General features: G+C 33.1%; 58 protein-coding genes (1 of these 58 cut by a window edge). 31 read left to right on the top strand and 27 right to left on the bottom strand.

Annotation, left to right across the window (positions count from 1 at the left end):
- The 8 genes from ASG22_RS16670 to ASG22_RS16635 all read left to right on the top strand — a co-directional run.
- Positions 1-2,912, top strand: the 3' portion of a protein-coding gene (locus ASG22_RS16670; RefSeq protein ID WP_055987161.1) for a DUF2723 domain-containing protein. 571 nt of this gene lie to the left of the window's left edge; only the last 2,912 of its 3,483 coding nucleotides appear in the window; its start codon lies off the left edge, out of view; it ends in the stop codon at positions 2,910-2,912.
- A gap of 94 nt (positions 2,913-3,006) precedes the next feature.
- Positions 3,007-4,494: a hypothetical protein gene (locus ASG22_RS16665; protein ID WP_055987159.1), complete on the top strand. Its 1,488-nt coding sequence runs from the start codon at positions 3,007-3,009 to the stop codon at positions 4,492-4,494.
- Positions 4,495-4,534: 40 nt separating this feature from the next.
- Positions 4,535-5,059, top strand: a complete 525-nt coding sequence (locus tag ASG22_RS16660; RefSeq protein ID WP_055987157.1) for a DUF1697 domain-containing protein — start codon at positions 4,535-4,537, stop codon at positions 5,057-5,059.
- Positions 5,060-5,173: 114 nt separating this feature from the next.
- Complete coding sequence (kdsA, locus tag ASG22_RS16655; RefSeq protein WP_055987155.1) at positions 5,174-5,983, top strand: 3-deoxy-8-phosphooctulonate synthase; 810 nt, start codon at positions 5,174-5,176, stop codon at positions 5,981-5,983.
- A 166-nt stretch (positions 5,984-6,149) separates the two neighbouring features.
- Positions 6,150-8,366 (top strand): TonB-dependent receptor plug domain-containing protein, encoded by a 2,217-nt coding sequence (locus ASG22_RS16650; protein ID WP_055987153.1) that lies wholly within the window; start codon positions 6,150-6,152, stop codon positions 8,364-8,366.
- 145 nt (positions 8,367-8,511) lie between these two features.
- A complete protein-coding gene (locus tag ASG22_RS16645) occupies positions 8,512-8,889 on the top strand; it encodes an HYC_CC_PP family protein (RefSeq protein WP_055987151.1) in 378 nt (125 codons plus the stop codon).
- Positions 8,890-8,997: 108 nt separating this feature from the next.
- Positions 8,998-9,471 (top strand): DUF3347 domain-containing protein, encoded by a 474-nt coding sequence (locus ASG22_RS16640; RefSeq protein ID WP_055987149.1) that lies wholly within the window; start codon positions 8,998-9,000, stop codon positions 9,469-9,471.
- Positions 9,472-9,553: 82 nt separating this feature from the next.
- Positions 9,554-12,154: a multicopper oxidase domain-containing protein gene (locus tag ASG22_RS16635; RefSeq protein ID WP_055987147.1), complete on the top strand. Its 2,601-nt coding sequence runs from the start codon at positions 9,554-9,556 to the stop codon at positions 12,152-12,154.
- Between the two features lie 51 nt (positions 12,155-12,205).
- On the opposite strand, the gene ASG22_RS16630 is transcribed toward ASG22_RS16635, so the two are convergent.
- From ASG22_RS16630 to ASG22_RS16615, 4 genes are all read right to left on the bottom strand, one after another.
- Positions 12,206-13,324 (bottom strand): FAD-dependent monooxygenase, encoded by a 1,119-nt coding sequence (locus ASG22_RS16630; RefSeq protein WP_055987145.1) that lies wholly within the window; start codon positions 13,322-13,324, stop codon positions 12,206-12,208.
- On the bottom strand, positions 13,324-13,914 hold the full coding sequence (locus tag ASG22_RS16625; protein ID WP_131726207.1) for a hypothetical protein: 591 nt from the start codon (positions 13,912-13,914) through the stop codon (positions 13,324-13,326). The genes ASG22_RS16630 and ASG22_RS16625 overlap by 1 nt, the downstream gene beginning before the upstream one ends.
- A 207-nt stretch (positions 13,915-14,121) precedes the next feature.
- The gene (locus ASG22_RS16620; RefSeq protein ID WP_027385416.1) at positions 14,122-14,988 is read right to left on the bottom strand and encodes an RNA polymerase sigma factor RpoD/SigA; all 867 of its coding nucleotides are present in this window, start codon (positions 14,986-14,988) and stop codon (positions 14,122-14,124) included.
- A 300-nt stretch (positions 14,989-15,288) separates the two neighbouring features.
- Positions 15,289-16,080: a S1/P1 nuclease gene (locus tag ASG22_RS16615; RefSeq protein ID WP_055987140.1), complete on the bottom strand. Its 792-nt coding sequence runs from the start codon at positions 16,078-16,080 to the stop codon at positions 15,289-15,291.
- Positions 16,081-16,374: 294 nt separating this feature from the next.
- On the opposite strand from ASG22_RS16615, the gene ASG22_RS16610 reads away from it, so the two are divergent.
- The 4 genes from ASG22_RS16610 to ASG22_RS16595 all read left to right on the top strand — a co-directional run bounded on the left by ASG22_RS16610 (position 16,375) and on the right by ASG22_RS16595 (position 20,686).
- Positions 16,375-17,292: a type VI secretion system baseplate subunit TssG gene (locus ASG22_RS16610; protein WP_238586940.1), complete on the top strand. Its 918-nt coding sequence runs from the start codon at positions 16,375-16,377 to the stop codon at positions 17,290-17,292.
- 57 nt (positions 17,293-17,349) lie between these two features.
- On the top strand, positions 17,350-18,249 hold the full coding sequence (locus tag ASG22_RS16605) for a TssN family type VI secretion system protein (RefSeq protein WP_055987136.1): 900 nt from the start codon (positions 17,350-17,352) through the stop codon (positions 18,247-18,249).
- A gap of 24 nt (positions 18,250-18,273) precedes the next feature.
- Entirely contained in the window at positions 18,274-19,413 is a 1,140-nt protein-coding gene (locus tag ASG22_RS16600; protein WP_055987134.1) for a hypothetical protein, read from the top strand.
- Positions 19,414-19,507: 94 nt separating this feature from the next.
- Entirely contained in the window at positions 19,508-20,686 is a 1,179-nt protein-coding gene (locus tag ASG22_RS16595) for an aminotransferase class V-fold PLP-dependent enzyme (protein ID WP_055987132.1), read from the top strand.
- Positions 20,687-20,724: 38 nt separating this feature from the next.
- On the opposite strand, the gene ASG22_RS16590 is transcribed toward ASG22_RS16595, so the two are convergent.
- Positions 20,725-21,378: a metal-dependent transcriptional regulator gene (locus tag ASG22_RS16590; protein WP_055987130.1), complete on the bottom strand. Its 654-nt coding sequence runs from the start codon at positions 21,376-21,378 to the stop codon at positions 20,725-20,727.
- Positions 21,379-21,463: 85 nt separating this feature from the next.
- On the opposite strand from ASG22_RS16590, the gene ASG22_RS16585 reads away from it, so the two are divergent.
- Entirely contained in the window at positions 21,464-22,495 is a 1,032-nt protein-coding gene (locus tag ASG22_RS16585) for a threonine aldolase family protein (protein WP_055987128.1), read from the top strand.
- Positions 22,496-22,622: 127 nt separating this feature from the next.
- Here ASG22_RS16585 and ASG22_RS16580 read toward each other — a convergent pair whose 3' ends face one another.
- Complete coding sequence (locus ASG22_RS16580) at positions 22,623-23,123, bottom strand: hypothetical protein (protein ID WP_055987126.1); 501 nt, start codon at positions 23,121-23,123, stop codon at positions 22,623-22,625.
- Positions 23,124-23,186: 63 nt separating this feature from the next.
- Positions 23,187-23,744: a DUF4256 domain-containing protein gene (locus ASG22_RS16575; RefSeq protein WP_055987124.1), complete on the bottom strand. Its 558-nt coding sequence runs from the start codon at positions 23,742-23,744 to the stop codon at positions 23,187-23,189.
- 371 nt (positions 23,745-24,115) lie between these two features.
- Between ASG22_RS16575 and ASG22_RS16570 the strand changes: the two genes are divergently transcribed.
- Positions 24,116-24,796: an XRE family transcriptional regulator gene (locus ASG22_RS16570; RefSeq protein WP_082505036.1), complete on the top strand. Its 681-nt coding sequence runs from the start codon at positions 24,116-24,118 to the stop codon at positions 24,794-24,796.
- Between the two features lie 395 nt (positions 24,797-25,191).
- On the opposite strand, the gene ASG22_RS16565 is transcribed toward ASG22_RS16570, so the two are convergent.
- Positions 25,192-26,427, bottom strand: coding sequence for a PQQ-dependent sugar dehydrogenase (locus ASG22_RS16565; protein ID WP_055987378.1), 1,236 nt, complete (start codon positions 26,425-26,427; stop codon positions 25,192-25,194).
- 155 nt (positions 26,428-26,582) lie between these two features.
- On the opposite strand from ASG22_RS16565, the gene ASG22_RS21505 reads away from it, so the two are divergent.
- Positions 26,583-26,708: a hypothetical protein gene (locus tag ASG22_RS21505; protein ID WP_262483959.1), complete on the top strand. Its 126-nt coding sequence runs from the start codon at positions 26,583-26,585 to the stop codon at positions 26,706-26,708.
- A 71-nt stretch (positions 26,709-26,779) separates the two neighbouring features.
- On the opposite strand, the gene ASG22_RS16560 is transcribed toward ASG22_RS21505, so the two are convergent.
- On the bottom strand, positions 26,780-27,241 hold the full coding sequence (locus ASG22_RS16560; protein ID WP_055987122.1) for a PA2169 family four-helix-bundle protein: 462 nt from the start codon (positions 27,239-27,241) through the stop codon (positions 26,780-26,782).
- A 133-nt stretch (positions 27,242-27,374) separates the two neighbouring features.
- Between ASG22_RS16560 and ASG22_RS16555 the strand changes: the two genes are divergently transcribed.
- A complete protein-coding gene (locus tag ASG22_RS16555; protein WP_055987376.1) occupies positions 27,375-27,545 on the top strand; it encodes a lmo0937 family membrane protein in 171 nt (56 codons plus the stop codon).
- A 148-nt stretch (positions 27,546-27,693) separates the two neighbouring features.
- Here the strand turns inward: ASG22_RS16555 and ASG22_RS16550 are convergent, their stop codons facing one another.
- Both ASG22_RS16550 and ASG22_RS16545 read right to left on the bottom strand, forming a co-directional pair.
- Positions 27,694-28,266 carry an OmpH family outer membrane protein gene (locus ASG22_RS16550; RefSeq protein ID WP_055987121.1) on the bottom strand — a complete coding sequence of 191 codons (573 nt, stop codon included), beginning with the start codon at positions 28,264-28,266 and terminating at the stop codon, positions 27,694-27,696.
- A 187-nt stretch (positions 28,267-28,453) separates the two neighbouring features.
- Entirely contained in the window at positions 28,454-29,443 is a 990-nt protein-coding gene (locus ASG22_RS16545; protein ID WP_055987119.1) for an aldo/keto reductase, read from the bottom strand.
- Between the two features lie 170 nt (positions 29,444-29,613).
- On the opposite strand from ASG22_RS16545, the gene ASG22_RS16540 reads away from it, so the two are divergent.
- The gene (locus ASG22_RS16540) at positions 29,614-30,900 is read left to right on the top strand and encodes an NAD(P)/FAD-dependent oxidoreductase (RefSeq protein ID WP_055987118.1); all 1,287 of its coding nucleotides are present in this window, start codon (positions 29,614-29,616) and stop codon (positions 30,898-30,900) included.
- A gap of 58 nt (positions 30,901-30,958) precedes the next feature.
- Here ASG22_RS16540 and ASG22_RS16535 read toward each other — a convergent pair whose 3' ends face one another.
- Together ASG22_RS16535 and ASG22_RS16530 are read right to left on the bottom strand one after the other, a co-directional pair.
- A complete protein-coding gene (locus tag ASG22_RS16535; RefSeq protein ID WP_055987117.1) occupies positions 30,959-31,768 on the bottom strand; it encodes an anti-sigma factor domain-containing protein in 810 nt (269 codons plus the stop codon).
- A gap of 1 nt (position 31,769) precedes the next feature.
- On the bottom strand, positions 31,770-32,339 hold the full coding sequence (locus ASG22_RS16530; protein WP_238586939.1) for an RNA polymerase sigma factor: 570 nt from the start codon (positions 32,337-32,339) through the stop codon (positions 31,770-31,772).
- Positions 32,340-32,613: 274 nt separating this feature from the next.
- Here ASG22_RS16530 and ASG22_RS16525 point away from each other — a divergent pair, with 274 nt between their 5' ends.
- The 4 genes from ASG22_RS16525 to ASG22_RS21025 all read left to right on the top strand — a co-directional run bounded on the left by ASG22_RS16525 (position 32,614) and on the right by ASG22_RS21025 (position 35,314).
- Positions 32,614-33,183: a fasciclin domain-containing protein gene (locus ASG22_RS16525; protein ID WP_055987115.1), complete on the top strand. Its 570-nt coding sequence runs from the start codon at positions 32,614-32,616 to the stop codon at positions 33,181-33,183.
- A gap of 79 nt (positions 33,184-33,262) precedes the next feature.
- On the top strand, positions 33,263-33,970 hold the full coding sequence (locus ASG22_RS16520; RefSeq protein WP_055987113.1) for a ferritin-like domain-containing protein: 708 nt from the start codon (positions 33,263-33,265) through the stop codon (positions 33,968-33,970).
- Positions 33,971-33,994: 24 nt separating this feature from the next.
- On the top strand, positions 33,995-34,807 hold the full coding sequence (locus ASG22_RS16515; RefSeq protein WP_055987111.1) for a ferritin-like domain-containing protein: 813 nt from the start codon (positions 33,995-33,997) through the stop codon (positions 34,805-34,807).
- 342 nt (positions 34,808-35,149) lie between these two features.
- On the top strand, positions 35,150-35,314 hold the full coding sequence (locus ASG22_RS21025) for a hypothetical protein (RefSeq protein ID WP_157844726.1): 165 nt from the start codon (positions 35,150-35,152) through the stop codon (positions 35,312-35,314).
- A 130-nt stretch (positions 35,315-35,444) separates the two neighbouring features.
- On the opposite strand, the gene ASG22_RS16510 is transcribed toward ASG22_RS21025, so the two are convergent.
- From ASG22_RS16510 to ASG22_RS16480, 7 genes are all read right to left on the bottom strand, one after another.
- Complete coding sequence (locus ASG22_RS16510; RefSeq protein WP_082505034.1) at positions 35,445-36,152, bottom strand: DUF421 domain-containing protein; 708 nt, start codon at positions 36,150-36,152, stop codon at positions 35,445-35,447.
- A 111-nt stretch (positions 36,153-36,263) separates the two neighbouring features.
- Positions 36,264-36,812, bottom strand: a complete 549-nt coding sequence (locus ASG22_RS16505; RefSeq protein WP_055987109.1) for a GNAT family N-acetyltransferase — start codon at positions 36,810-36,812, stop codon at positions 36,264-36,266.
- Between the two features lie 56 nt (positions 36,813-36,868).
- Positions 36,869-38,140: an adenosylmethionine--8-amino-7-oxononanoate transaminase gene (gene bioA, locus ASG22_RS16500; protein ID WP_055987108.1), complete on the bottom strand. Its 1,272-nt coding sequence runs from the start codon at positions 38,138-38,140 to the stop codon at positions 36,869-36,871.
- Between the two features lie 10 nt (positions 38,141-38,150).
- Entirely contained in the window at positions 38,151-39,167 is a 1,017-nt protein-coding gene (gene bioB, locus ASG22_RS16495) for a biotin synthase BioB (RefSeq protein WP_055987107.1), read from the bottom strand.
- Positions 39,167-39,778, bottom strand: coding sequence for a dethiobiotin synthase (bioD, locus tag ASG22_RS16490; protein ID WP_055987106.1), 612 nt, complete (start codon positions 39,776-39,778; stop codon positions 39,167-39,169). The genes bioB and bioD overlap by 1 nt, the downstream gene beginning before the upstream one ends.
- Complete coding sequence (locus tag ASG22_RS16485; RefSeq protein WP_055987105.1) at positions 39,775-40,884, bottom strand: aminotransferase class I/II-fold pyridoxal phosphate-dependent enzyme; 1,110 nt, start codon at positions 40,882-40,884, stop codon at positions 39,775-39,777. The genes bioD and ASG22_RS16485 overlap by 4 nt, the downstream gene beginning before the upstream one ends.
- Entirely contained in the window at positions 40,877-41,500 is a 624-nt protein-coding gene (locus tag ASG22_RS16480; RefSeq protein ID WP_055987103.1) for a hypothetical protein, read from the bottom strand. The genes ASG22_RS16485 and ASG22_RS16480 overlap by 8 nt, the downstream gene beginning before the upstream one ends.
- A 65-nt stretch (positions 41,501-41,565) precedes the next feature.
- Between ASG22_RS16480 and ASG22_RS16475 the strand changes: the two genes are divergently transcribed.
- From ASG22_RS16475 to pdeM, 5 genes are all read left to right on the top strand, one after another.
- Complete coding sequence (locus tag ASG22_RS16475; RefSeq protein ID WP_055987101.1) at positions 41,566-43,050, top strand: PLP-dependent aminotransferase family protein; 1,485 nt, start codon at positions 41,566-41,568, stop codon at positions 43,048-43,050.
- A gap of 91 nt (positions 43,051-43,141) precedes the next feature.
- A complete protein-coding gene (locus ASG22_RS16470; RefSeq protein WP_055987099.1) occupies positions 43,142-44,164 on the top strand; it encodes a ligase-associated DNA damage response exonuclease in 1,023 nt (340 codons plus the stop codon).
- Complete coding sequence (locus ASG22_RS16465) at positions 44,161-45,741, top strand: ATP-dependent DNA ligase (RefSeq protein WP_055987098.1); 1,581 nt, start codon at positions 44,161-44,163, stop codon at positions 45,739-45,741. Before ASG22_RS16470 ends, ASG22_RS16465 begins: the two co-directional genes overlap by 4 nt.
- Positions 45,742-45,757: 16 nt before the next feature.
- Entirely contained in the window at positions 45,758-48,205 is a 2,448-nt protein-coding gene (locus ASG22_RS16460; RefSeq protein WP_117590805.1) for a ligase-associated DNA damage response DEXH box helicase, read from the top strand.
- A gap of 89 nt (positions 48,206-48,294) precedes the next feature.
- Entirely contained in the window at positions 48,295-48,939 is a 645-nt protein-coding gene (gene pdeM / locus ASG22_RS16455; protein ID WP_055987094.1) for a ligase-associated DNA damage response endonuclease PdeM, read from the top strand.
- Here the strand turns inward: pdeM and ASG22_RS16450 are convergent.
- The 5 genes from ASG22_RS16450 to ASG22_RS16435 are packed head-to-tail and all read right to left on the bottom strand — an operon-like array spanning position 48,936 to position 52,024.
- Positions 48,936-49,454, bottom strand: a complete 519-nt coding sequence (locus ASG22_RS16450) for a GNAT family N-acetyltransferase (protein ID WP_055987092.1) — start codon at positions 49,452-49,454, stop codon at positions 48,936-48,938. The two genes, pdeM and ASG22_RS16450, sit on opposite strands and share 4 nt — an antisense overlap.
- 37 nt (positions 49,455-49,491) lie before the next feature.
- A complete protein-coding gene (locus ASG22_RS16445; protein WP_055987089.1) occupies positions 49,492-50,079 on the bottom strand; it encodes a nucleosidase in 588 nt (195 codons plus the stop codon).
- A gap of 11 nt (positions 50,080-50,090) precedes the next feature.
- Positions 50,091-50,789 carry a DsbA family oxidoreductase gene (locus ASG22_RS16440; protein WP_055987087.1) on the bottom strand — a complete coding sequence of 233 codons (699 nt, stop codon included), beginning with the start codon at positions 50,787-50,789 and terminating at the stop codon, positions 50,091-50,093.
- Positions 50,790-50,843: 54 nt separating this feature from the next.
- Entirely contained in the window at positions 50,844-51,002 is a 159-nt protein-coding gene (locus ASG22_RS21425) for a hypothetical protein (protein WP_238586938.1), read from the bottom strand.
- 38 nt (positions 51,003-51,040) lie between these two features.
- Positions 51,041-52,024: an MFS transporter gene (locus ASG22_RS16435; protein WP_238586937.1), complete on the bottom strand. Its 984-nt coding sequence runs from the start codon at positions 52,022-52,024 to the stop codon at positions 51,041-51,043.
- A 145-nt stretch (positions 52,025-52,169) separates the two neighbouring features.
- Here ASG22_RS16435 and ASG22_RS16430 point away from each other — a divergent pair, with 145 nt between their 5' ends.
- Positions 52,170-52,901, top strand: a complete 732-nt coding sequence (locus ASG22_RS16430; protein ID WP_055987085.1) for an MBL fold metallo-hydrolase — start codon at positions 52,170-52,172, stop codon at positions 52,899-52,901.
- Between the two features lie 18 nt (positions 52,902-52,919).
- Here the strand turns inward: ASG22_RS16430 and ASG22_RS16425 are convergent, their stop codons facing one another.
- Together ASG22_RS16425 and ASG22_RS16420 are read right to left on the bottom strand one after the other, a co-directional pair.
- Complete coding sequence (locus tag ASG22_RS16425; RefSeq protein ID WP_055987083.1) at positions 52,920-53,261, bottom strand: helix-turn-helix transcriptional regulator; 342 nt, start codon at positions 53,259-53,261, stop codon at positions 52,920-52,922.
- Positions 53,262-53,842: 581 nt separating this feature from the next.
- Complete coding sequence (locus tag ASG22_RS16420) at positions 53,843-54,469, bottom strand: chloramphenicol acetyltransferase (protein WP_055987081.1); 627 nt, start codon at positions 54,467-54,469, stop codon at positions 53,843-53,845.
- A 165-nt stretch (positions 54,470-54,634) separates the two neighbouring features.
- On the opposite strand from ASG22_RS16420, the gene ASG22_RS16415 reads away from it, so the two are divergent.
- The 4 genes from ASG22_RS16415 (at position 54,635) to ASG22_RS16400 (ending at position 57,575) form a co-directional block, all read left to right on the top strand.
- Complete coding sequence (locus tag ASG22_RS16415) at positions 54,635-55,024, top strand: MauE/DoxX family redox-associated membrane protein (protein WP_055987079.1); 390 nt, start codon at positions 54,635-54,637, stop codon at positions 55,022-55,024.
- A 28-nt stretch (positions 55,025-55,052) separates the two neighbouring features.
- Positions 55,053-55,631, top strand: a complete 579-nt coding sequence (locus ASG22_RS16410; RefSeq protein ID WP_055987076.1) for a Crp/Fnr family transcriptional regulator — start codon at positions 55,053-55,055, stop codon at positions 55,629-55,631.
- A gap of 89 nt (positions 55,632-55,720) precedes the next feature.
- Positions 55,721-56,806: an SDR family oxidoreductase gene (locus tag ASG22_RS16405; RefSeq protein ID WP_055987074.1), complete on the top strand. Its 1,086-nt coding sequence runs from the start codon at positions 55,721-55,723 to the stop codon at positions 56,804-56,806.
- Positions 56,807-57,065: 259 nt separating this feature from the next.
- Positions 57,066-57,575, top strand: coding sequence for a pyridoxamine 5'-phosphate oxidase family protein (locus tag ASG22_RS16400; RefSeq protein WP_055987072.1), 510 nt, complete (start codon positions 57,066-57,068; stop codon positions 57,573-57,575).
- The last annotated feature ends 96 nt before the right edge of the window (positions 57,576-57,671 follow it).

Here is a 57,671-nt window from a genome sequence, read left to right as displayed (position 1 = left end):
TTGGTGTTCACATGATGTGTATGTTAGCAATTCCGGCGGTTTGTTTCGTGTATTATGCAAGAAACTACAAATTTACCTGGATCAATTTCATTTGGGCAAACGGTATTACTTTAGTTATTTTAGCGATTGTATTTAAAGGAATCTTCCCCTTTATTATGACAATGTTCGGGAAATTGGAAATTTTCTTCGTTAATGGATTAAATCTTCCTTTCCACTCAGGAACAATTGCAGGATTTATTATTACGGTTGCGATTTGTTATTTTGGACTTAAATATGCCAGAAAAGCAAAGAAAAGTGTATTCCAGACAATTGCATTATCAGTTGTATTTATGACTATTGGTTTTTCTTGCTGGATGGTTATTCCGATCAGAGCAAATGCAAATCCTCCAATGAACCTTAATGATCCTGATAACGCTATCGGTATGTTGGATTATTATAACAGAGAACAATATGGAGACTGGCCAACAATTTACGGTCAAAACTATACAGCTTTCCTTAATAATGACGGGATTGAAAAAAATGAAGACGGAAGTTTCAAAACTCAGAAAACAGGAGAAATTTTCGAAAAAGACGAGAAAGCAGGAACATACAGAAAGACGGGAGACCGTATCAACTATGTTTACAATAAATCTCAGGTAAGCATTTTACCGAGAATGTTCAGTGAAGATAAAGATGTAATGGCAAATTACATTTCTATGTACGGAGCACCGGATTTTCAGTTCAATTATGCTAATGAAGACGTTGCAGATAATCCTGAAGCTAAACAGATTTATAATGATCTGAGAAAGAAATATGAAGATAAAACGATCACGGCAGCAGATTATTTAAAGGTAAAACCATATAATTTGATTACCGTTCAGAGACCTTCTTTTTCTCAGAATCTTAATTATTTCATTACGTTCCAAAACGGATATTACTTTGTAAGATATTTAATGTGGAACTTTGTAGGTCGTCAGAATGACCTTGAAGGAAATTCTGAAATTACAAGAGGAAACTGGATTTCAGGAATTCCTTTCGTAGACAATGCGATTTTAGGAAATCAGGATAAGATGCCGGCAAAATTCAAAAATGAAAGTACGGTAAAATTCTTCTTCTTGCCTTTATTATTAGGATTAATTGGATTCTTTTTCCAATTAAACAGAGACTTCGGAAGATTCTACGCTATATTATCTTTATTTATCATCACAAGTGTCGGAATTATTTTCTACACGGGAGTGAAGCCTTTTGAGCCAAGAGAAAGAGATTATGCAATGGTCGGCTCGTTCTACGCATTTGCCATCTGGATCGGTCTCGGAGCCGGAGGAATTCTTTGGTTCTTACAGTCTAAAATAAAATCTAATGCTGCCAATATTGCAGCGGGAGTTATTTTATTAGGAGTTCCTTTTATGATGGGATTCCAGAATTATAGTGTTCACAACAGACACAACCGATATACTTCTTATGATTACGGATATTCAATCTTAAAATCATTACCGAAAGAAGATATTTTATTCGTTTATGGTGATAATGATACGTATCCGGTTTGGGCAATTCAGGAAACTGAAAGATTCAGAGATGATGTAAAAGTGGTTAATTTCACATTAGCTTCAACTCCTTGGAATATTGATCAGATCAAAAGAAAAACATACAATGCAGATGCAATCCCAAGTCAGCTGACGCATGATGATTACAGAGATGGTGTCAACGACCAGATCTATATGATGAAGAAAGATGATTGGACAGGACTTTTCTCTATGGCAAAAGAGCAGGGCGCAGAATCTACATTTGCAGAATTCAGAAAATATCTTACTCAGGATTCAATGACTTTGAAGGAAGCCATGAATTTTATCAAATATAAATCTCCTGCAAAAGATGAATTATTAAAATTATATTTTGGCGAAGAAAAGTATGATAAGTATAATATTTTACCTGTAAATAAATTCATTTTACCTGTAAATAAAGTAAATGCGGTACAATCGGGAACGATTTCTGCGGCAGACCTTCCGAATACGGTTAATCAGATCATGATTACTTATAAAGGAAATACGCTTTTCAAAAATAATTTGATTTTATTGGATGTATTGGCAAATTTCGACTGGAAAAGACCGGTCAGTTTCTCTTCAGGAGGAATCTACGACAGCGAAAATATTTTCTATCTTGACGAATATCTTCAGTTTGATGGTTTCAGCTACAGATTAGTTCCAATCCATACGCCACAGACTCCGGATGGGGAAATGGGCCGAGTTGATGCCAATTCTCTTTATAATGTGGTGAAAAACTTCAGATGGGGTAATTTCAAAGATCTGAATACTCATTTTGATGAAACGGCAACTTCGAATATTATGAGTTACAGAGCATCTGCAAGCAGAGCTGCAGCAGCGTTGGCTACAATGGGACAAAAAGGAAAAGCATTAGAATTATTAGATTTAGCTTCTAAAGAAATCCCAGCAGAAAAGTATAACGATCCTCGTTCATTAAGTTCAATGGTGTACGGATACATCGTTTCAGGACAGGAACAAAAAGGATTGAAGTTAGCGGAAGTTCTTAAAAAAGGAATTTTCGAGGAATACGATTACTACATGAGTCTGAGTAAATATGACCAAAGTTTCCTTAGAAGACAGATCAGAACAAAACCAATGGAATATTCCTTAGTAATTTCTGCGGTTACAGACGGTTACACAAAAATCGGTAAAAAAGATAAAGCTTACGATTACTTGGTAAAATCAATTGAGCCAATTGATAAGAAGTTCAATACGTTTGTTGAAAATCTTAAAGAAATGGGCAAAGAAAAAGCGATGAGCGAATCTGAAAATGTTCAGAAAATCACACCTTTCTATCAGTATTTATTTGATATTATGGAACCATTTGATTCTACATATTCGAAAGAAAAGGAAAGTCAAATTACCAATTCGATTATCAAAGCAACACAATAATAACAAAATTTAAAACGGAACTTCGGTTCCGTTTTTTTATTTCTATTTGGTTTCAAAAATTTATGAATTATATTTGCGAAACTAAAGAAGCACAATGATCAAGAAAGAAAATCAAAAAATCCCAATGTACGCTGTATTATTTACAGTTGTTTTCAAGCTCATTTTTTTACTTACCCATTACATTCAGGAAGATGCATTTATTACCTGGAGAGTAGCGCAAAACCTTTTAGATTATGGTGTTATCGGATTTAATGGAAACACCAAAATTTCTGCATCTACAACACATCTTTATGTTTTTGTTTCCTATATTTTTAATCTGATTTTCGGGAAAGAAAATTTCATTACCCCGATTCTTATTTTCAATTCTATACTTTTCACCATAGGAAGCTTACTGCTTTCACATTTGGTTCTGAAAAAAGTCTGGCACAAAGCCATCTTTATATTTTTAGTCGGAATTCTTCCTCCAGCGATAAAAATTTCTATTCTCGGAATGGAATACGGAATTCTTTTCCTTCTGGAAATGTCCCTGCTTTATTATGGATTCAATAAAAATAAAAAATGGGCTTTAATTATTTTTCCGATTTTAATTTTATTTACCCGAATTGATACGGTCATTTTTTTGGGAACTGTATTTTTGGTTGATATAATCTGGAATAAAAAAATCCGATGGAATTATATTTTAGGTGGAATTTTAGGCGTTTCCGCAGCAGTCGCTTTCAATTGGTTTTATTTTGGTGAAATTGTAAATAATACCATTGTTGCTAAGAAATTAGCGTATGATAAACCATTTACTTTTGCTCAGAATTTAGATTATTTCAAACTGAACTTCGGTAATTTCTGGGGAATGCTGAAACTTCCGGGAGATTTTAATCCATTGACAATTCTTCTTTTGATTTTTGAATTATTATGTTTTATTTATTTAATCAGACAAAGAGAAAGTAGAAACCGTTTTCTATGGATGATCTTTATCTTTGGATGGGTGAAACAATTGATTTTTCTTTCACAAAAAAGTCTTTTTGATTGGTATTACTGGGTTCCTCAAATCTTATTGTTCGTTCCTGTTTTAATTTTTATTCTGGAACAGAAAGTTAAAAGAAACCTTTGGCTGTCATTATTAATTGTAATTTATATCATCCCGATGTTAGCATTTCAAACCATACATTCCATTGCAACAGGAAACGGAGAATGGAATTACAGAAGAACAATTGGGGTATTTTTAGGTCAATATGAAAAAGATAAAAACCAATGGATTTTATTGGAGCCTGCAGGTTACGTTCCTTATTTTTCAGGATTAAAAACCATTGATGAAGTTGGTTTGGTTGATAAAGAAGTTCAGGAAGAAATCAAAAAAGATAAACCGAATTTCTGGATTAATACTGTGAAGAAAAGAAAACCGAAATATCTTCTTTCTTACGACGATCTGCACCAAAGAAAAGATGCGGAATATTTCAAAGTTCATTATAGATTATTAAAAGAATTCCGTGTGAAAGATCATTTGAAAAGTGATAACAAAATTTTAGAGAAAATCTATATTTTAAAACCTTCCGGAACAGATTATAATTTGTACGAAAGAATTGATTGAATATTTTTAAACCGAACCCTTAATTCCTAAAACCTAAACTATGAAATACTGTGCTTTTCTTCGAGGCGTCAACGTAAAAGGAACTAATATGAAAATGGCGGAAGTCTGTCAGGTTTTCAAAGAGGCAGGCATGGAAAATGTAGTTTCAATTTTGGCTTCTGGGAATATTATTTTTTTATCAGACAAAACTGCAGATGAATTAAAAAGAATTCTTGAGAAGGCAATGTCGGATCATTTTTCTTATGAAGCATTTTTATTTATCAAATCTCAGGAAGAAATAGAAAACATCTGGAACGGAAATCCTTTCGAAAAGAATGATGATCTTCATTCCTATACTTTTGTAGGAAATGATGGAATTGAGAAAATTTTAATGCAGGAATTCGAAAACGCTTCAAAAACTGAAAATGAATACGCTAAAATTGTGAATAATATTTTCTATTGGCAAATTCCCAAAGGAAATACTTTGGATTCTACTTTCGGGAAAATTTTAGGTAAAAAAAGCCTAAAAGATCAGTTGACAAGCAGGAATATCAATACTTTTGAAAAGATTTTAAAGAAGTTTTAGAAATATAATGTTAAAGACAACAACTATCATTATCATAGCAATCAAAGCAGATAAATAATTTCACATTACCGAACTTTATCATTATTTTTACTGAACTTTTTAATTAAAAATAAAATGATTCAGTATTTAGATAATATTCATCACAAAGATTCAAAAAACTTTTTCTTAATTGCCGGACCTTGTATCATTGAGGGCGAAGATATGGCACTTAGAATTGCCGAAAAGGTTGTTGAGCTGACAAATAAATATAATATTCCATACATTTTCAAAGGAAGTTTCAAAAAAGCCAATAGAAGTAGGGTAGATTCTTTTACAACGATCGGCGAAGAAAAATCTTTAGAAATTCTTAAAAAAGTTGGTGAAACTTTTAATATTCCGACAACAACAGATATTCACGAAAATGATCATGCTGCTTTGGCTGCGCAATATGTTGATGTTCTACAGATTCCAGCATTTTTGGTTCGCCAGACAGATCTTTTGATTGCTGCTGCAAAAACGGGAAAATGTGTTTCATTAAAAAAAGGACAGTTCCTTTCTCCGGAATCAATGAAATTTGCCGTTCAGAAAGTTACAGACTCTGATAATCCGAGAGTTGCCATCATCGAAAGAGGAAATTCTTTTGGATATACCGATTTAGTTGTTGATTATAGAGGAATTCCTACCATGAGAGAATATGCGCCTGTAATTCTGGATGTTACACATTCTTTACAACAGCCAAACCAAAGTTCTGGTGTGACTGGCGGAAGACCAGAACTAATTGAAACAGTTGCAAAAGCTGGAATTGCAGTGGGTGCCGATGGAATTTTTATAGAAACGCATCCAACTCCAGAAACAGCTTTATCTGACGGAGCAAATATGTTGAGATTAGATCTTTTAGAAGATTTATTACAGAAACTAACAAGAGTTAGAGAAGCAATTTTATAATAATTTAAGGATTTATTTAAATTTTCAACTTTAAACGGAAAAATCTGAAGTCCTTAATAATAAAGGATTTCAAAGTAATTATAATTCTGTTTTAAATGTTAAATAAAGTTTAAATAAGTTAAAATAAATTGTATATATTCACGTTTGAAATTTTAAAGCATTTCTTTTGAAAAAACTAGTTTTACCATTGAGCCTTATGGTTCCCGTTTTAGTATTCTCTCAAGTAAGAAAAAAGGATACTGTAAAAACCAATGATATTGAGGAAATTGTATTCCAGAAAAAGGTAACAGGAAAAACCACCGACCTTACCACTGTAAAAATTTCAGCGAAAGATGCTCAAAATGTAGCAAGTATTTCCGGAGGTATAGAAGGGATTATCAAGACTTTACCGTCTGTAAATTCCAATACGGAACTTTCTTCACAATATATGGTTCGTGGTGGAAACTATGATGAGAATCTTATCTATATTAATGATATTGAAATTTACAGACCTTTCCTAATCAGAAATTCTCAGCAGGAAGGTTTAAGTATCATCAATCCTGATATGGTTTCAACAGTGAATTTCTCCGCGGGAGGTTTTGAACCGAGATATGGTGATAAAATGTCTTCTGCTTTAAATATTTATTACCGTGAACCGGAAAAATTTGAAGTTTCCGGTGAGGCGAGTTTAATCGGAGGAAGATTAACTACGGGTTTCGGAGCTGGAAAAGACAGTGATGGTAATAAAAAGTTTACGGCTTTATTTTCAGGAAGATACAGAAATACAAACCTTGTTTTAAACACTTTAAAAGAAGATACCGATTTTAATCCCAAGTATATGGATTTTCAGACGTATCTTAATTATCACTTTAGCCCCAAATTGACCGTTTCATTTATAGGATATTATTCTAAGAATGATTACGAGATGATTCCAAGAGAAAGAAGTATCGATTTTGGTTCTTTACAACAGCCGATTAACCTTACTGTAAATTATGCAGGTCGTGAAGATGATAAGTATAAAAATATGATGGGTACAGCTTCCATCAACTATAAACCTTCAGACAAATGGAGATTTACATTGGATGCTTTTGCTTATCAAAACCGTGAAAGAGAATATTATTCTATCGCTTCAGCCTATATTTTACAGACTTTTGATCCTATAACGGGTACTCCGGTTACATCTTATGACGTGGGCGGGCAAATAGAACATGCACGAAATGATTTGTTTGTAAAAACATACGGAACTCAATTCAGAACGCGTTTTTCTCCCAATGTAAACACGGATATTGAAGTTGGTTTTAAATATGAAAAAGAAAATCTCAGAGACCTTACCAATGAATGGAGATTGGTAGATTCTGCAGGATATAGCCTTCCACATGAAGAATTTATTGATCCAAGAAGCCCTGGAGATTTAAAATTAATGTATAATATTGCAGGAAAAAATCAGATTGAACCTACAAGGATGTCTGCTTATGCACAGTATTCGCAGAAGTTTTTATGGGGTGACAATAAAGTTTTTGTAAATGCAGGCGCAAGGGTTTCTCATTGGAGCTTTAATAATGAAACGATTTTCTCTCCGAGGGCTCAGTTCGCCATCAAGCCGGATTGGGATACAGATATGTTATTCAGACTTTCCGGAGGGGTGTATTATCAGGCTCCTTTTTATAAGGAAATCAAAGACTTAGACGGAAATTTCAACAACAATATAAAATCACAGAGATCTATTCAGGCGATTTTGGCTAATGATTATGAATTTTATTTTGATGACAGACCGTTTAAATTAACAACAGAGCTTTATTACAAGAAAATGGATAATATTATTCCATATTATATGGATAATGTTAGAATTCGTTACACAGGAAAAAATAATGCTACAGGGTATGCTTACGGGATTGATACAAGATTATTCGGGGAATTCGTTCCGGGTGTCGATTCTTGGTTATCTGCGAGTTACGCCAGAGTGTATGAAAATATTGATGGACAGGGAGACATTCCGAGACCGACAGATCAGAGGTTTAGATTTGCAATGTTCTATCAGGACTATATGCCTAAATTCCCGTCAATGCGTGTGAATTTAACACTAACCTACGCAATGGGGCTGCCGACAGGAGCGCCGGTTCTTACAGATCCTTATCAATATCAGAGAAAGTTACCTTCTTACAAAAGAGTTGACTTAGGACTTTCAAAAGTATTCATAGATAGGAAAGAAAATAAAAAAACATACGGTTTCTGGGGTAACTTTGAAGAATTAACTTTGGGTGTTCAGGTTTTTAATGCATTCAACATCAGAAATACGGTTGCCAATCAATGGATTACAGATGCTAACACCAATCTAATGTATCCGGTTCCGGTTCGTCTGACAGGACGTTTCTTTAATGTGAAACTTGAATTTAAGATTAAATAGGTTCCAAATAATAGATAGTTAAATCTCTCCTAAAATAAAATACAAACGTCTGAAAATTTCTCAGGCGTTTTTCTTTTCCAAATTTTATAACAACATTACACAATTCTATAACAATCATATAAAAGATATTTTTACCTTTGTCTCAATGAAAAAGATTCTTGCCATATTATTCTCTGTTTTCTACTTCGGATTTTCTTCCGGGGCGGTTTTCAGCGTTCATTATTGCATGAAAGAATTGGCTTCTATCAGTCAGAAAGTTGATGATGTATGCAGCAAATGTGGTGTAAAAACTAAAAAAGACTGCTGTAAAACAGAATTGAAAATTGTAAAAGTTGATGATTCCCAAAAATCAGATTTTCTTAAAATTGACTTTTTAAAGCAGATTCAGGAAGTTCAGTATAACGATTTTTTCTTTGTTGATCGATCTTTTTCAGTTACCAAATTTACTCAGGTTCAGATTGATGCACCGCCTGAAATTTGGTCGGTTCCAATCTTTATCAATCATTGTAATTTTAGAATTTAGAATTCGTCAGTCGTTTGATTTTTAAATCATTACGAAAGTCACTATTTGTCGCATTGTGCGATATTTTTAACAATCTATTCTTAAAAAATAATTCTAAAATTTAAAACAATGAAAAAATATATCATTACAGCAGTATTTTCTTTATTTTCAATCATTTCAATTTCGGCACAATCTAAAAAAGATGCTCAGGTTACGAAATTGTATCAAAATTATATTGCGATAAAATCTGCTTTAGCTTCAGATGATGCCGACAAAACTTCAAAAGCCGCAACAGAATTTATTAAAACGGCTTCCGCAGTCGATTATAAAATAATTTCTGAAGGTAATCTCACAATGCTAAAAAAAGATGCAACGGTAATTTCTGATGCTAGAAATATTGCATCTCAGAGAGAAACTTTTTTCAATCTTTCTGATAATATGATTGCTTTAACGAAAGAATTTAAGCTTTCAGAAAAACCTGTGTACGTTCAGTATTGTCCGATGGCTGACGGAAGTTGGCTGAGCGACGAAAAACAGATTGCAAACCCGTACTATGGAAAATCTATGCTTACCTGTGGGAATGTAAACTCTACCATTAATTAATCTTCTTATTTTATTTAAATATAATGAGTTGTATAGTTTAAGCTAAATTTAAACTATACAGCTTTTAAAAGTGTGAAATATTATGAATAAAATAATATTATTTCTGATGCTTTTATTCTCTGTTACTACCTTTTCACAAACGACAAAAACAATTTTTACCTGTCCGATGCATCCTGAAGTAGTTTCCTCAAAAGCGGGGGATTGTCCGAAATGTGGGATGACGCTGGTGAAAAAAACGGTTGTTATAAAATCTAAAATGAAGATTCCATTAAAGACAGAAATAAAATCAGAAAATAAAAATAAGATTACAGTTGAGAAGAAAATTAAGGGTAAAAAAACAGATCATTCTCAAGTTTCGTTAGTTTCTAAAACTCAGACTGAGAATCAATCTGAACCTAAACCTCAAAATCCGGTTTTAAAAAGAAACTCAGAAAACGGAAAAGTAAGTTTTGGAGGAAAAACGGTTCGTTATGATTTATATGTAAAAGATACGATCGTTAATTTTACAGGTAAAAACAGAAGAGCAATTGCTGTAAACGGCAAATTGCAGGCGCCCACTTTATATTTCACAGAAGGAGATACCGCAGAGATTTACCTTCATAATATGCTGAAAGAAAATACAGGTTTTCATTGGCACGGCGTGATTTTACCGAATGAGCATGACGGAGTTCCTTATTTGACTACGAAACCTGTTAAACCTGGAGAAACACATTTATATAAATTTAAAATTTCTCAAAACGGAACGTATTGGTATCATTCTCACCAAGGTTTGCAGGAGCAGATTGGGATGAACGGTATTTTGGTTTTCAATAAAAGAGAAGGCGAACCAAAAGTGAATTATACCAAAGAAATTCCTGTATTATTAGGAGATTGGAGTGATGATGATCCGATGCAGATTGCCAGAAGACTTCATATGGCAAATACAGATTGGTATGCGATCAAGAAAAATGCAGTTCAAAGTTATTGGGAAGCTATAAAATCTGGAAACTTCGGAACGAAAGCACTGAATGAATGGAAGAGGATGGAAGCAATGGACGTGAGCGATGTGTATTATGATAAGTTTCTGATTAATGGACTTCCAAGTTCTGATTATTCAAATTTAAAAGCGGGAGATAAAGTTCGGCTGAGAGTTGCCAACGGCGGTTCTTCCACTTATTTTTGGCTGAATTTTGGAGGTGGAAAAATTAAAGTGGTAGGAAATGATGGAAACGATGTTGTCTCTGTGGAAGTTGATCGATTGATTGTCGGAGTTTCAGAAACGTATGATATTGAAGTTACGATTCCGGAAAATAAAAGCTTTGAGTTTCGTGCCACTTCAGAAGACCGAATTGGTCATGCCTCACTTTGGTTAGGGTCGGGAGAAAAAATTGAGGCTCCGGATTTACCCAGATTAAAACTTTTTGAAGGTATGAAAATGATGAACGGAATGATGGAAATGAGCGGAAATATGAAACCAATGAACATGACGATGAGTAATCAAATGATGGACATGAATGAAGTGATGTATCCTGAACTTCCTGATAGTCAACGAAAAATGACCGCGAAACATATCAATGAAATGATGGGAATTACCACCAAAGATTCTGAAAAAGAAGATCATTCTAATCATTCAGCAATGGAAATGAAGGAAGAAAAATCTTTCAAAAGGCTATCTTACAACATCTTAAAATCTCCTGAAAAAACGATTCTTCCAACAGAAAATGTTCGGGAAATGAAGTTTACGTTGGAAGGAAATATGAATCATTACCTCTGGACACTGGATAATAAAACAGTTACGGAAACGGATAAAATTCTAGTTAAAAAGGGTGAAATTCTGAGAATTACAATGTATAATAATTCGATGATGCGGCATCCGATGCACCTTCATGGTCACGATTTTAGATTGATAAATTCAAAAGGAGAATATTCGCCCTTGAAAAATGTTGTTGATATAATGCCGATGGAAACCAATACGATAGAATTTGCTGCCAATCAGGATGGCGACTGGTTTTTCCACTGTCATATTCTGTATCACATGATGGCGGGAATGGGAAGGATTTTCAGTTATGAAAATTCAGCACCGAATCCACAGCTTCCAAACAGGAAATTAGCCTGGAAAGATTTCATGAAAGACAATAGAATGGTGAGTTCCATGGCAATGCTGGATATTAACAGTAATAAAATTCATGCAGAAACGATGACCATGTTTGGTCCGAGATGGGCGAATTCAAATGAATTCCATTCAAATTGGGATTTCAATCATTTTGACGGAAATTTTAAAGTTGGAAGATTTTTAGGAAAATTTCAATGGGCTTTACCATATGTGGGTTTCAGAATTCAGAAAAACCATGAAATTATGGAAAGGCAAATGGCAAATGAAATGGGAATGGGTTTTTATGGAAAGAAAACCTGGTTCGGACAGCAAAAAGCGTCTAAAACTCAGGGCGCATTTATCGTTGGGATGCAATATCTTTTGCCAATGCTGATTACAGCAGATGCAAGTGTTGACCAAAATGGTAAAGTTTTATTGGAATTTAGTCGGGAAGATATACCACTTTCCAGAAGATTGAGAGGAAATTTCAGTGTAAATTCTGATGGAGAATTCAATACAGGATTACGATATATTCTACAAAAATGGTTAGCTGTCTCCGGAAATTATGATAATGAAATGGGATGGGGAGCCGGAATTACTTTGACATATTAATGAAAAAACTGTTTCAATTTTGAAGCAGTTTTTTGTTTTTTAACCAAAGATTCATATTTCCAATCGAATAGTTTGTTCAACTAATTTATGATTTATACTTTCCGGAATTAATCTCATGAAGAAATTTCGTAAAAAATTTCCTTTTTCCCATTGAGAAATCTGTCCGATTTTCCAACTTGTATTTACCACATAATCCACCTTTTTTCTTCTTATTTTTTGAAATTCATTAAAAATATAATTAAAATCTTTGTTGTTTTCCAATAATTTACCAATGATATAAGCATCTTCAATTGCCTGACAAGCGCCCTGACCCAAATTTGGAGTGGTTGCGTGAGCAGCATCACCAATAAGACAAAGGTTTTCAGAATACCATTTTGGGATAGGTGAGAGATCGATGATGTCATTAAGAATAATATTTTCCGGTAAAGTTTTTTCAATAATATCTAAAACTAAAGGATCAAAATCATAAAAATAATCAATCAAATTTGAGTAACGTTTCTGTTTTCTTTCATTAATTACGGCGTACCAATAGATTTTTTTCTCAGACATTTTTACAAAACCGAAACGTTTTCCTTTTCCCCAAATTTCAAACGCTTCATGATGAAATTTTTCGGGTAAATCAAACTGTGCTAAACCACGCCAGCAAATTTGTTTTGCATTTCGGATTTTCCCGGGTTCTATGATTTGATCTCTAACTTTAGATTTTATTCCGTCTGCTCCGAACACTATTTTACTTTCAATTGAATTTCCGTTTTCAAAATTGAGAATATAATTTTCTTCCTTTTTAATTTGACTTAACGAAGAGTTTAAATTAATATTTTCGAAATCTATATTTTCAGCTAAAATTCTCTGCAAATCAGCTCTGTGAATGGCAACGTTGCAGGAATTGTATTTCTTTTCCAATTCAAGAACATTGGTTTTTGAGATTAATTTAAAATTTTCATCGGTTATGGAAATCCCATGAATTTTATTTCCTGCATCTTCAATTTTTTCTTTTAATCCAAGCTTATCAAAAATCTGCATGGCATTGATTGCCATCATAATTCCTGAACCAATTGGTTTTATTTCCGGTGCAGATTCGTAGATCGTGAAATCTAAATTTTGTTGTTTAAGAATATTTCCAAGCGCTAAACCTCCAATTCCGCCTCCGATTATTGAAATTGAATTCATTATTTTAAATTTTTCAGTTCATTCAATAATTTATTTTGTTTATTGATGAAATTCTGCAAACTGTCCGTGTCTAATGGGTGAGTTTGCTGATAATTTTCAATCTCAGGAATCGTTTTTTTAATTTTATAAATGTCATAAAAAGAGTTAAGTTTTATAAAATTAAGATTTACTTGAATTTTTAGTTCATTCAGTTTATTAATTTTTACATCATATTTTTCCGAACTGTTTTTCAAAAGATTTAAAATTTCCTTCTGTAGTGCAGAATCCATAATATTTTTCGCTCTTTTTTCTCCGTCAGAGTAATAATTCTCGGATGAATTTATAATATCATCATAAAGATTTTGCATAATATGACTGTCATTTTGCAAAGTCTTAAATTTCTTATCTAATTCGATGAGTTTTGGATCATCTTTAATTTTTTCAGCATAAATTCCGTCAATAATAGCTTCAGATCTGCTCATTCGTTTTATTGAAAAACTTGATTCTGTATTTTTCGTGGCTTGTTCAACAATATCTGTATTTGTCTGATTATTCTCTTTGCAGGAAATTGTCAATAAAAATAGAGTAGATGTAAGAAGTATTTTTTTCATGGGATTTGTTTTATTAATTGTCATTTTGAGGAATAAGAGATCTGTTTTAAAGTTATATAAACAGATTCTTCATTTTGCCCTGTTTAGTTTAGAATGATAAACTTTATGCTTAATATTCATTTTTATCAGTTGAAGATACTTTAAAAATTACAAATAAAAAAGCGGAACCTGAAAATCAAGCTCCGCGTATAATTGTTTCGTAAAAAATTACTTACCTAAATAAGATTTTAAAATCTTACTTCTGGTATTGTGTTTCAATCTCTTGATCGCTTTTTCTTTAATCTGACGAACTCTCTCTCTTGTAAGGTCGAAGGTTTCACCGATTTCTTCCAAAGTCATTGGATGTTTTCCGTTTAAACCGAAATATAATCTTACCAGATCTGCCTCTCTTGGCGTTAAAGTATTTAATGCTCTTTCGATCTCAATCTGAAGAGATTCAAGCATCAAATCTTTATCCGGACTTGGAGATTCTCCAGAACGTAATACATCATAAAGATTAGAATCTTCACCTTCTACCAAAGGCGCATCCATAGACAAATGTCTTCCGGAGTTTTTCATAGATTCTTTAATATCTTCCTCACTCATATCAAGAACTTCAGCCAATTCTTCCGGAGAAGGTGGTCTTTCATTTTCCTGTTCAAGGTGAGCATATGCTTTGTTGATTTTGTTGATAGAACCGATTTTATTCAACGGCAATCTTACGATTCTTGACTGTTCTGCCAACGCCTGTAAAATTGACTGACGAATCCACCAAACTGCGTAAGAGATAAATTTGAAACCTCTTGTTTCATCATACCTTTTTGCCGCCTTCATCAATCCTAAGTTACCTTCATTAATTAAATCGGGTAAAGAAAGACCTTGATTTTGGTACTGTTTAGATACTGACACCACGAAACGAAGGTTGGCTTTAATTAATTTTTCCAATGCTGCTCTGTCGCCTGCACGGATTCTTTGTGCCAAATCTACCTCTTCGTCCGCGGTAATTAGTTCAACTTTACCAATTTCCTGCAAATACTTGTCTAATGAAGCAGTTTCCCTGTTGGTTACCTGCTTAGTGATTTTTAATTGTCTCATCTATTTTATCCTCAAAAAAGAGTTTCTATTATATTATACGTTTGAAAAGGTAAAAAGGTTACACATGTTACAATAATTTTTTATTTAATTAAATTAAATAAACATTGAAGAAATAGTTGTAAATTATCGCTCCAAAGTTATACAACAACGATTTATTATTTCTTTGCTTAGAAATAGATTTAAAAAATCAGATCGAGAATCTTTTTGTTTAGTCAAAAAAATTAGTGCAATCTCTGTTTAAAATAGAAAAAGCGAAACCAAAGTTCCGCTTTATATAAATTTAAGTTTGACAATCAACTATTAAAACAAATCATTCAGCAATTTTGAAAGTCTTAAACCTCCGTAAAGAAGCTGTCTTTCCATGGTGTCATTGAATTTATACTGATAATCGTAAGCCAATTTAGAATCGTTTGGAGTCTGTGCATAGATTTTGTTCGCAATCTGATGAGAATCATACAACCAGTCTTCCAGTGTACCTTTTTGGATTTGTTTTACTTCTTCATCAGATTTAATATCTAACAATTTAGAATATTCAGTATAGCTGTATTTTTGTGAATCTACCAATTTCCCGTCCCAAACTGAGTGTAAATTTGTTTTTTCTCCAAAATAAGTAACATTAATTTTATTTCCTCCTAAATCTTCTGCTCTTCCAACGTGTAGAGGCTGAGATAGATCTCCCATAATATGTATAAGGAAAATCAAAGCTATTTTTCTGTCTTTTTCAGAAGTCTTTTCGTCTTTAATCTGACTCGACAATGTTTTAACCTGAGTATACAAACTCGGACCTGCCTGAGCTTTTAGTTTTTCTTCAAAAACTTTGAAATCAGTTTGTGGATTGATGTTTACATAATGCCATGCTGAAGCCTGTTTCCAAGCGCCAGTTGTATCAGATTTGATGAAATCCGGCCAGTTTGCCCAATACGCAAGACGCTCTCTGCCCATTATTTTTTTAATTTCTCTTCTCGCCTTTCCGGAAAGATGATTTTCTGCAATTTCTGCGATAATTCTGTGCCCCGTTAATCCCCATGCATAAGAATAAAGCGAAGATGCCATGAATGCTAAAATCAGAATTTTAGAATAAATACTTTTCATTGTAAATAACATTTTCAAGGTGCAAAGATAAGTTTAATTTGAAGTAGGAAATAGAATTACATTCGGGATTTTTAAATTTAACAAAATCTTAAAATTTACTCTGACATCCGCTTGTTGTTATCTTATTTTCCGTATTTTTACGGTAATGCGATATATTGTTCTTGTTATTTTCAATAAATTAGTATTTTTAGAATGAAAAATATTGAGAAAATACTTTTTCAATAATAAGAGATATATTACCTTTACAAAGCCAAAATCACAGAAGACACTATGTATGAGAATAATATTCTAGACATGAATTACAATAAACTGCAGACAGATTTTAAAGCGGAAGCTGTTGCGGTAAACCTGTTGAAATATCACAGAGCGGTAAGCAATATTTTTATCGACCGAATTGGAATTAATGACCGTGCTTACTTAAAAGATATTAAAAGTATTTCGAGCAATTATTTGGGTTTCGACGAAGAAGTTTTTACTATAGAAACGTATAGGGAAGGTATTTATGATTATCTTCCTGAGGGTTTGTTTCATCCACCGTCGTTGGGCGCAACACGTAAAAATGTAGAAAGCGTTGTCCGTGAGATCCGCAAACAGAAAAAAGTGGAAGAGGACGCCAGAAAATTTTTCCGCCCGTTTGAACTGGAAATATTTTTCACTGAAATCAGCGCTTTGCTTAAAGAATTTGATTTTGATATCTCCAGCGACACAGATTCTTTGCTTCATACGGTGAGAGAATTGTGGCCGTTAATTGATATGCTGGACAAAAAAAATGCTTACATTTTCATTTATATATTACCGTTTTTTCATCAGATAAGAGGCGATAAAAAATGGTTTGAAAGATGTATGACTGCACTTTTACAGGTGCCTGTCGAAGTTTCCTTCGCCCCTAATATCATAGAAAAAATGAAAAGTAATAATGATTCTATGCTGTTGGGAAACTCAAGATTGGGAGTCACCTATATTCCGAGCGGGAAACATATGGATGGACAGAGAAACTGGGTAGTCAATGTCGGACCGATTCCTTATCCTGAAATGAGAAAGTATATTGACGGAAGTCCTTTCAGAAAAGTTCTTCAGACGTTGTACGATTATTTTTTACCTGTAAGTGTAGATGTTGAAGAGAATTTTATCACCGAAAAGAAGGAATATTCTTTTGCGCTGGAAGATGATGAAAGAAATACCAATCGTCTCGGATACTCTACGTTTCTGTAAAATATTTTTAACTATATTTACAATTACCAATAAAAATATAAATTTGAAAAAAGACTAATGGAAATTTCTTCAGTAAAAGGGATCTTTTTAAGGTATATTTTAATGCCTTTGTTTGCGGTTATCATGATGGTGATTTTAGGAATTATCAGAAAGAATAAACCCGCTATTAAAATTAAAACGATTATCATCTACGTGCTGCTGTGCAGCTTATGTCTTGCGGTTCCGGGGATTTTCGGGTTTGCGGGAAATTTGTTTAATCCGTACTGGTATCTCATTGCACAAATTATTTACCTTATTTTAGGGATTATTCATGTTAATTTATCCGACAGGTATTTCAAGAAGCATTTTACTTCGACTACAAAAAGCATTTTATTTGAATCTATACTTTCAATAACATGTATCGGAGCAGGAGGTTATCTTTTCTATCTAATTTTCGGATGGATGAGCAAAGGAACAGGAGACCCGATCATGGCGGCGACAAGTATTTTTATCTTTTTAGTTCCGTTGGTTTTTCATTATTGTTATGTTCAGTTAATAAGTATTCCGGTGGATATTTATAAAACATGGAGATATTCTCCGGATCAGAAACTTCCGGATTTTGAAGGTGCTGATTTTGATCGTCTAATGGTTTTGAATGTTGAATTAAGTAAAAACCTTGAAGATGCCAACAGATTCAGGATTAAAGCGAAAACATTGCCGACTGGCGTGACTTTTGGAGATTGGTTTTACAGAGTTGTTGATGATTACAACCATAAAAATCCAAATTCTATTATTCATCTTTCTGATGATACGCAAGAACCGTATTATTGGATATTTTATACAAAAAAATCGTTTTTCAGTTTTAGAAAATATATTGATTTCGACCAGGATATTACTGAAAACAGAGTGGCAGAAAACGATGTTGTCATCTGTAAAAGAGTCATTCAGCACGAGGAAGAAGGAGTAAGAAAAGCATAAACACACCATTTAAAAATATTGAATATGATACAGCCTATTAAGCATTTTGCCATCAATTGGGTTGACGGGATGAAGGTTTCCCAGAGACATCTTAATGATCAGGATAATTTTTTAATTGATACCATCAGAGATTCCAATTCATTGGGAATCACAACATATAATTACGGACTTTTACCCATCTCAAATGAGTTCACTGACAGAACAATTTTTGATGTTCATAATACGGCAACAAATGATGTTCAGCTGGTTATAAAACATTGTACTGCAGTAACAATGGCGGGGTATAGGATTGAATTGAATGACCGAAGAGTAAGTGTAAAATCATTGGCAAAAACAATGAATGAAGAGCAGGCTGATGGCGAATATTATATCCTAATTTCTGTTAATCCGTTTGATAAAGTTCCGTTTGGAGATATTGATCCCGAGGAAATTCCGCCTCGCCATCCAAGCACACAACCGAATCATCATATTGAATTGTTGCCTGTGAATTCTTTGAACAGCAGTTATTCGGGAGGAAATTATTTAATCATCGGGAAAGTAGATTTAAAAGGAAATATTGCGCAGGTAGATTCTAATTTTATTCCGCCGTGTACGTCGATTCAGAGCCATCCTGCATTGTTGGATTATTACAATAGTTTTGCAAAATCTATTGGAAATTTACAACAGTATGCTTTTAAAATCATCCAGAAAACATCTCATAAAAATCAAAATACAGCATTAGCACAAAACGTTAAGTATCTCTGTAATACGATGATTAATACTTTTGGGGATATGTATTTCCAGTTCAGGAATATTACGCCTTATCAGCCACCGGTATTTTTAATCGAATCTTTTGCTAAGCTGGCACTTCGTATGTACAATGCGACTCAGGTTATAGTTCCTGCCGAATTGGAGGAAATGTTAAATTACAGTTTAGAATGGAGCGAAATTGCACCACACACACTGTTGAATCAACTTTCTATTGTTGCCGAAACCAATTACGATCATCATAATTGTGGAGAGCCTTTCGTTTACATTCAGCAAATGTTAAGAAGCTTAGAAACGATTTTCTCTAAATTAAGCGAGCTTGATTACATTGGTCAAAGAAAAGAGAATATTATTGTTAACGAACAGGAAGTATCCAACAACAGCAATCCGAAAAGAGGTTGGAGCGTTTTAGATTAAAAACAGAATCAATTTAAAATATAAATCCCGTTATCGAAATTTCGGGATTTTTTGTGTAAAATTGTTTAGTGAAAATTAAGTAAATCAGATAAAAATGAATACAGATATAATAAGACAAGACATCAGAGGGTTATCAGATGGGAAAATATTTCTAAATAATGCAGGTTCTTCATTAATGCCAAGCATTGTAGTAGATTCAATGGTTGATTATTTACATCAGGAAGAACAATTCGGTGGATATGAAGTTGCCAATAGAAATGCAGAATTATTGGAACAATTTTATAATGAAACGGCAAGATTAATCAACTGTAAACCTTCCAATATTGCTTTTGCAACCAGCGCAACTGAAGCATTTGCCAAGGCTTTGTCGAGTATTATTTTCGAAGAAGGAGATGTAATTATTACGACTGTAGATGATTATATTTCCAATCAGATCACATTTATTTCGCTACAGAAAAAATTAAATGTAAAAGTCATAAGAACGAAAAATCTTTCAGATAACGAATTAGATTTGGAAGATTTGGAAAACTTTATTAAGCTATATGATCCAAAATTAGTCGCTGTCACACATATTCCTACCAATTCGGGATTGATTCAAAATGTAGAAGCTGTCGGAAAAATATGTAAGCAGTACAATATTTTATATTTGGTAGATGCCTGTCAGTCTGTTGGTCAAATGGTTGTTGATGTTGAAAAAATTGGTTGTGATTTCCTTACCGCAACAGGAAGAAAATTCATGCGAGGACCAAGAGGAACTGGATTTTTATATGTTTCAGATAAAATTTTAGAACAGAATCATGCGCCTTTATTATTGGATATGAGAGGAGCAAATTGGACAGAATATAATGATTATGAATTGTTTAAAACCGCAAAAAGATTCGAGCATTGGGAAATTTCTTATGCTTCGTTGCTTGGTTTCACAAAAGCTTTACAGTATGCAAATGATATTGGTTTAGATAATATTGAACATTATAATAGAGAATTATCACAGAAATTAAGACAAAATCTTAGAAATAGCGGCTTCCAAGTTTGGGATTTAGGAAATAATCTGAGCAGTATCATTACTTTTTCCGGTCCGGATGGAGATCTTGAAAATATTCAAAAAGTTTTGAAAGAAAATAATGTATATTTTTCTGCAACGTATAAAAATTCTGCTTTAATTGATTTTACAAATAAAAATATTCATGGAATTGTAAGATTGTCGCCACATTATTTCAATACCACAGAAGAAATTGAAAAAGTTTCTGAAATTTTGAAAAATAGTTTAAAATAATTTAAATTCAGATGCTTCAATATCTTAATAGTTAGAAATTATTTCTTAACCAATATTTTCTCAGTCGCTTTCCTACTCAAAACTTCCTGTTTTCCAGATACTTCAACGGTTATAGATTTGTCAAAATTTTCGATTTTAATAATTTTGATTTTAGTATTCAGAAGCAATTTTCTTTCCGTTAGATAATTCAAAAAAGCATCATCAGAAAGCGTTACAGAAGCAAAAATAACAGTTTCACCGACGGTGCAATTGCTTAATCTTTGCAAATCCTGGGCAATAATATTTCCGTCTTTGTCGGGAATTGGTTCTCCGTGCGGATCAAATTTTGGGTGATCAAGAATTTCATCCATTTTATCAAAGAAAATAGTAGAGTGTACGTGCTCCAGCTGCTCTGCGATTTCGTGTACATTTTCCCAACCGAAATTCATTTTTTTCACTAAAAACATTTCGGTAAGTCTGTGTTTTCTAACCACCAAAGCGGCTTCTCGTTTTCCTTTTTCTGTGACAATCAATGGTTTATAAGTTTCATAAATAACCCAGCTTTTGTCTGCGAATTTCTTCATCATATTGTTAACGCTCGGCATTTTTACATTTAAAAATTTGCTCAATTCGTTAATCGTAACTTTTCCTTCATTGTCAACTAAGTGAAACAAAGCCTTCAGATAATTTTCTTCTGTTAATGTTGTTCTCAAAATGTTAGATGATTTTCATTACAAATCTAACAAAATATTATTAATTATTAATGGATGTTAAATGAACTTTTTTTAATTTTACACAATGAAATTTTCATTCAAAAACGATTATTCGGAAGGTTGTCATCCTAATATTTTAAAGGCACTTTTACGGCATAATCTTGATCAACAGGCAGGTTACGGAGAAGATCAATATTCTTTACAAGCTAAAGAATTGATCAAAGAAAAGATTAAAAACTCTAACTCGGAAATTTATTTTGTTTCGGGAGGGACGCAGGCAAATTTAATTGTTATTTCTTCAATTTTGAGACCATATCAATGTGCAATTTCTGCTTCAACAGGACATATTTTAAATAATGAAACCGGAGCCATTGAAGCAACGGGACACAAAATTCTAAGTATAGAAAAGGAAGACGGAAAATTGACACCTGAAGACATTATTCCTGTGTTAGAAAGTCATAGAAATGTTCCGCACCAAGTGATGCCGAAGTTGGTTTATATCTCAAATTCTACAGAATTGGGAACAATTTATACTTTGAAAGAATTGGAAGAATTATCTCAATTTTGCAAAGAAAATAATCTTTATCTTTTTATGGATGGAGCGAGATTAGGTCATGGTTTGACTTCAGAAATCAGTGATCTGACATTAGAAAAAGTCGCCGAATTGACAGATGTTTTTTATTTAGGCGGAACTAAAAACGGAGCATTAATTGGAGAAGCTATTGTTATTAATAATCAGGAACTTCAACAGCATTTTGCTTTCAATATCAAGCAAAAAGGAGCATTGTTGGCTAAAGGGAGGCTTTTAGGAATTCAGTTTTTGGAATTGATGAAAAATGATCTGTATTTTGATTTGGCAAAACAAGCCAATCAACAGGCGATGAAAATTAAAAATGCGATGCAAGAAAGGGGAGTGCAGTTCCTTTCTGATACATATACCAATCAGATTTTCCCAATTATAACAAATGATTTAATTGAAAAATTATCAGAAGAATTTGAATTTTATGTATGGAAGAAAATTGATGAAAATTTTTCGGCTATTCGCTTGATCACTTCCTGGAATACAGGTGACGAACCGGTGAATAATTTTATTCAAATCATTAAAAAAGAATTATAAATAAAATAAAAACAGCCTATTATCAGGCTGTTTTTTTACTTTTGAATATTATAATTTTTCTGAAGTATTTTCTTTGATGTTATTAAATACCATGCAAATTATTTCAATAAAAGAGAATAATTAAAGTTTATTTTAACCCTTTTGTAACAAGTTTACAATCAGCAATTTTTAAATTATTTCCTCCTGTGTATTTTATTTTATTTTCGTCTGCATACTTTGTTCCGGTTTCTTTATCCCTTTCACCAATTCCTTCACTTAAACCATCTTTTGTTTGTAGGAAATAGATATCATTTTTATTTCCGGTTGTGCCTTCTGCAGCAAACTCGTAAGTAAGTTTAAGTGTATCACCGGATTTAATACCCGTTAAATCACCTTTATTGCTGTCTTTTTCGCTATTTTTGGTTGCCATTTTCCCGGTAATTGTTCCCAAATTATCATCAATGGTTACAAAAACGGTATCTTTTCCCGTCACTCCCATGTAGCAAAAGGATTTTGCGCCTAATGTATCAATCACTTTTTCAGTAGTTTCAGCTGAATCTGTATCAACTTTTGCAGTTGGAGTTTCTGTCTTTTTATTACAGTTCATTAAAAAAAGTGATAACGAACTTAATAAGATTAACTTTTTCATATTCTTGGTTTTATGTTAAATTCAATTTCTATTGTGCTAAATTATCAATAGTATTTTTAATGATCAGACTTTCAAGCATCCACGAAAACCTCTTGCGGCATAATAGGAATCTGCTCCGTTATGATACGTGAAAACATTATTATAACGTCTATCGCAGAAGATTGCACCTCCCAATTCTCTTATATGAGGAGGAGTTTTTATCCAACTAGACGTTTTTAAATCAAATGTTCCCATTTCCTGTAGCTTGCAATATTGTTCTTCAGTTAAAATTTCTATTCCCATTTCTGAAGCTCTGTCGATAGCATTACTTTCCGGTTTGTTTGCTTTTCTGGATTCCCAGGCAGGATAGTCATAACAAAGACTTCTCCGTTTTGGGCTTTCGGAAGAGCAGTCAAAAAATATATATTCATCAGATTCAGTATCATAACCAACAATATCGGGTTCACCATCAGTTTTTTCCATTTCATTTAATGACCAAATTTTAGAAGGATTTTTTTCTAATCTCAATTGAATATCAGACCATTGCAAATCTCTATGACGATTCATATTTTGCTCAAAACGATTTTTTAAGATTTGCAAAATTTCTTTGTTTTGTTCGGATGTTAATTTATTTTCTGCCATATAATTTTTTTGTCTGTAATTAATTTTAGGAAATATAATTTTCGTGCTGAATTGATCCTTACAAATTAAATTAAGTTGATGAATTACGCAAAAGTTTTTATTAGAAATTGAGATGTACTTAATTTTCCCTGAATCGAAATCTTATAGCGGAATCTCAGGCATTAGAAAGCGCACTTCTATTTTTGAAAATAAAATCCTATAATTTATATTATGTTAAATAGAGTGTATTTTTCATTTTCAAAACAGTTTCATTCAAGACTTTCGTTTTAGTTATAAATCATTTATTTATCCACAATGAAGCTTGTTTTTTCATACTAAAATTGTCAGTGTCGTTTAAACAATTTGTATTTTTGCAATTCTAATATTAAATAATGTCAATTTTTTCAGATAACATCAGACTTTTGCGAGGTAAATTAGGTAAAACCCAACGCAAATTGTCTGAGCAGATTACCATAACACCATCACGATATAGTTCTTATGAAAACGGAAGGTCAAAACCTCCTATGGATGTGTTAATTAGAATTTCAAGATTTTTTCATGTAAGTATTGATCTTTTATTATCAGTGGATTTAACAAAATATCCATTGGAAGATATGCTGAAACTCCCTGATAATAGAATTGTGTTGCCGGTTGTAGTAGATCAAAACGGAAACGAAAGTATTGAAATTGTTTCTCAAAAAGCATCAATGGGCTATTTGACAGGATATAGTGATCCTGAATTTATTGAAGGTCTGGAAAGAATTTCTCTACCATTTCTGAAAAACGGAAAGTTCAGAGCTTTTCCTGCTGACGGGGATTCTATGCCGCCATTCAAGAACGGATCTTTTATCATCGGGAAATATATGGAGGGAATAAATGATTTAAAATCAGGAAATACATACGTTTTCGTGACTTTAAACGATGGAATTACCTATAAAAGACTTAAAGCAAAAAATAAAAACTCAATCACAGTTTCTGCTGACAATACCTTTTATGAGCCTTATGAAATTCCTTTTGAAGAAATTCTTGAAGTTTGGCGATATGCATCCGGTATTTTTCCTGAAGATTTTTAATAAAACAATATATAATTCATTTATTTGTGATTAATTATTATTTTCATTAATTCTAAAATTTTAATAAAAAGCCATGAAGTCTCTTATTTCAGGCATTCACACATCTTATTAAGAACTGGATGTTAATTTGATTTTTTTGCGTTAAATCAGCTCTAAAAATCAATTAAACAGAGGTTTAGCAATTAGGTTATTACTGTTTTTATAAATCTAAATAATAATATTTATATATTTTTGAGAATATGCCTTTAGGAAAATAGAGCTTCTATCCCACTCGATCGTAAACAATTGAATCATGATTCATAATATATTGATTATCAAATATTATATAAAATTATAACAAAAAATCCGCTCTTTTTCGGAGCGGAATATAATTTATTTAATGATCTATTTTTCCATTATTGTTTTCTAATACGATATAGTCTTCCTTCATCTGTTACAGCATACAATGCATTATCTGTCCCTTGTGTAATATCTCTAAAACGTTGATTTTCATCGGCTAATAATCTTTCTTCACCTACTACTACATTATTTTGAATCACCAATCTCGCAATATGCTTACCACTTAACGCTGCTATAAAAAGATTGTTTTGCCATTCGGGAATGTTGTTTCCTCTATAAAAAGTAATTCCGCTTGGTGAAATTACTGGATCCCAATAATATGCGGGCTGCTGCATTCCGGTTTGCTGTTGTATTCCGGCTCCGATAGTTGCTCCGCTATACTCAATTCCGTAAGTAATTGTTGGCCAGCCATAATTAGCTCCTCCCTGCACTCTGTTGATTTCATCTCCACCTCTCGGTCCGTGCTCACTTTGCCATAATTCTCCTGTTACAGGGTGAATTGCTAAGCCCTGTGGATTTCGGTGTCCAATACTATACAATTCCGGCAAAGCTCCTGATTGTGTAAAAGTAGGATTTCCCGCAGCAGGAGTACCATCTTTAGTAATCCTTAAAATCTTTCCTAAAGCAGCAGTAACCGATTGCGCTAACGGTCTTGTCGATAAATCAGATCTCTCACCCGTGCTTACTAGAAGATTTCCAGTATTATCAAAGACAATACGACCTCCGTAATGTAAAGTTCCAACATTAGCTGATGGATTTGCTCTGTAAATAACTGTTGCATTTTCAATAGCAGTTTCTGAAGCTGATAATTTCCCTTTTGCTACAGAAGTTTGATTTCCACCTGCCACGTTTTCAGAGAAAACCCAGTAAATCATACGATTGGATGAAAACTGAGGATCTAAACATACTCCTAACAATCCTCCTTGTCCTGAAGAATTAACTGCAGGAATTCCCGTAATTGCGTTGCTTAAAGTTCCAGTGCTTGTGGCAATTCGCATAGTTCCTCCTTTTTGGGTTATTAATAATCTTCCGTCAGGCATACTTGTAATACCCCAAGGTGAAGACAGCGATGTTGCTAAGCTTGTAACCTGATATGGTGTAACGGTTTTTACTCCATTTACTCTCGTTTGTCCTGGAAAGGCAGGAGAATAATTGGTGTTTGCTGCATTCGTTTCAACAGGTGGAAGTCCTGTTCCCTGGTCTGTTTCCGGCAGGTTTTCATCAATATTGTCTGAACATCCTGCAAAAAATAAGGATGAAGCAATCATTGCGTGATAGATTCTCATTTTCATAATAAATATTTTGTGATTTGGTTGTAAATTCAGATTTTCCGATGCAAATTGCTTGCCGTATTCAGTTTTTATTGAAATATAATCAAATTTATTAGTCATTTTATTACATTAATCAAAAAGTGTTTTTATTCTTTTTTTTGTAACAAATTAGAATTATGTCAATTACAAACGAATCAGAGTACATCGGAATGCACAAAGTAAGTGAAGCAGTTGTTTATACTTTGAAGGAAATGATGAACTATGCACAACCGGGAATAACAACAAAAGAAATGATATCTTAAATTAAATACTTTAATAAAAAAAACATCTTTCAATTATAAAAGATGTTTTTTTAATGGGATTGTATTTAAAACTAATTTTTGCTTTTATATTCACTGATTCTTTTAAACTGATGATAAGAATCTTTAATGTTTTTTAAATGTTCAGAAACAATATCCAGACTGTCTTGAGATAATTTTCCACTGTCAATTCCATTTTGGTAAGCTTCAGCGGCAGCTTTTTCACCGAAAATAACATTTTCCAATGTAGATTCTTCAGTATTTCCAATGGTAAAAGAATTTTTAATATCAATCCATGTTCTGTGAATTGCTCCAGAGACAGAGCTTGTGTCACTTGCTTTTTCTCCGTTTTCAGTGATAAGATTAATTAATTCATTTTTCATCACTTTTGATAAGGAAATTATTTTTGCGTATTCTGGTTTTACATCAGGATAACCTTCCCAGATTTTACCTTCAACTTTTTCAAATCCTTCAATTCGGTCGTTCATAACGTGCAATAAGTCATTTAAGACAGATACTTCTTCTTGATTTTTCATAATAAAAATTTTGTGGTGTAAAGAAATTGTACAAGAATTATACCTTACATCAAATAAATAAAAATTTTCAAATTTTACAAAAAAGGCACAGTATATGCTATTTAGTTATAGAATCACACAAAAATTTTTAATTATGAGAAGTATATTATGGTTAGTCGCAGTCATTTGTATTGTAGTATGGCTTTTAGGTATTTTGGGCGTTGTCCCTGGAATGAGCACAGGTTATTTAGTTCACGTTTTATTAATCATTGCGATTGTAGTGGTACTTTATAATATTATTACGGGTCGAAAACCGTTGGATTAATTTAGAAGAATAAAAAAATAGAAACCGGAAATGGGAAAATATACATTCTTAATTTCCGGTTTTTTGCGTTTAATTATTTTGTGTAGCACGAAATAAAAAATCCGGAAACTAGTTTCCGGATATTTTGTTTAAACGATAAGTTCAAAAATTATTTTCCTGCAGGTTTGGTAGCTGTTCCCGTAGCTCCTAATTTAGATTTTACAGTTGGTGTAATATCTTCTCCTCCATCTAAATAAGCAATTTGACTATTCCCTTGTGAAGAAGCAACATCAAATACATAAGCCAATCCTTTTTCTTTCGCTACTGTAGAAATCATAGCACTTACTTTTTTCTGAATAGGTGTGAATAATTCAGACTGCTTCTTAGAAACCTCCTGAGCAGCTTTTGTACGTGCTCCCTCTATATCTTTACCTAAAGTCTGCAATTCAGTTTGAGCAGCTGTCAGTTCCTTAATTACCGTTTCTTTGTTTGCTTCACTGATTGTTTTTTCTTTATCCTGAGCAGCTTTCAGTTTAGTTTGATAGCTTGTGATCAATTTTTCTATTTCTCCTTGCTTAGATTTTGTAAAAGCGTCTAATGTACCTTCTGCTGTCTTGGCTTCAGGAAGATTTGCAAAAATCTCGTCAGAATTTACGTGACCGATTTTTTGCTGTGCATTAATAAGGTTTGAAGTCAGAAAAAGTCCTGCCGCAACAGAAAACACTGTAATTAATTTTTTCATTTTTTTATAATTATTTGTTATTATTAAAACTTTTATTGCTTTTAAATTTTAAGCGAACAAATATAACTGTAATTTTAGTGATATAGAAAAACAAAATACACTCATTCTGAATTTTTTTCATATTTTTTGAAGTAAAATAAAAAACCTCCCAAAATGAAAGGTTTTTAGTGTACTTTATAAGATGAAATTAAATTGGGATTTGCGCTTTTTCATAAATTAACCCTTCCGATTTAAGTTCTTTCCAAAAATCTGCAGAAATTTTTTCGTTTAAAGCTTTTACATTGTCCTCCACTTGTTCAGATTTGCTTGCTCCCGGAATTATTGCGGCAAATTCATCTGCTGCCAATACAAACTGAAGCGCGGCATGAACAATATTAGTATTGTATCTTTTCGCAATTTCATTGATTTTATCACGTTTCTCAGTCATTCCTTTTGGAATTACATCTTTATAATTATACCTCGGTCTACCATTAATAAACCCTGAATTATAGCCCGCTCCTGAAACTAACTTTACGCCCGCTTTTTTTACGGCAGGAAGTAATCTGTCGACTGCATCTTCATGTTCCAGAATAGAATATTGCGTAGCAGAAAGGCAAATATCAGGATCGGCAGAATCAATACAATCCAAAATAGGTTCGATTTTATTGACTCCCATTCCCCAGGCTTTGATAACTCCCTGATCTCTCAATTCTGATAAAACTTTGAAAGCTCCTTCCCTAGCCTGTTTCAGAAAATAAGGATAACGATCACCTACCTGATCTTCTGATAAATCATGAACGTAAACAATATCAATATGACTCAATCTTGATCTTTCCAGACTTTCTTCAATAGATCTTTTGATGGCATCTGCGGTATAATTATGTTCAAAATCATAATGTAGTGGTGCTTTCCACATGGTTGGCGGAACTTCATTTTCTGGAACTTCTACAAATAAACGTCCTACTTTTGTTGAAAATATAAATTCGTCTCTATTTTGACCATGTAAAAAATTTCCGAATCTTCTTTCACTTTTTGTTAATCCATACCAAGGCGATGTGTCATAATATCTGATTCCTAAATCCCATGCTTTTTGCAAAACTTCATAAGAATCTCCATCCGTTAGTGTATCGAAAGCTGTTCCGATGGCTACTCCACCTAATCCAAGTTTGTGTTTTTCTGTTAAAATGTCTGTTTTCATATTATACTATTTAGAATTTGGTTTAAATGTAAAAGCAAACATCATGCAGGCTGAGAATAATTAAAATCAAAATGTCTATTTTCATTACATTAATACAGATATTTGATACCCTATTTAATTCTTTTGGCTTTATTATTGAAGCCATTATATCACCATCACAATATCAAAATATGAAAAAACATATCGTCATCGTTGGTGGAGGTTTTGCCGGAATTAATCTGGTAAAATCTTTGGTAAACGATAAAAGATTCAGAATAACTTTGGTTGATAAGAACAATTATCATTTTTTTCCACCGCTTATCTATCAGGTGGCTACTTCTTTTATACAGGCTTCCAATATCAGTTATCCTTTCAGAAAAATGTTTGCAAATGATAAAAATGTAAGTTATCACATGGGAGATTTCCTAAAAGTTGTTCCTGAAGAAAACTTTATTGAAACCGATACCGGAATTATTACATATGATTATCTGGTAATGGCTTTAGGTACGGAATCTAATTTTTTCGGAATGGAAAATGTTCAGAAATGTGCACTTCCTATGAAAACTATTGATGAAGCGCTTTATTTGAGAAATTATATGTTGTTGACTCTTGAAGAAGCTGCCAGAAATCATGATATTAAAGAAGCACAAAAGTTACAGAATGTTGTCATTGCCGGCGGCGGACCAACTGGAGTGGAATTGGCAGGAATGCTTGCGGAAATGGGAAGACATATCGCAGAAAAAGAATATCCGGAAATCAAGCTCGGACTTTCAAATCTATATTTAATTGATGCTTTGCCCACTTTACTTTCTCCGATGAGTAAAATGGCTCAAGAAACGGCTTATAAAAAATTAGAAAAGCTTGGTGTAAAAATTATTCTAAATGTTTCCGTAAAAGATTATGTTGATAATAAAGTGATTCTATCAGACGGAAAATCAATAGAAACAGAGACATTGATCTGGACTTCCGGAGTAATCGGTCGGGAAGTTAAAGGAATTCCTGAAGAAAGTATTGGTAAAGGAAGAAGATTATTAGTAGATGCTTACAACAAGGTAAACGGAACGCAAAATATTTATGCATTAGGTGACATTGCATTACAGCTTACAGAAGAAAAATATCCGAAAGGTCATCCTCAATTGGCTCAGGTGGCAATTCAGCATGCAAAAAATTTGGGTGAAAATTTTAAACGCATGGATAAAAACCAGGAATTAAAAGCTTTTAAGTATAATGATAAAGGAAGTATGGCAATTATTTCAAAATTTAATGCTGTGGTAGATTTACCTAAATTTTCTTTTAAAGGTTTTCCTGCGTGGCTTACCTGGCTGTTCATTCACATTATTCCATTGGTTGGATTTGGTAGTAAAATTCGATTGGCATTTAATTGGTTACGATTATTTATCACCAATAATCCATCTATCAGATTAGTACTTCAACCGAAAAAGAATACAGGAACAAATACTCAACGATCAAAAAAATAATTATAAAAAAAGATCAGCTTAAAAAACTGATCTTTATATTTTAAATGTGAAAATTCAATTAAGTTGTACCCATTACGTACATATTTTCCATCGTAGGAACAGGGCTTCCGCCTTGTTTTTCTAATGTAATGGCAAAGGCCTGAGCATTTGGGATATTAGATAATGCAACTTTACTGTCTTTGTCTTCCGTATACATTCCTGCGCTTACAGGTTTTCCGTCTGCAATTGCCCATAATTGATATTGCATTCCTTCCGGAGCTTTCGGCAAACTTTCAGCATTAAGATAAACTTCTTTTGTATTTTTATCCCAGAAAACCATTGCTTTAGAATCAGTATGTTTTTCTACGCCTTTTAGCATTACCATTTTCATATCAGGATTAGAAACCATGTTCATTTTCTGGTTCATTTTCTGCATTGCCAGATCCTGAGATTTCTTTTCGGTCTGCATTTTTGCTATTTCCTGCTTGGTTTCAGACTGTTTATTCATCCAGAATAAATTTCCTGCAACACTTACTAAAAATAAAACTGAAGCTGCCATTGCATACACTTTCCAGTTGCTGTTTCCCTGAATCCTGATCTCTTCCTGTGGTTTGGCAGCTGGAATATCTGTAGAAACCACAGGTTTTACTTCTTCAACAATTTCTTCCTGCTGAATTTTACTCCAAATCTTTGATTTTAAATCGTTTGGAGGCGTTACAGCCTGAGCAGTTGCCAAATCCTCCAACGTTTTCTGCGCCTCTTCAAAAGCAGCTTTTACTTCTGCGTTGTTCTTCATCACACACTCCAGAATCCCTGCCTCCTCAGGAGAAGCAAAACCTAGAATATAAGATTCTATAATTCCGGATGATATGTATTCTTTAGTGTTCAATTTATTGATAATCTTTTAATAAATCCTTTAATTTCATTAACGCATTCCGCATCTTCGTTTTCACCGTTCCAAGCGGTATCTTCAGTTTATCGGATATTTCATTTTGAGTATATCCCTGATAATAAGCAAGATTAATAAGTTCCTGCTTGTCTGCCTCCAGACTTTCAAGCACATTATTAAATCCTATATAATCTGATGAATTATTGGTCGTTGAAAGTTCTGTAGTGTTATATACGAAATCTGGAAGCGGTTGGTTTTTTAATTCGTTTTGGAAACTTTTAGATTTCAAATAATCGATTGCTGTATTTCTGGCGATATTGATCATCCAGGTATAAAATCTACCTTTTGATGAATCATATTGTTGGATAGAATTCCAAATTTTAACAAAAACATCCTGAATAATTTCTTCCGTATATTCTTTTGACTGAACGATTCGAATAATTACACCATACAGTGCACCGGAATAGTTATCATACAAATGATGAAAACCGGTTTCGTTTTTCTCTTTCAATAAAACGATAAGTTGCTCTTCCGAATAATTTGTTTTAATAACGAATGTTTTTCTTTTCAAATATAATAAAATAAAACAGATATCAAAATAATCTCAGCTGATATTTTAAATATTAATTAAATAACAGTTTTTGGTATATAATGTTCAAGAACTAATTCGTTTTTCAACATTTTTTGAATTCAATAAAAGATTTTATTGAAAATATTAAAAATTAAGACTCTGATTTTAAACGACTTATAAAAAATATTCAAAATTTTAAATCTAAATGAAAACCAAGTTCGTAAATGAGTTTAAGAACAACATCAAATAATTCAATAACTAAAAAATCAAAAAAATGAATACAAGATCAAAAATCACAATGTTAGGAATGGTTGCTTTATCATTTGCTTTCAGCGGAACGGTAACAGCACAAAGTATGAAAGAAAAAACAGTAATGGTTGGCGGTGCTGCCATGTACCCTTCTAAAAATATAATTGAGAATGCTGTAAATTCTAAAGATCACAAAACTTTGGTAGCAGCAGTAAAAGCAGCAGGTTTGGTAGAAACATTAGAAGGTAAAGGACCTTTCACTGTTTTTGCTCCTACAGACGCTGCATTTGCAAAACTTCCTAAAGGAACAGTAGAAAATCTGGTAAAACCTGAAAACAAGGCTATGCTAACTAAGATTTTAACCTATCACGTTCTTCCCGGAAAATTCAGTTCTAAAGATGTTTGGGCGGCTGTAAAAGCAAATGGCGGAAAAGCAATGATGAAAACTGTGGAAGGTGAGCAATTAACTTTCTGGACAAAAGGAAAAGATCTATACGTAAGAGATGCGAAAGGCAACGACGCAAAAGTAACAATAGCTGATGTAAATCAGTCGAATGGTGTGATTCATGTAATCGATACGGTTTTGATGCCGTAAGGTTTATTAGTTTTTGAACAGCATAATCTTTATGCTGTTCTTTTTCTCTTAACATAACCCAAACATTAAAAATAATATTATGAAAAACAAAATTAATGTTTCTAACCAGGGAGCAACTCTGGATACAAGCAGAAGAAATTTTTTGAAACTGGGCGGTATCGGTTTGGCAATGGCCGGACTTACACTGGTTGGTTGTGATGACGATAACTTTGAATTCGTAGACAATAAGGTTTTTGACCTTGGGATGGGCGATGTCGGAGTTTTGAACTATGCTTATGCATTAGAACAATTGGAAGCCGATTTTTATACTAAAGTAGTTAATAACTTCTATTCGGGAATTTCAACTGCAGAGAAAGAACTTTTCACAGATCTTTATCATCATGAAGTTATTCACCGTGATTTCTTTAAAGCGGCCATCAGCGGAGCTACTTCTAATGTGTTACCAACCTTAGAATTTCAATATCCAAATGTGAATTTTAACGATAGAAATTCTGTTCTTGCTACGGCAAAAGCTTTAGAAGATACAGGTGTTGCAGCGTATAACGGAGCTGGGAAATACATTACCAATCCTGATTATCTGGTAATTGCCGGCAAAATTGTTTCTGTAGAGGCAAGACATGCTTCAGCTATCAGAAATTTAATCAATCCGGGAACAGCAGCTTTTTCCGGAGATGATGTGATTAACGCAAACGGATTAGATCTTGCCAAAGAGCCTAAAGACGTCGTAACAGCAGCCGGAGGATTTTTTAAAACACCTTTCACTTGGAAAGAACAGGGAATCGGTTAATTATTCACTTCAAAAAATTACATTATGAACATTCTTAAATTACTAGATAAACTTTCTGATGATAAATTCTTTACTACAGAAACGTCAAGATTAGAAACGCTTACCAATATTTCTTCATTCGGTAAAAAAGCCGCAGTTGCTGCAATACCGTTAGGACTAGGAACAATGATGTCTACTGCAAAAGCAGAAACCACTGATAAGACTGTTTCAGGAACTTATTTTAAAAGTGCTTTAACAGATGCACTGCAATTGGCATTGGTTCTCGAGTATCTGGAAGATGAATATTATACAAAAGGACTTACTACTGCGGGATTAATTCCTAATTCAGATAAAGCAGTGTTTATGCAGATTTCAAAACATGAAACTGCACATGTTGCCTTTTTAAAAGCTACATTAACATCTTTAGGCGTTGCTCCGGGAGCAAAACCTACTTTTGACTTTACCGCTGGAGGAAATTTTGCACCATTCTCTGATTACAATCAATTTTTGACTCTTTCTCAGGCTTTTGAAGATACAGGAGTAAGAGCTTATAAAGGTCAGGCGGGTAATGTAATGTCTAATAAAGCTGTTTTGCAGGCAGCGTTACAAATACACTCTGTAGAAGCAAGACACGCTTCTCAGGTAAGAAGAATGAGAGCCAATAAAGGCTGGATAGAATTGGCAGATGGCGGAAATATGCCTGCTGCAACCAACCCTGTTTATAACGGTGAAGGCAATCTAAACCAGGCAGGATTTAATACAGGAAATGCATTCGGGGCAGCAGCAGGATCTGCAGCTTACGATGAAATCTTAACAGGAAGTGAAGCTGAGACGATAGCTAATTTGTTTATTGTCTAAGATAATTTCTTAATTTTTAGTTGTGATCCTCTTCTGATTTTCAGAAGGGGATCTTTTATTAAATAATATCTACAAATTCAAACATTCTTATCAATGAAAAATCCCTCAAAAATGAGGGACATTGTTTTCAAAAACGTAAAGCTAATATGGATTATTGCCTTTAATATTATCAAATCTAAATAGTATTTATGAATTACATTTATGATTAAGATCATAATATTGAAATTGTTATGAATAATTTAATTTATAATTTATAAAAAACGAAAGTCTGATATCCTATAATTTATCATAAAATTAAACGGAAAATGAAAAAAATGGTCTGAAAATTGTTTCATTTTAGAGATGAAAACAGATATTAATCCGGTTTCTTTATGTAAAAGAAAATCAGGAACAGTCGAAGTTTCCAAGAATATTGGAAATGTAGTAATACGATATTTTGCAGTTGGTGTTTTGACGTTACTGGCGTTAGGTATTTTTACCTCATCACAGGAAGTAAATGCAGGATAAAAATTTGACTAAAACAATATAAAATTAATATCATCTACAATATTTTACTGAGATAATCAGTATATTTGTAGCTCGAAATAATTTTTTTTCATCATTTGTGTTTTTTTAGGCTCCTTCGGGAGCCTTTTTTTTATGTTACTCTCTTTTTATTACTCGCTGGTACCCATTCATTTTTTCCGCATTTCGGACAAAAATCAGTAATTCCTAATTCCTTTTTTTCAGTATGACCACAAAACGTACAGGCGTAAAATCCTTCTTTGCTAATATTTTTAAATGGATTTTCCAAAGATCCCGGCATGATGGACAATCCATATTTTACTTTTTCATCTTCATAAAAGAAGACACTTATCTCGCCTGAGATTTCTTCAATTGCTTGTTCAATCTGACCTAACTGCGAAATTCCTTTCAATCTCAATTCAGCGAAAAATTCATCACTCCCCAGATTTTCTTTTTTAAAATTCTCTATAGAAAATTCTCCGTTTTCTATCAGACAAATCGATTTGCCTTCCACTAATTTTTCGAACTTTTTACTTTGCCCAATACAATAAGTAACGATTGTGTATAAAAGAATGATTACCATAAAAACGATAATCGAAGAAACGATTCCCACATCTTTGTTAAACATAGGATCACCGGCGGCAGAACCCAAGCCGATAATTACGACCAGTTCGAATAAAGAAAGCTGTTTCACTCCCCTTTTCCCCAATATTCTGAGTCCTATAATAATCGTAAAAAACATAATAATGGTACGAAGAATGATTTCCAGAATAAAAGACCATTCTTCCTGCCCCATTAATAATTCTTTCCAGTCTAATTTTAATAGAAATATGGATAACATAAAATTATTTATTATCCGAAATCCAAAAAATACGCCAAGAAAAATACCGCTATCGAAAATATTTTTTCTTTAATCTTCTGTTTTACTGAAAATTTAAAAAAAATAAACGCTTTACATAAAGCGTTTATTTTTAACCCAATCTTCCTGAAGCAATGCATAAATTACATCATCTACCCAATTGTTTTTCCAGAATAAACTTTTTACGAAATGTCCTTCTTTCCGGAAACCAATTCTTTCCATTAAATTCATAGAGTCAACATTATCGGGATCAATGGAAGTCATGATTCTATGCTTCTTCAAATCATTAAATAAGAAATCGACAACACGATTTAAAGCTTCTGAAGCAAAACCTTTCCCGTGAAAATTCTTGTTTAGCGTAATCCCTAATTCAACCTGAAGATTTTCAATTCCGAAAAAATGAATTCCGATATCTCCAATTACGGCTTTCGTTTGTCTATTGGTAATCAAAACCTGATACCAACTTTCGGGTTGATTAAATTCTTTATTATTTCTCTGAATAAAACTTTCAACATCTTCCAGTGTTTCAGGAATCCAGCTTTGAAATTTATTGGTTTCCACATCTGACCGATAATCGAAAATCGCCTGTTTATCGTCAATAGTAATATCTCTGAGTAATAATCTTTCTGTTTCTAATTGCATATTTTCAATGTATACGATTTTTGCTAAATTAAGTTTTACTATTAATATTTTAAAAACTAAATTTTAAACTTACTCAAAACTTCCACAATATTCTGATAAATAAAATCTAATTCCTCAGAGGTAATGCAATAAGGCGGAACGAGATACATTACATTTCCCAAAGGTCGCATGATAATTCCTCTCTTCAGAAATTCTTCATACAGAAGCTTTCCAATATTATTAAAATAAGAAGTTCCATTTTCAGTTTTAAAATCAAATGCTAAAATTGTCCCGATCTGACGAACATTTTCAACCAAAGCATCTTTTTTTAACATATCAGCAAATTGTGAATGTTTTTCGTTGATTAAATCAATTTGATGTAAAGTTTCCTCTTTTAGCAAAAGTTCCATACTTGCCAAAGCTGCCGTACAGGCTAATGGATTTGCTGTAAAAGAATGCCCGTGAAATAGCGTTTTATATTTATCATCAGACAAAAATGCACTGAAGATTTCATTAGAAGAAGTGGTAATTCCCATCGGCATTGTTCCGCCTGTCAAACCTTTTGAAAAACACATGATATCCGGTTTTTCTGTAAGATAATTGGCGGCAAACAGTTTTCCTGTTCTTCCAAAACCCGTAAAAACTTCATCCTGAATCAGTAAAATATTCTGTTCTCGGCAAAATTTCATTAATTCAGACAAATCTTCAGGCTCGTGCATCAACATTCCTGCTGCGCCCTGAACCAATGGCTCATATATAAAGCAAGCTATTTCTGCCGAATGATCTTTAATAATTGATTTTAAACTTTCCAGATTTTCAGAAGTTGGCGTATCAATAAAGATCACTTCAAAAAGCATTTCTCCGAAAGGTTTTGTCCATACACTCCTCCCACTCACAGACATCGCTCCGAAGGTATCTCCGTGATATGCATTTTTAAATGCAAGGATTTTCTTTTTCTCTTTCTCCTGATTAGACCAATATTGAATACACATTTTCAAAGAAACTTCCACCGCTGTAGAGCCATTATCCGAATAAAAAACCTTCTCTTGATTTTCGGGCAAAAGTTTTAAAAGATTTTCAGAAAGCTGAATGGCAGGTTCATGTGTAAATCCCGCAAAAATAACCTGTTCTAACGTATTTAACTGCTCAAAAACCCGTTGGGCAATATAAGGATGCGCATGACCGTGAATCGTTACCCACCACGAAGAAACTGCATCGAGATATTTGTTTCCCACATCGTCAAAAAGATAAATTCCTTTGCCCCTTACAATCGGAATTGCATCTCCAGCCGTTTTCATTTGGGTATAAGGATGCCAATTGACCGCTCTGTCACGCTGTTGTAAATTCATAATTAAAAAACTAAACGTTAGCACTCCAATTTTCAAACTGATTCATTAATTTTTCAGTTCTATTTTTCATTGGTTTTAATCCTAAAGTCTTCAACAATTGCATATCTTCAGAAACTCCAGGATTTGGCGTCACTAAAAGAGTTTCTCTTTCTCCTGTAAAGATTGAATTGGCTCCGGCCATAAAGCACCAAGCTTGCTCAAATTCACTCATTTCAATTCTTCCCGCACTCAGACGAACCATCGATGAAGGCATGATAATCCTAGCCGTTGCAATCATTCTCACCATTTCCCAGGTATTTGTTTTCTCGTTATCCTCAAGCGGAGTTCCCGCAACTCTTGCCAAGGCATTGATAGGAACCGATTCGGGATGTTTTGGCATCGTTGATAGGGTTAAAAGCATAGAAATTCTGTCTCCATGAGTTTCCCCAAGACCAATAATTCCGCCTGAACACACTGTGATTCCAGCATTTCTTACATTATTGATGGTATTAATTCTGTTATCAAAAGTTCTTGTTGATATAATTTCTTCGTAATATTGTTCCGAGGTATCCAAATTGTGGTTGTAAGCGTACAAACCCGCTTCCTGAAGACGAATTGCCTGTTCCTCAGTCAGCATTCCCAATGTACAGCAAACTTCCATTCCAAGGTTATTCACGCCTTTGACCATATCAATTACACGGTCGAAATCACGATTGTTACGGACTTCCCTCCACGCAGCGGCCATGCAGAATCTTGAAGAACCATTGTCTTTTGCTTTTTGCGCATGTTTAATTACTTCCTCGGTTGGCAGTAAAGCCTGAACTTTGATATTGGTATGATAACGCGCCGCCTGTCCGCAATACGAACAATCTTCGGGGCAGCCGCCGGTTTTTATTGACAGTAAAGTAGACATCTGAACTTCGTCAGGATTATGCCATTCACGGTGAACAGTTGCAGCTTTATATATTAATTCAAGAAGCGGAAGATTATAAATTTCCTCAATCTCTTCCTTTGTCCAATTATTTCTGAGTTGATTTTTTTTATTCATTATTTTATTTCTTTTAATTTTTTAACAACATTTTCTATATTTTCCATTGTTATATTTTCAATATCAGGAATTCTAATAATTTTGGTTTCAAATGGAATATTTTTACAAATGATTCTTTCCGTATCGTATGGAAAATTTCCATTAAGAATTAAGTATTGTAGTTTTATTTTCTTTTGGTTTAAAGCTAAAATTGATAATAAAGTGTGATTGATACAGCCTAGATAATTTCGGACAACCAAAGCCACAGGAATGTTTAATTGTTCAATTAAATCAATCATAAAATCTTTATCATTTAGTGGAACCATCAACCCTCCTGCTCCTTCTATGATTAAATTATTTTGAGTTTGAGGAAGCTTAAATGTGTTTAAATCAATTAAAACATTTTCTTCAAAAGCAGACTGATGTGGAGAAGCGGCTAATTCAAAACAATAGGTTTCAGAATGACAGACTACATTTTCACCAACCCAATCTTTGATTTTCATACGATCTGAAAAATGTAAATCTCCCGACTGAACGGGTTTCCAGTAATCTGCATTAAAAAATTTCGTTAAAATAGCCGAACAAACTGTTTTTCCAACTTCAGTTCCGATTCCGGTTATGAATAATTTCATATAAATTCTTTAATAATTTTTGTCAATTCTAAAATTTCTTCTTCCGTATTAAAACTATGCAGGCAAATCCTCAATCTTTCTGTTCCTTCTTTTACAGTCGGACTAAAAACAGCATACGTCAGAAATCCTTTATTCAATAAAGCTTCTTTTAACATTCTCAATTGATGATTGTCGGGAATTAAAATGGATTGAATTGGACTGTTTTCAGAAGACGGACTTTTCAAATTCTGTTTCCGAAAAATTTTAATATTTTTCTGTAATTCGTTTGATAATTCACAATTTTCCCTTAAAAAATAATATCCTTTTTTAATGCTCATCCAAAGAAAATCATGCGCTGAAGTGGTATAGATAAATGGAGATGCAAAATTGATTAAGTAAGATTTTATGACATCATTGGTAACAATTGCTGCACCGTGCGTTCCCAGAGCTTTTCCGTAAGCGAGAACTGTAGCTAAAACTTTTTCCTGCAAATTAAATTGATCAATTAAACCATATCCAAAAACACCAAAAGCGTGTGCTTCATCAACAATAAGTCCCGCTTTATATTTTTCTGTTATTTTTACAATTTCATGAATATCGGCAACATCTCCATCCATAGAATACAAACTTTCTATTGCTACATAGCATTGTCCATTTTGTCTTTTTAAAACATCTTCTAAATGTCCAGGGTTATTATGTTCAAACTTCAATTTTTTCGCATGAGACAATTTGCAGGCATCATGAACGGATCGGTGAATCTGGTCATCCACAATAATCACATCATGACGGGTCGGAAGTGTGGAAAACAAAGCCAAATTAGCATTATACCCAGAAGAAAAAAGCAAAGCTGATTCATATTGATGCTCTTTTGCAATGAAATCTTCCGTTTCAATAACAGCAGAACTGTTTCCACTTATTAATCTTGATCCGGTACTTCCTGACAGTAATTCAGGATTTTTCAAAACCTGTTTTACCAATAGATTCTGAAACTTTTTATTTCTTGCTAATCCCAAATAATCATTAGAATAAAAATCTATTCCTTCTTGTTTTGGCATTAAAATTCTTAATGTCCCTTCCCTCTGTCTTTTTTCTAATTTTTCACTAAAATGGTTAAAATTATTAAGCATATTTTAATTCTAAAATTTCCTTAGAAATTGCAAGAATCCATTCTTTGTACAAGTTTTGCTCAATGTTTATGATAACTCCTGCATGAACTTTCCAATCTTCAGAAAATTCATTCAATTGATGAATCATTTCTTCCAAATGTCCTTCTTCTTCCAAAATGATTGACTTTACCATGATTTTTGAAGATGTTTTTGTGAGGATTTCCTGATAAATTGGATATAATTCATCGGCACGAACTTCAATTGCATACGTAACAAAAAGATAGGCCGCATATTTTAGTTCTTCTTTTTTCAGCCGAAATATTTCCAGAAGATATTTACAGGCTTTAATGTCAAGAGAATTAAGATATTGTCGAGTCGCCATTGAAGCCAAAAGTTCATCCTTTTCATATGTTTTACAAAATTCTGAATCAATTTTCCCAATTTGTTTTTTCAGATAAAAAGCATGACGATGCTCTTCTGTTGCATGTTTTAGTTGTATCAAACTTACTTTCGTAGGATGTTCGCAGGCAGATATTTTCCTAGCTCCTGCATTTTCCATGAAAGAAAGTGTGTTCAACCATTTGGCGTGGATTTCATTATGTTGAACTATTTTTTCTAAAAGATCGTAGAATTCCATTCTTTTTTGTTTTGTTTCAAAAGTAGTATATTGCCGGATGGTTCATTGGTACCAGTTTTTATATTATGAATAGTCCGGTTGATATTCCTTATAAAAGTTTTATTAAAATCGACAGAGATTCGGATCTTGCTATTTTTATGCAGATTACGAATCAATTGATTAATTCTATTCAGAGAGGTTATCTTCCTTTTGGAGTTAAACTGCCTGGAACACGGTCTTTAAGTCAAATTTTAGAAGTTCACAGAAATACGATTGTAGCAGTTTACGATGAACTTTTTGCACAAGGTTGGGTAGAAAGTGTACCTAATAAAGGAACCTTCATTATTGGAAAAAATGATGAAAAGCTAATTGCTTTTAATAATTTTAATAAAGAGAAACTTAAAAATTATCCAAAAACTACAGGTTTTACTTTTAAAAAATCAAATATTTTAGATAATCCTTTTGAACATTCAAACTGTGAATTTGTTTTTAATGATGGATCTCCAGATATTCGTTTAACTCAGATTGATCAGCAATCAAGACTTTACAGCTCTGCTTTAAAAAGGAAAGCTCATAAAATTGGATACTACAATCACGATGGAAGCGAATTTTTCAAGAAAAACCTTTCTCAATACTTAAATTTATCAAGAGGATTAGCGATTTCAAATGATAATTTACTCATCACCCGTAGTACGGAAATGAGCATCTATATTGTTTCTGAAATTCTATTGAATCCGGGTGATACTGTTTTGATTGGTTCTCTGAGTTATTTTTCTGTTAATATGATTTTCCAAAAAACAGGAGTAAATATTGTTACAATTCCTATTGATAATGAAGGAATTAATGTAGATGAAGTAAGAAAAATCTGTCAAAAACAAAAAATCAGAATGTTGTATCTAACACCGCATCATCATTATCCCACAACCGTAACTTTAAGTGCACAACGACGATTGGAATTATTGAATCTCGCCAACGAATTCGGATTTATTATTTTGGAAGATGATTACGACTACGATTTTCATTATGATAAAAGCCCTATCCTTCCACTGGCAAGTGCCGATACGAATGGAATGGTCATTTACATGGGATCTTTTGGAAAATCTTTAGCACCAGGTTTTAGAACAGGATTTATAGTTGCTCCCGAAAATCTGATGATCGAAATGCGAAAATATCTTGGAATTATTGACCGGCAAGGCGATATTTTAATGGAACACGTTTTAGGTGAAATGATTGCGGAAGGAGAAATTAACCGTTATTTAAAAAAATCATTGAAAATCTATCAGGAAAGGCGGGATTATTTTATTCAGTTGATTGAAGATAATTTAGGGAATTTTTTACATTTTGAAAAACCTTCGGGCGGACTGGCAATTTGGACAGAATGGAAAATCCCTGTCAATTTGATGCAACTTTCAAAGAATTGTGCTCAGAATAATTTATTTATTCCGAAAACTTTATTATATCAAAATAAAGATCTTACCGCAATGCGTTTAGGATTCGGAAATTTAAATTTTGACGAAATGGAAAAATCAGTTGAAATTTTCACAAAAGCTGTAAAAGCAATTTCTCATTAATTTTAATATAAAATCTAAAAAGACTGAAAATATTTAATTGTTAAAACAATTGGTTAGATTTTTGAATAATACATGAAAATCTGTAATACCATTGAAATTAATCACATTTACAAATAAAGGAATTTACTGTCCACAAGGGAAATTTTATATTGATCCCTGGCGACCTGTAGATTTGGCGGTCATTACTCATGGTCACGCCGATCATGCCCGTTGGGGAATGAAAAAATATCTCTGTCATCATTTCACAAAACCAATCTTAAAGAAAAGAATTGCTGAAGATATCGAATGTCAGACGTTACAATATGATGAAGTTTTAAATATCAATGGGGTTAAACTTTCACTTCATCCGGCAGGTCATATCATAGGTTCGGCGCAAATTCGTTTGGAATACAAAGGTTATGTAAGTGTGATTTCAGGTGATTACAAAGTTCAGAATGACGGATTAAGTACACCTTTCGAAGTGGTAAAATGCAATGAGTTTGTAACAGAAAGTACATTTGGGCTTCCTATTTACAATTGGTTAGAAGTAGATGATCTGAATAAAAAAATGCAAAGTTGGGTATTGAAAAATAAAGAAAATCAAAAAACGTCTGTTTTTATCGGATATTCTTTAGGAAAAGCGCAACGAATTATGAAGGCGGTAGAAAGTTTAGGGAAAATTCATGTTCATTACTCTATTGGCAAACTTAATCAGGCTTTCGAAGAAGTGGGAATTGTACTTCCTGATTACGAAATTCCTGATTTTAGGGAAAATATCAAACATGTTCAGGGTGAAATTGTTATCGTTCCGCCTGCCTTGTTGGATAGTAATGTGATTAAAAAAATTCCTGATGCTGCAACCGCAATTTGCTCAGGCTGGATGCAGGTTCGGGGCGCCAGAAGATGGCGAAGCGCCGATGCAGGATTCCCAATGAGCGACCATGCCGACTGGAAAGGTTTATTACAGGCTATAAAAGCTACTGAAGCGGAAATTGTACATGTAACGCATGGACAAACTGAAGTTTTTTCTAAATATTTAAACGAAATCGGAATAAAATCCGACGTTGTGGAAACATTATACGGCAACGATGATGATGAAGTAGAAAAAGAAACCACTGAAAATCCTCAGTCATGAAACATTTTGCAGATCTGATCAACGCCTTAGAAAGCACCAATAAAACCAACGCAAAAATTGATGCAATCATTGATTATCTGGAACGAGCTCCTGATGAAGATAAATTGTGGTTCATCGCATTATTTACAGGAAAAAGACCGAAGAGAAATATTAATACAAATTACATGAAAGAATGGGCATTGGAAATTACACAATTGCCTTTTTGGCTGTTTCAGGAAAGCTATTCTTCAGTCGGAGATTTAGGGGAGACCATTTCATTAATTCTTCCTCCGCCAACCGAAAAAATAGAAAAAACACTTTCAGAATGGATGAATGAAATTATCAGTCTGAAAACTAAGACCGACGCTGAAAAGAAAGAATTTGTGCTCAATTCATGGAATGGTCTGGATTATACAGAACGTTTGATTTTCAATAAACTATTGGGGGGAAGTTTCAGAATTGGTGTTTCATCTAAAACATTAATTAATTCCTTAACCAAGTTTTCCGGACAGGAAGCAAGTACCTTAATGCATAGCCTGATGGGAAAATGGCAACCTGATGAAGTTTCTTTTAAAGAACTGATTTCAGCGGAAAATATTAACCCGGACAATTCAAAACCATATCCTTTTTGCTTGGCTTATCCTTTAGAAAAAGAACTTGAAGAACTCGGAACTCCGGAAGAATGGCAAATTGAATATAAATGGGATGGAATTCGTGGGCAAATCATCAGAAGAAATGATGAAGTTTTTATTTGGTCGCGAGGCGAAGAATTGGTAACAGAACAGTTTCCGGAAATTGCAGAAACCATACAGGCAATGAAGGGGAATTTTGTTTTAGATGGAGAAATTCTTGCCGTTCATGAGGGTAAAGTTTTAAATTTTAATGAATTACAGAAAAGATTAAACAGAAAGACGTTAACAAAAAAAATGCTTTCTGAAATTCCGATTGAAGTTTTTTGCTATGATCTGTTGGAATTGGAAGGTAATGATTTGCGTGAAAAGCCAATTTCTGCAAGAAGAGCAATGCTGGAAGAATTATTGTTGAATGAAAATCCTGAAAAAATTAAGCTTTCTCAAGTTATCAATTTTGAAAATTGGGAAGATTTAAATCAAATCAGAGAAAATTCAAGAGAGATTAACAGCGAAGGTTTAATGCTGAAACAGAAAAATTCACATTATCATTCCGGCAGAAAAAAAGGTGATTGGTGGAAATGGAAAATTAGTCCGCTAACGATTGATGCTGTTTTAATTTACGCTCAGAAAGGCAGCGGAAGACGAAGCGCTTATTACACCGATTACAGTTTTGCAGTGAAAAGTGGCGACGCATTGGTTACTATTGCAAAAGCCTATTCGGGTTTGACGGATAAAGAAATTATGGAAGTCAGCAAATTTGTAAATAAAAATGCTATAGAAAAATTCGGACCTGTACGAACTGTAAAGGCAGAGCTTGTTTTCGAAATTGCTTTTGAAGGAATTGGCTTCAGTAACCGTCATAAAAGTGGTGTTGCATTGCGATTTCCAAGGATTTTAAGGTGGCGGAAAGATAAAACCGTAAATGATATTGATGATATTGAAGAGATTAAAAAATTGATACAATAATAAACTAATTAATAATTTGTCAACATTTAAAAATACCAACGGCTATAAAGTCATTCAACAGTGGATGGCGGATAAAGGCAATTCTCCCTTTAAATTTCAGATCCAAACCTGGCAAAAGTTTGGAAATGGATATAGCGGAATGGTCGTTGCGCCAACAGGCTTTGGAAAAACATATTCCGTTTTTTTAGCTTTAATTTCAGATTTCCTGAACCATCCTGAAAAATACAAAGGAGGATTAAAAATGATCTGGATTACTCCTCTCCGCTCATTGTCTAAAGATATTGCAAAGGCAATGCAGGAAGCGATGGACGAGATTGGGTTAGATTGGGTTGTCGGCGTAAGAAACGGTGATACAGATCCTAAAGTAAGACAGCAACAGGTGAAAAAAATGCCTGAAATTTTAGTGGCTACTCCCGAAAGTTTACAATTGCTTTTAGGGCAGAAAAACCATCAGCGATTTTTCCTGAATTTGCAAACTATTGTTATTGATGAATGGCATGAATTGCTAGGTTCAAAACGTGGTGTTTTGGTTGAATTCGGCATTTCTCAATTAAAAAAATATGTTCCCAAAATAAAAATATGGGGAATAACAGCAACTATCGGAAATCTTGAAGAAGCGATGGAAGTTTTAATTCCTTATGACGTAAAAAAGACAAAAGTTACCGCCAAAGAACATAAAAAAATTGATATTATTCCTGTTTTTCCGGATGAAGTTGAAATTTTACCGTGGGCAGGACATTTGGGAAATAAATTGGCAGATAAAGTGGTTCCGATTATTTTGGAATCTAAATCGACAATTGTTTTCACCAATACACGAAGCCAAAGCGAGATGTGGTATCAATTATTGTTGGATACGTATCCTGATTTTGCCGGACAAATTGCCATCCATCACAGTTCTATTGACGCACATTTAAGAATCTGGATCGAAGAAAATCTGAGTAACGGAAAATTAAAAGCAGTTGTTTCTACTTCTTCTTTAGATTTGGGAATTGATTTTAAACCTGTTGATACCGTCATACAAATCGGCTCTGCAAAAGGTGTTGCCAGATTTCTGCAACGAGCCGGACGAAGCGGTCACTCCCCTTTTGAAACATCAAAAATATACTGTGTTCCTACGCATTCTTTAGAATTAATCGAAGTTGCAGCACTGAAAGAAGCTGTCAAAAATAACGTCATTGAACCTCGTGAACCACAAGTATTGTGTTTTGACGTTTTGGTTCAGTTTCTAATGACATTAGCGATTGGTGACGGATTTTATCCTGAAGAAACCTATAAAAGAATCAAACAGATTTATACCTTTCAGGAAATCACTGATGAAGAATGGAAAAGTATTCTTGATTTTTTAACGATTGGCGGAAGTGCTTTAAAAAGCTATGAAGAATATCACAAGGTTGTTGTGATGGAAGATGGTTTGTTTAAAGTTACTTCAAGAAAAATTGCCATGCTTCACCGTATGAATATGGGAGCTATCGTAAGCGATGCGATGCTGAAAGTAAAATTTATTTCGGGAGGCTATATCGGAATGGTTGAGGAATATTTTATTTCAAAATTAAAAAAAGAAGAAAAATTTATACTGGCAGGTCGGGTTTTGGAAGTCGCAATGGTAAAAGATATGACGGTTTTTGTCCGATTGTCAAAAGGAAAAGCGTTAGCTCCCAGTTATTTGGGAGGAAGATTACCTTTAAGTTCAAACTTAGGTCATTTTTTAAGGGAAAAATTATCTGGTGCATTGAATCCGAAAGCTTCTGAGAAAGAACTGAAATTCTTACATCCTTTATTGGTGAAACAGGAAGAACGCTCACATATTCCGGATGAGAATGAATTTTTGGTTGAACTGATTAAAAACCGGGAAGGTTATCATCTTTTTATGTATCCTTTTGAAGGGCGTTTGGTACATGAAGTAATGGCTGCTTTAATTGCTTACCGAATTTCCAAATTGGTTCCGATTTCATTTTCTATGGCAATGAATGATTATGGTTTTGAATTATTCAGTGATAAAGAAATTCCGCTAAATGAGGAAAATTTAGAAAAAATTTTAAGTCGGGAGAATTTAATGACGGATGTTATTTCAAGTATAAACTCTGCTGAAATGGCAAGACGGAAGTTTCGGGATATTGCGGTAATTTCAGGCATGGTTATTCAGAATTTTCCCGGGCAGCAACGTTCAAATAAATCGCTTCAGAGTTCCGCAGGTTTAATTTTCAAGGTTCTGGAAGATCATGATCCGAATCATTTTTTGGTAAGACAGGCATATACCGAAGTTTTCAATATGCAATTGCAGGAACAAAGATTGGTTGAAGCCTTTAAACGAATAGAAAAATCAAAAATAGTTCTGAAATTTGCCAATACTTTTACCCCATTAAGTTTCCCGATAAAAGTTGACAGTTTGCGACAAACCTTGACGAGTGAAGACCTGAACGTAAGAATAAAACGACTGATCGAGCAGGCAAGGAAAGTTAAATAAAGTGAATTGTAAAGATTCAATTGTGAATTTATGATAGAAATTTTCATCATTCAGAATGATGAAAATTCTTGAATATTATTTTTTAAAATATGAAAATAGTAACAAAAAATATATCCATTAAAAATGAAATTTTCACCCTTACAAACCAGCGTGCAGCATTTTGGGGAAAAGAGAAAGCTTTAATTTTATCAGATTTACATATCGGAAAAACTGCTCATTTTCGTAAAAACGGAATTGCTTTAGCCAATCATATTATTAAAAATGATTTGGAGCGATTATCAATTTTAATAGAATATTTTCAACCTGAAAAGTTTGTAGTTGTCGGAGATTTGATTCATGCAGGAGATAATTCTGAAGTAGATGAATTTTGCAGCTGGAGAAATCAGTATCATGATTTACAGTTTTATTTAATTGAAGGAAATCATGACAGAATTTCCAAAAAACTGGAATCAAAATTATGTTTAAATTTTAAAGCAAAACATTTAGAAAGCGAGAATTTTATTTTTATTCATGATTTTGAAGAAAAGCAGGAAAAATTTCAAATCACAGGACATATACATCCGGGATTTGTTATCAATTCCTCTGTAAAAAGCATAAAGCTGCCTTGCTTTGTGGTAACTGAAAACCAATTATTGCTTCCTGCATTTAGTGAATTCACAGGCTTAGATACAAAAAATCTTCCTAAAAAAGGAAGATTCTATGTTTTTACGGATGCTGAAATTTATGAAATTTAATCTAAGACTTTTCTCATCATCAGATCCGTCTGTTCCTCATTTCCAAGCTTAAATATATGTTTGTCAAATTCTACAAAACCGTTCTTTTTATAAAAATTCACTGCTCTCATATTTTCTTCCCAAACTCCTAGCCAAAGATATTTTTTATTTTCCTGTTGGGCAATTTCAAGGGCTTTATCGTATAAAAGCTGACCAACTTTTTTCCCGTGATATGCACTTTTTACGTAAATTCTTTCAATCTCCATAGATGCTTCATCCTGTAATTCTGTCTGTGATTTACCTGAATTTAATTTCAGATAGCCAATGGCATTTTCATCTTCCCAAGCAATAAAAAACTGAGAGTCAATAGTATTTAATTCTTCGGTTAACTTTTCTGTTGAGAAACTTTCATCGAGATATTTTTGCATTTCATCTTCAGAATTATCTATGGAAAAAGTCTCGTAAAATGTTTCTCTTCCTACATTTTGTATCGTTTTCAGGTCTTCAGATGAAGCCTTTTTTATGAATATAGTCATAATTAATTCATTTTTTCTGTTAATAATAAAATGATGATTATTTGCTTACAAATAAAATTTTCTCAAAAGCCTCCGAAGCCAAATGCACCTGAACCGCCCAATCATCTGCCGCTTCACTTCCTGCATCATCCGAAATATATTTCAGACAAAGAAACGGAATCTGCTCTTTCATGGCAATCAAAGCTAACGGATATGCTTCCATATCAACAATATTATAAACAGCTTCCGAATGATTCATTTCAAAACTGTCACCGCTTCCGCAAATTCCTTCAGGAAGATCATTTCTCTTTAAACCATATTCCAAAACGGGAGGAATTCCTGAAAGTGGCGTTTCATATAATTGAAATCCTAGCCCTCTGACGTCCATATCCCTCTGGATGAATTTTGTACAGCAAACTACATCTCCTTTATGAAAATTTTTACTTCCTGCTGAGCCCAGATTAACAATTAATTTCGGTCTGTTTCGGTGAATTTCTTTCGTTAATTCTATCGCAGCGTTTACTTTCCCGATGCCTGTAATTAATTTATTCTTATCATTAAAAACTTTTCCGGCTTCTGAATCCAATGCAAAAACGAAAAGTATTTCTTCTGTAGCAAACTGATAGTCGTCGTTTATTTTAATCATTCCTTTTACAATTAAATTTCACAACCATCTGTATCACAAGAAGCTCCGTTGTCTGAAATGTTTGTCAAGGGAGTTACTGTTTCATCATAAGTTTGTTGAAGAGCGTTTGCAAAAAGTTCGACAGGCTGTGCTCCTGAAACTGCATATTTTCCATTTAAAATAAAAAACGGAACGCCGGTCACCCCATTATTTTTTCCTTCTAAAATATCTTGATTTACTTCCTGATTGAATTCTTCAGAAGCTAAAACATTTTTAGCTTCATCTTTATCTATACCTAAAGAATCGGCAAGTGAAATTAACGTTTCAAGATCTCCAACATTCTTTCCGTCAATGAAATGAGCGATGAAAAGTGCTTCTTCCATTTCGTTGGATTTGTTGTATTTTTTTGCTAAATGCAATAATTTATGGGCAGAAAAAGTGTTTGTAATTAATGCTTTTTCAAAATTAAAATCAATCCCGGCGCTCGCTCCCATTTGTTTTACCTGTCCGATCATTTGCTGAGCCTGAGCTTCGGGAAATCCTTTCTTTTCTTTGAAATATTCGAAAGTTGTTTTTGTTTCTTCAGGATCTAAAGTTGGATCAAGTTGAAAACTTTTCCACTCTACTTCCACCTGATCTTTGAAAGGAAGTTTTTCAAGAGCCTGTTCAAAATTATTTTTTCCTATATAGCAAAACGGACACATTACATCCGACCAGATTTCTATTTTCATTATAATTTATTTTAATTGAAATTATGTTTAAAGTTAAAATTTTATTGTTGAAGTTTAATCTAATTTTATTCTGTTACTGAATATTAAATGAGCTATCAAAGCGAATATTGCCATTGTTGCTCCAACGAAACAAACACCGCTCCATTGTGCATATTGCCAAGCCATTGAAGCCGTCCATGTTCCTAATGAACCGCCGATAAAATAAGAAACCATATACACCGTATTTAATCTGTTGACCGCGTTTGATTTAATTAAAAATAATTCGTCTGATTCATGATATGGCTTGATTGCACACCTAAATCAACTAAAATTACTCCAACAATCAGTCCCCAATACGTTTTTCCTGCAAAATAAGTAAAAATCCAGCTTCCTAGAACGACTAATAGAGAATAAAAAATTATCCTATTTAAATCTAAATATCGTTGAAGTTTTCCCACTTTCGCTGCTGCCAAAGCTCCGACAGCCCCAGCTAAACCGAAACTCCCTACAACAGATGAACCTGCATTAAACGGCGGCTTTTCCATATGGAAAACTAAGGTTGTAAATAATGCACACATCGATCCGAAAGCCATTGCTCCACGGATAGAGGCTAATCGCAAAACGGGCTGATTTTTTGCTAAATGAAAAACAGATTTCATTAACTCCCTATACGTTCCTTTAAAATTTGGCTGTAATTCGGGAAGCATTTTGTATACGGCAATCCAGACTAAAACCATAATTCCTGCTGCAATTCCGAACATGGCTCTCCAGCCCCAAACTTCACCAACAATTCCTCCGATGAATCTTGACAATAGAATTCCTAATAATAATCCCGACATTACGGTTCCGATATTCGAGGATTTTTCTTTGTCAGAAGATAATTCAGCTGCAATGGGAATGAATAATTGCGGAATCACGGAAGTGACTCCTATCAATAAGCTTGCGACATACAACATCCATAATTCCTGAGCGAAAGTCATCCATAATAATGCTCCGAAAACTAAAACAAGATCTATTAAAATAAGTTTTTTACGAAGAAATTTATCTCCCAAAGGAACAATCAACAGCAATCCTGCTGCATATCCCAATTGGGTAAGAACGGAAATTTTACTTGCTGCACTTTCCGGAACATTTAATTCTTCTGAAATAAGTCCCAACAAAGGTTGGTTATAATAATTGTTTGCCACCACAAGTCCGGAAATAATGGACATCAACCAAATCACAGTACGAGAAATACCGCTGGTAGAATTCTGCATAAATTGTATTTAAGAATTTTTAAATTTTCTACCACAAAAATACTTATTTTAAGAGTAAGCTTTTATTAATATCATTGGTTTTGACGATGAATTGCATCGAAAAAATAAGCTTTTCAGATTTAGAAATAATCGTGAACTTTGTATCATGAAAATTATACCATTAAAAGAAGGAAATTTTTCTACAAGCAATACAAAAGACTTTACTCTTTTAACCGAAGAAAATAAAGATACCATTAAAGGAATTAAGATGTCGGTGAATCCTTTTTTGATTATTACTGAAAAAGACGTTATACTTCTGGATGCTGGAATTGGCTGGAAAAATGAAAATGAAAAAACGGTAATTTCTGAAATTCTTGAAAAGGAAAATATTAACCCAAATCAGGTAACTAAAGTATTACTTTCACATCTTCATAAAGATCATATAGAAACAACAATTACCCGCACTGAAAATGGTTTTGAAGCCACTTTTCCCAACGCTGATATTTATATTCAAAAGCGTGAACTAGATTTTGCAATGGAAAATAGAGGAAATTATTCTTTTGATTTTGATACGCTTGAAAAGTTGATTGAACTCGATAATATTTTCTGGATGGACGAGGACAAAGGAAATATTACGGATGAAATTTCTTTTGAAGTGGTTGGCGGTCATACTCCTTTTATGCAGGTTTTCTGGATTAAAGAAAATAATGAAATTGTATTTTACGGTGCTGATGATCTTCCTCAGGAATCTTATTTAAAATACCATTTGGCGTACAAAAGTGATTTTGATGGAAGAAAAGCTATGGAATTAAGATTGAAATGGCAGAAAGAAGCAATTGAAAATCATTGGAAAGTGTTGCTATATCATGATTTTGAAAAATCAATTCTCGAATTTTAGAAACTAAAAAAAGGTGGTTTAAAGATCATTAAACCACTTATAGATATCGATTTGAGACGGAATACTTAATTTTTTCCTAAGTCTGTTCTTTCTGTTTTGAATTGCTTTCGGAGTTACAAATGTATAGGTTGCGACCTCCTTTGTTGTAAGATTTAATTTTAAATAAATACAAAAAATCAGTTCCGAATTTTTTAAATTGGGCTGAATAGCCGAAAGTTTTTGGAAGAATTCTGGATATACCAAACGAAATTTATTCAGCAGACGCGGAGAATTTTCCTTCGCCAACGCTATAATTTCATCTTGTACAACAATTTTTTGACTTAAATTTTCTAATTTATATTCAGGGTTTTCGTTTTTCATAATAAATTTCTCATCTCTACTAAATTCTGTTAATTTTTAACATGCAGGATTGTACGGCTCTACTCAATGTACTTATCGTCTTATCGTGAATAAAATTCAAAGTATTATTTATTTTTAATGTAATATTTATTTTCAAATAAATCAGTCTTTGGTTAAGGTGTTTTCTATCGTTTTATAACTAGATGTGTCGATCTTAAAAAGGAAATGAAGACAAAGAAATAAAAAATGATTAAAATTTTACCAAATTGCAATACCACATAGATACCACGCCAGATCCTAATCGCCTTATTTTTTCATTTATAAAATTTTCGCTCTACTGTTTCTCTTACAATAGGGCAAATCTATATGTTTTTTACTCTTTTTTTTATGATTCTAATCAATATTTAAAATAAGAATAATTATATGAAATCGAAAGATTTTAGAATATGGAAATACAGATCAAATTCCTGTAGAATTAGATCTTTTTAGTAATAAGTGAAGTGTATTATTTAGTGATTAATTTTCTATAAAATTTAAATTTTGCAGAAAATCGTTGCAGTTTTTTATGTTCAAAATAATTTTACGGTTTCCTGCAATTAGAATTAAAGATCTAGCTGCTTCTGGAATTCTTCAAAATATTTTGCCAGGTGAATTCCGTCTGCCAGACCATGATGCGCTTCTATGGAAACAGGCATAAACTTTCGTCCATTTTTAATATTGAATTTTCCAAAGGCAATTTTTGGAATACATTCTTTCGGATCAAAATTTGTCGGATGCAGAACTGTGGTAAAAGAATTCCATGGAATTGTGGTGTGTCTGATATGATTGATCGGTAAAACATCATTACTTATTCCCAAACCTGTTGAGTTTTGTACAGCTGTTATCTGATTTTGTAAGCTTTCATTAAAAACTTCAAAGTTATTAGAATACTCGAAGAATGAAAAACCAAATGTGCCGTCTGCCCTGCCTATGATACTTCCAATATGTACCTCGTCGTATAAAATTACCCGACCGTCAACGATTCTGAGCTTCAGTTCATCAACAGAATTTATCGCCACCATAGATTTATAAAGATAATAAGCAAAAAATGAATAGTCGTTTTTCTTTGCATTTTCATATGCTTTTGTACAGTCCACTTCTGTTGTAAAGCCGAAATAAGGACTTGCCATCTTCGAAAAAAAATCAAAATGTTCCTTTCTGTTCCAACTTTCAATATCTATTATCTTCATTAATTTATTTTTGGCAAATTTCCGTAAGATTTATTGTTTTTAAAAATTTAACCAAAGATTTTTAACCGATAATTTTAATGATGAAATTATAATTTCATATATTACAAATCATAATGAAATGTATAAATTCAAGGCAAAACAAAATAATTAAGCAAAATAGTAATTATGAAAGATTTTAAAACTGCATTTTTCTTTTTAAGACTTCCTATTGCTGTTTCTTTACTGGGACATGGGTTGGTTCGTCTTCCAAAGCTTCAGACTTTTAGCGACTGGATGGTAACAACAATGGAAAAATCAATGATTCCAGCGGCTTTAATTATTCCATTTAGTTATGTTTTACCCATTGCAGAGGCGATTATTGGCATTTTCTTATTGATTAATTTTAAAATTAAATACACTTTATATTCTGCTTTAGTTGTAATGAGTATTTTAATTTTTGGAAGCTGCTCTATTGAAAATTGGTCCGCAACTGAATCACAATTGCTCCATTCATTTTATCTGTTTGGATTGTTTTGGTTTTACGAAAAATTTAAACCTGAAACCAGTAATTTATAAAGTATTATTTTTGATTAAATATTTTAAAATGTTTGATACGCTTCTCTCGCATATTCAGAATAAAGTTGATGTAACTGATGAGCAGAAATCTGAATTGCAATCTTTTTTTAACTATAAAAAACTTCGTAAAAAGCAATATTTATTACAGGAAGGAGATATTTGTAAACAGCTGTCTTTTGTATCGAAAGGATTATTGAAGTCTTATTTTCTGGACGAAAAAGGTTCGGAACATATCAATATGTTTGCGTTTGAGGGTTGGTGGATTTCAGATTTTAACAGTTTTATCAATCAGGAAAAAGCTGTTCTAACGATCGATGCTATTGAGGAGACCGAACTACTGATGATCAGCCGTGAGGATTATGAAAATCTGATGATTAAAATTCCTGTGATGGACCGTTATTTCAGGATTTTATATCAGAATAGCTTAATTACAAAAGATTACAGATTAATTGTCTCTAACAGCTTTACAGCAGAGGAAAAATATACTCAATTTGTTCAGAAAAATCCTGAAGTTATTCAACGAATTCCGCATAATCTTATTGCTTCGTATCTCGGTCTATCACCGGAAACAGTAAGCAGAATCCGTAAAAAGATTCTACTTAAATGACACTTGATATAGATCAAGAAAAAGCCATGATTCAAGTCAAGTTTTGTTTTTTATTCTCTCCATAATTTTGGAAAATAATTTTACAGTTTATGGAAAATAAAAATATTGCACTTGTTGTTGGTGCTACCGGAATTACAGGAAATAATCTTGCACAGGAATTAATTTCACAAGGCTGGAAAACGTACGGACTGTCTAAAAATCCTAATAATACAATTGAGAATTTAGTTCCAATAAAAGCCGATCTATTGAATGTTGAAAGTCTGGAAAATGCTTTGAAAGACATCTCTCCTACTCATATTTATTTTACAACCTGGATGAAAAATGATACAGAAGAGGAAAATATTCGTATAAACAGTGCTTTAGTAAGAAATTTATTAAGTGTGCTTTCTTCTAAAAAGTCGGTAAAACATGTTGCTTTGGTTACAGGACTAAAACATTATTTAGGACCATTTGAAGCATATGCAAAAGAAGGAAAATTACCCGAAACTCCCGTGAGAGAAGAACATCCGAGGCTTCCGTTGCCTAATTTTTATTATGCTCAGGAAGATGAAGTTTACAAGGCTTCAGAAAGAGACGGTTTTACATGGAGTATTCACAGACCGCACACAGTTATAGGATATGCTGTCGGAAATCTGATGAATATCGCTTCAACACTGGCAGTTTATGCAAGCATTTGTAAAGAAACCGGAAGAAAATTTATATGGCCGGGATCTTATGAACAATGGAATGGAATTTCTGATGTTACCGATGCAAGAGTTTTGGCAAAACAGTTGGTTTGGGCTTCAACAACGGAATCTGCAAAAAACAAGGCTTTCAATATAACCAATGGTGATATTTTCCGTTGGAAATGGCTTTGGTATAGATTAGCAGATTATTTTGGAATTGAAGCGGTTGGTTTCGAAAATACGATCAAACCTTTGGAAAAAGAAATGCAAAACGATCAGGAAATTTGGAAAAATATTAGCCAAAAGTATGGTTTAAAAGAAGAAAATTTATACAGATTATCTTCCGCCTGGCATACTGATTTGGATCTTGGGAGACCTCTCGAAGTGATGTGTGATATGGCAAACAGTAGAAGTTTAGGTTTTGCAGAATATCAGAATACAGAGAAATCTTTCATCAATGTTTTTGAAAAATTAAAAGCAGAGAAATTGATTCCTTTCAAAACATTATAAATCCATTAGAAATATCCTGGAAATTGCTTTATAAAATAATTGTTATCAAGGTTTCAGAAGAATAAAAGTAGAGAAAAAAGGCTTTAAAAATGTTCATAATTGTGGAGTCAGGAGTGATTTACAGAAAAGTTTTAATTAAAAAATTTCAGAAAATAAGTAAGCAAATTACTGAAATTGAATATGAAAATTTTAATTGTGGTCAGGTTTTTGAATAATAACAGTAATTAAATTAAAACTAAATCACTTAAAATATAATATTATGTCAACAGAAAATCTTACACACTTAGAAGCAATTAAAAAAATTAAAGAACTGTCTGAAAGTGCGAAAATCTGTATGTTTTGTACAGAACTAGGTACAACTCCTATCAATTCCCGTCCGATGAGTTTACAGGAAACCGACGATGAGGGAAATCTTTGGTTTATCAGCAGTGATACCAGCAATAAGAATTTTGAAATAAAAGAGGACAGAAATGTTCAGTTATTTTTTATGAATAATTCTGATTACCAATATCTTTCAGTATATGGTGAAGCTTCCATTTATAAAGATAAAACTACTATTGAAGAAAAATGGTCGCCGATGGCAAAGGCTTGGTTTGAAGACGGAAAAGATGATCCAAACGTTTCAATTATTCGTGTAGAACCTTCTGAAACTTATTATTGGGACACAAAAGCTGGAAAACTTGTTAGCTTATTTTCTTTTGTAGCCTCTGCAATTACAGGAAAAACCACTGATAATTCTGACGGTGTAGAAGGAAAAGCACACATATAAATTTGATAGTTAATTTATACAAAAAAAGCAGTGAAAAATTTTCACTGCTTTTTTAATTTACAAATCTCTTAATTTATTGAAATTTAAAACTCTTTT

Origin of the sequence: Chryseobacterium sp. Leaf405 (assembly GCF_001425355.1) — a bacterium.
Lineage (GTDB): Bacteria > Bacteroidota > Bacteroidia > Flavobacteriales > Weeksellaceae > Chryseobacterium.
This window is presented reverse-complemented; position numbering and strand designations above follow the sequence as displayed.

Excerpts from the sequence above, each read along its gene's own strand:
- kdsA (WP_055987155.1), top strand. The coding sequence starts at position 5,174 with ATGATTCAGTATTTAGATAATATTCATCACAAAGATTCAAAAAACTTT.
- ASG22_RS16405 (WP_055987074.1), top strand. The coding sequence starts at position 55,721 with ATGGAAAATAAAAATATTGCACTTGTTGTTGGTGCTACCGGAATTACA.
- ASG22_RS16610 (WP_238586940.1), top strand. The coding sequence starts at position 16,375 with ATGAATTACAATAAACTGCAGACAGATTTTAAAGCGGAAGCTGTTGCG.
- ASG22_RS21025 (WP_157844726.1), top strand. The coding sequence starts at position 35,150 with ATGAAAACAGATATTAATCCGGTTTCTTTATGTAAAAGAAAATCAGGA.
- ASG22_RS16620 (WP_027385416.1), bottom strand. The coding sequence starts at position 14,988 with ATGAGACAATTAAAAATCACTAAGCAGGTAACCAACAGGGAAACTGCT.
- ASG22_RS16505 (WP_055987109.1), bottom strand. The coding sequence starts at position 36,812 with ATGCAATTAGAAACAGAAAGATTATTACTCAGAGATATTACTATTGAC.
- ASG22_RS16400 (WP_055987072.1), top strand. The coding sequence starts at position 57,066 with ATGTCAACAGAAAATCTTACACACTTAGAAGCAATTAAAAAAATTAAA.
- ASG22_RS16615 (WP_055987140.1), bottom strand. The coding sequence starts at position 16,080 with ATGAAAAGTATTTATTCTAAAATTCTGATTTTAGCATTCATGGCATCT.
- ASG22_RS16430 (WP_055987085.1), top strand. The coding sequence starts at position 52,170 with ATGAAAATTATACCATTAAAAGAAGGAAATTTTTCTACAAGCAATACA.
- ASG22_RS16635 (WP_055987147.1), top strand. The coding sequence starts at position 9,554 with ATGAATAAAATAATATTATTTCTGATGCTTTTATTCTCTGTTACTACC.
- ASG22_RS16465 (WP_055987098.1), top strand. The coding sequence starts at position 44,161 with ATGAAACATTTTGCAGATCTGATCAACGCCTTAGAAAGCACCAATAAA.
- ASG22_RS16560 (WP_055987122.1), bottom strand. The coding sequence starts at position 27,241 with ATGAAAAATCAAGAAGAAGTATCTGTCTTAAATGACTTATTGCACGTT.
- ASG22_RS16520 (WP_055987113.1), top strand. The coding sequence starts at position 33,263 with ATGAAAAACAAAATTAATGTTTCTAACCAGGGAGCAACTCTGGATACA.
- ASG22_RS16630 (WP_055987145.1), bottom strand. The coding sequence starts at position 13,324 with ATGAATTCAATTTCAATAATCGGAGGCGGAATTGGAGGTTTAGCGCTT.
- ASG22_RS16420 (WP_055987081.1), bottom strand. The coding sequence starts at position 54,469 with ATGAAGATAATAGATATTGAAAGTTGGAACAGAAAGGAACATTTTGAT.
- ASG22_RS16510 (WP_082505034.1), bottom strand. The coding sequence starts at position 36,152 with ATGTTATCCATATTTCTATTAAAATTAGACTGGAAAGAATTATTAATG.
- ASG22_RS16625 (WP_131726207.1), bottom strand. The coding sequence starts at position 13,914 with ATGAAAAAAATACTTCTTACATCTACTCTATTTTTATTGACAATTTCC.
- ASG22_RS16425 (WP_055987083.1), bottom strand. The coding sequence starts at position 53,261 with ATGAAAAACGAAAACCCTGAATATAAATTAGAAAATTTAAGTCAAAAA.
- ASG22_RS16555 (WP_055987376.1), top strand. The coding sequence starts at position 27,375 with ATGAGAAGTATATTATGGTTAGTCGCAGTCATTTGTATTGTAGTATGG.
- ASG22_RS16485 (WP_055987105.1), bottom strand. The coding sequence starts at position 40,884 with ATGCTTAATAATTTTAACCATTTTAGTGAAAAATTAGAAAAAAGACAG.
- pdeM (WP_055987094.1), top strand. The coding sequence starts at position 48,295 with ATGAAAATAGTAACAAAAAATATATCCATTAAAAATGAAATTTTCACC.
- ASG22_RS16605 (WP_055987136.1), top strand. The coding sequence starts at position 17,350 with ATGGAAATTTCTTCAGTAAAAGGGATCTTTTTAAGGTATATTTTAATG.
- ASG22_RS16595 (WP_055987132.1), top strand. The coding sequence starts at position 19,508 with ATGAATACAGATATAATAAGACAAGACATCAGAGGGTTATCAGATGGG.
- ASG22_RS21505 (WP_262483959.1), top strand. The coding sequence starts at position 26,583 with ATGTCAATTACAAACGAATCAGAGTACATCGGAATGCACAAAGTAAGT.
- ASG22_RS16580 (WP_055987126.1), bottom strand. The coding sequence starts at position 23,123 with ATGAAAAAGTTAATCTTATTAAGTTCGTTATCACTTTTTTTAATGAAC.
- bioB (WP_055987107.1), bottom strand. The coding sequence starts at position 39,167 with ATGAATAAAAAAAATCAACTCAGAAATAATTGGACAAAGGAAGAGATT.
- ASG22_RS16645 (WP_055987151.1), top strand. The coding sequence starts at position 8,512 with ATGAAAAAGATTCTTGCCATATTATTCTCTGTTTTCTACTTCGGATTT.
- ASG22_RS16545 (WP_055987119.1), bottom strand. The coding sequence starts at position 29,443 with ATGAAAACAGACATTTTAACAGAAAAACACAAACTTGGATTAGGTGGA.
- ASG22_RS16410 (WP_055987076.1), top strand. The coding sequence starts at position 55,053 with ATGTTTGATACGCTTCTCTCGCATATTCAGAATAAAGTTGATGTAACT.
- ASG22_RS16475 (WP_055987101.1), top strand. The coding sequence starts at position 41,566 with ATGAATAGTCCGGTTGATATTCCTTATAAAAGTTTTATTAAAATCGAC.
- ASG22_RS21425 (WP_238586938.1), bottom strand. The coding sequence starts at position 51,002 with ATGGTTTCTTATTTTATCGGCGGTTCATTAGGAACATGGACGGCTTCA.
- ASG22_RS16575 (WP_055987124.1), bottom strand. The coding sequence starts at position 23,744 with ATGGCAGAAAATAAATTAACATCCGAACAAAACAAAGAAATTTTGCAA.
- ASG22_RS16445 (WP_055987089.1), bottom strand. The coding sequence starts at position 50,079 with ATGATTAAAATAAACGACGACTATCAGTTTGCTACAGAAGAAATACTT.
- ASG22_RS16435 (WP_238586937.1), bottom strand. The coding sequence starts at position 52,024 with ATGCAGAATTCTACCAGCGGTATTTCTCGTACTGTGATTTGGTTGATG.
- ASG22_RS16660 (WP_055987157.1), top strand. The coding sequence starts at position 4,535 with ATGAAATACTGTGCTTTTCTTCGAGGCGTCAACGTAAAAGGAACTAAT.
- ASG22_RS16440 (WP_055987087.1), bottom strand. The coding sequence starts at position 50,789 with ATGAAAATAGAAATCTGGTCGGATGTAATGTGTCCGTTTTGCTATATA.
- ASG22_RS16515 (WP_055987111.1), top strand. The coding sequence starts at position 33,995 with ATGAACATTCTTAAATTACTAGATAAACTTTCTGATGATAAATTCTTT.
- ASG22_RS16525 (WP_055987115.1), top strand. The coding sequence starts at position 32,614 with ATGAATACAAGATCAAAAATCACAATGTTAGGAATGGTTGCTTTATCA.
- ASG22_RS16665 (WP_055987159.1), top strand. The coding sequence starts at position 3,007 with ATGATCAAGAAAGAAAATCAAAAAATCCCAATGTACGCTGTATTATTT.
- ASG22_RS16600 (WP_055987134.1), top strand. The coding sequence starts at position 18,274 with ATGATACAGCCTATTAAGCATTTTGCCATCAATTGGGTTGACGGGATG.
- ASG22_RS16450 (WP_055987092.1), bottom strand. The coding sequence starts at position 49,454 with ATGACTATATTCATAAAAAAGGCTTCATCTGAAGACCTGAAAACGATA.
- ASG22_RS16480 (WP_055987103.1), bottom strand. The coding sequence starts at position 41,500 with ATGGAATTCTACGATCTTTTAGAAAAAATAGTTCAACATAATGAAATC.
- ASG22_RS16570 (WP_082505036.1), top strand. The coding sequence starts at position 24,116 with ATGTCAATTTTTTCAGATAACATCAGACTTTTGCGAGGTAAATTAGGT.
- bioD (WP_055987106.1), bottom strand. The coding sequence starts at position 39,778 with ATGAAATTATTCATAACCGGAATCGGAACTGAAGTTGGAAAAACAGTT.
- bioA (WP_055987108.1), bottom strand. The coding sequence starts at position 38,140 with ATGAATTTACAACAGCGTGACAGAGCGGTCAATTGGCATCCTTATACC.
- ASG22_RS16415 (WP_055987079.1), top strand. The coding sequence starts at position 54,635 with ATGAAAGATTTTAAAACTGCATTTTTCTTTTTAAGACTTCCTATTGCT.
- ASG22_RS16540 (WP_055987118.1), top strand. The coding sequence starts at position 29,614 with ATGAAAAAACATATCGTCATCGTTGGTGGAGGTTTTGCCGGAATTAAT.
- ASG22_RS16640 (WP_055987149.1), top strand. The coding sequence starts at position 8,998 with ATGAAAAAATATATCATTACAGCAGTATTTTCTTTATTTTCAATCATT.
- ASG22_RS16550 (WP_055987121.1), bottom strand. The coding sequence starts at position 28,266 with ATGAAAAAATTAATTACAGTGTTTTCTGTTGCGGCAGGACTTTTTCTG.
- ASG22_RS16565 (WP_055987378.1), bottom strand. The coding sequence starts at position 26,427 with ATGAAAATGAGAATCTATCACGCAATGATTGCTTCATCCTTATTTTTT.
- ASG22_RS16585 (WP_055987128.1), top strand. The coding sequence starts at position 21,464 with ATGAAATTTTCATTCAAAAACGATTATTCGGAAGGTTGTCATCCTAAT.